Annotated in this window: 53 protein-coding genes, 5 tRNA genes, 1 rRNA gene and 3 pseudogenes (1 of these 62 running past the window's edge); 44 read left to right on the top strand and 18 right to left on the bottom strand. The window is 41.5% G+C overall.

Going from position 1 to position 57,671, the window contains the following annotated elements:
- Positions 1-65: 65 nt before the first annotated feature.
- The 4 genes and pseudogenes from rrf (at position 66) to Q5C82_RS17240 (ending at position 3,598) form a co-directional block, all read left to right on the top strand.
- Positions 66-181, top strand: a 5S ribosomal RNA gene (gene rrf / locus Q5C82_RS17225).
- Positions 182-303: 122 nt separating this feature from the next.
- A pseudogene (locus tag Q5C82_RS17230) lies at positions 304-823 on the top strand (alcohol dehydrogenase); the annotation flags it as partial.
- A 271-nt stretch (positions 824-1,094) separates the two neighbouring features.
- A complete protein-coding gene (locus tag Q5C82_RS17235) occupies positions 1,095-2,531 on the top strand; it encodes a SulP family inorganic anion transporter (RefSeq protein ID WP_003223615.1) in 1,437 nt (478 codons plus the stop codon).
- A 146-nt stretch (positions 2,532-2,677) separates the two neighbouring features.
- Positions 2,678-3,598 carry a bile acid:sodium symporter family protein gene (locus Q5C82_RS17240; protein ID WP_079996281.1) on the top strand — a complete coding sequence of 307 codons (921 nt, stop codon included), beginning with the start codon at positions 2,678-2,680 and terminating at the stop codon, positions 3,596-3,598.
- A 16-nt stretch (positions 3,599-3,614) separates the two neighbouring features.
- On the opposite strand, the gene Q5C82_RS17245 is transcribed toward Q5C82_RS17240, so the two are convergent.
- The 13 genes from Q5C82_RS17245 to Q5C82_RS17305 form a co-directional block, all read right to left on the bottom strand.
- Complete coding sequence (locus Q5C82_RS17245; RefSeq protein WP_003223619.1) at positions 3,615-4,364, bottom strand: alpha/beta hydrolase; 750 nt, start codon at positions 4,362-4,364, stop codon at positions 3,615-3,617.
- The gene (feuC, locus tag Q5C82_RS17250) at positions 4,361-5,371 is read right to left on the bottom strand and encodes an iron ABC transporter permease FeuC (protein ID WP_003223622.1); all 1,011 of its coding nucleotides are present in this window, start codon (positions 5,369-5,371) and stop codon (positions 4,361-4,363) included. Before feuC ends, Q5C82_RS17245 begins: the two co-directional genes overlap by 4 nt.
- Positions 5,364-6,368, bottom strand: a complete 1,005-nt coding sequence (locus Q5C82_RS17255) for an iron ABC transporter permease (RefSeq protein WP_003223624.1) — start codon at positions 6,366-6,368, stop codon at positions 5,364-5,366. The genes feuC and Q5C82_RS17255 overlap by 8 nt, the downstream gene beginning before the upstream one ends.
- Before the next feature lie 18 nt (positions 6,369-6,386).
- The gene (gene feuA, locus Q5C82_RS17260) at positions 6,387-7,340 is read right to left on the bottom strand and encodes an iron ABC transporter substrate-binding protein FeuA (RefSeq protein WP_003223626.1); all 954 of its coding nucleotides are present in this window, start codon (positions 7,338-7,340) and stop codon (positions 6,387-6,389) included.
- A gap of 90 nt (positions 7,341-7,430) precedes the next feature.
- The gene (locus Q5C82_RS17265) at positions 7,431-9,020 is read right to left on the bottom strand and encodes an AraC family transcriptional regulator (RefSeq protein WP_013307897.1); all 1,590 of its coding nucleotides are present in this window, start codon (positions 9,018-9,020) and stop codon (positions 7,431-7,433) included.
- A gap of 190 nt (positions 9,021-9,210) precedes the next feature.
- Positions 9,211-10,455, bottom strand: coding sequence for an exo-beta-N-acetylmuramidase NamZ domain-containing protein (locus tag Q5C82_RS17270; RefSeq protein WP_003223628.1), 1,245 nt, complete (start codon positions 10,453-10,455; stop codon positions 9,211-9,213).
- Between the two features lie 13 nt (positions 10,456-10,468).
- Positions 10,469-12,397, bottom strand: coding sequence for a glycoside hydrolase family 3 protein (locus Q5C82_RS17275; protein WP_003223630.1), 1,929 nt, complete (start codon positions 12,395-12,397; stop codon positions 10,469-10,471).
- A 27-nt stretch (positions 12,398-12,424) separates the two neighbouring features.
- A complete protein-coding gene (pbp4b, locus tag Q5C82_RS17280) occupies positions 12,425-13,750 on the bottom strand; it encodes a penicillin binding protein PBP4B (RefSeq protein ID WP_032727254.1) in 1,326 nt (441 codons plus the stop codon).
- 55 nt (positions 13,751-13,805) lie between these two features.
- On the bottom strand, positions 13,806-15,173 hold the full coding sequence (locus Q5C82_RS17285; RefSeq protein ID WP_003223635.1) for a PTS transporter subunit EIIC: 1,368 nt from the start codon (positions 15,171-15,173) through the stop codon (positions 13,806-13,808).
- Between the two features lie 25 nt (positions 15,174-15,198).
- Entirely contained in the window at positions 15,199-16,050 is an 852-nt protein-coding gene (locus tag Q5C82_RS17290; protein ID WP_003223637.1) for a MurR/RpiR family transcriptional regulator, read from the bottom strand.
- 13 nt (positions 16,051-16,063) lie between these two features.
- A complete protein-coding gene (murQ, locus tag Q5C82_RS17295; protein ID WP_003223639.1) occupies positions 16,064-16,981 on the bottom strand; it encodes an N-acetylmuramic acid 6-phosphate etherase in 918 nt (305 codons plus the stop codon).
- 109 nt (positions 16,982-17,090) lie between these two features.
- Positions 17,091-17,573, bottom strand: a complete 483-nt coding sequence (locus Q5C82_RS17300) for a GNAT family N-acetyltransferase (RefSeq protein ID WP_003223640.1) — start codon at positions 17,571-17,573, stop codon at positions 17,091-17,093.
- 12 nt (positions 17,574-17,585) lie between these two features.
- On the bottom strand, positions 17,586-18,041 hold the full coding sequence (locus Q5C82_RS17305; protein WP_003223642.1) for a DUF523 domain-containing protein: 456 nt from the start codon (positions 18,039-18,041) through the stop codon (positions 17,586-17,588).
- A gap of 180 nt (positions 18,042-18,221) precedes the next feature.
- Between Q5C82_RS17305 and Q5C82_RS17310 the strand changes: the two genes are divergently transcribed.
- The 20 genes and pseudogenes from Q5C82_RS17310 to Q5C82_RS17405 all read left to right on the top strand — a co-directional run bounded on the left by Q5C82_RS17310 (position 18,222) and on the right by Q5C82_RS17405 (position 35,748).
- Positions 18,222-18,296 (top strand) — tRNA-Glu (locus Q5C82_RS17310).
- 3 nt (positions 18,297-18,299) lie between these two features.
- Positions 18,300-18,375, top strand: a tRNA-Val gene (locus Q5C82_RS17315).
- Positions 18,376-18,379: 4 nt separating this feature from the next.
- A tRNA-Thr gene (locus Q5C82_RS17320) sits at positions 18,380-18,452 on the top strand.
- 21 nt (positions 18,453-18,473) lie between these two features.
- Positions 18,474-18,558: transfer RNA gene (locus tag Q5C82_RS17325), tRNA-Tyr, on the top strand.
- Between the two features lie 7 nt (positions 18,559-18,565).
- Positions 18,566-18,637, top strand: a tRNA-Gln gene (locus Q5C82_RS17330).
- 228 nt (positions 18,638-18,865) lie between these two features.
- Positions 18,866-19,429 carry an RNA polymerase sigma factor SigW gene (gene sigW, locus Q5C82_RS17335; protein ID WP_003223646.1) on the top strand — a complete coding sequence of 188 codons (564 nt, stop codon included), beginning with the start codon at positions 18,866-18,868 and terminating at the stop codon, positions 19,427-19,429.
- Positions 19,430-19,442: 13 nt separating this feature from the next.
- A complete protein-coding gene (gene rsiW / locus Q5C82_RS17340) occupies positions 19,443-20,069 on the top strand; it encodes an anti-sigma-W factor RsiW (RefSeq protein ID WP_003223647.1) in 627 nt (208 codons plus the stop codon).
- Between the two features lie 166 nt (positions 20,070-20,235).
- Positions 20,236-21,057 carry a diadenylate cyclase CdaA gene (gene cdaA, locus Q5C82_RS17345; protein ID WP_003223651.1) on the top strand — a complete coding sequence of 274 codons (822 nt, stop codon included), beginning with the start codon at positions 20,236-20,238 and terminating at the stop codon, positions 21,055-21,057.
- Positions 21,050-22,504 carry a CdaA regulatory protein CdaR gene (gene cdaR, locus Q5C82_RS17350; RefSeq protein ID WP_003223653.1) on the top strand — a complete coding sequence of 485 codons (1,455 nt, stop codon included), beginning with the start codon at positions 21,050-21,052 and terminating at the stop codon, positions 22,502-22,504. The genes cdaA and cdaR overlap by 8 nt, the downstream gene beginning before the upstream one ends.
- A gap of 18 nt (positions 22,505-22,522) precedes the next feature.
- Positions 22,523-23,869: a phosphoglucosamine mutase gene (glmM, locus tag Q5C82_RS17355; RefSeq protein WP_003223656.1), complete on the top strand. Its 1,347-nt coding sequence runs from the start codon at positions 22,523-22,525 to the stop codon at positions 23,867-23,869.
- Positions 23,870-24,300: 431 nt separating this feature from the next.
- Entirely contained in the window at positions 24,301-26,103 is a 1,803-nt protein-coding gene (glmS, locus tag Q5C82_RS17360) for a glutamine--fructose-6-phosphate transaminase (isomerizing) (protein ID WP_003223659.1), read from the top strand.
- A gap of 774 nt (positions 26,104-26,877) precedes the next feature.
- Entirely contained in the window at positions 26,878-28,395 is a 1,518-nt protein-coding gene (locus Q5C82_RS17365) for an NADH dehydrogenase subunit 5 (RefSeq protein WP_003223661.1), read from the top strand.
- Positions 28,396-28,409: 14 nt separating this feature from the next.
- Complete coding sequence (locus Q5C82_RS17370) at positions 28,410-31,028, top strand: DUF2309 domain-containing protein (RefSeq protein ID WP_013307898.1); 2,619 nt, start codon at positions 28,410-28,412, stop codon at positions 31,026-31,028.
- Positions 31,029-31,100: 72 nt separating this feature from the next.
- A pseudogene (locus Q5C82_RS17375) lies at positions 31,101-31,635 on the top strand (carbonic anhydrase).
- A 64-nt stretch (positions 31,636-31,699) separates the two neighbouring features.
- Entirely contained in the window at positions 31,700-31,990 is a 291-nt protein-coding gene (locus Q5C82_RS17380; RefSeq protein WP_003223668.1) for a DUF6407 family protein, read from the top strand.
- A 55-nt stretch (positions 31,991-32,045) separates the two neighbouring features.
- Complete coding sequence (locus tag Q5C82_RS17385; protein ID WP_003223670.1) at positions 32,046-32,420, top strand: DUF2294 domain-containing protein; 375 nt, start codon at positions 32,046-32,048, stop codon at positions 32,418-32,420.
- Positions 32,421-32,791: 371 nt separating this feature from the next.
- Positions 32,792-32,869 (top strand): annotated as a pseudogene (locus Q5C82_RS17390) (TlpA family protein disulfide reductase); the annotation flags it as partial.
- Between the two features lie 239 nt (positions 32,870-33,108).
- The gene (locus tag Q5C82_RS17395) at positions 33,109-34,086 is read left to right on the top strand and encodes an alpha/beta hydrolase (RefSeq protein WP_003223671.1); all 978 of its coding nucleotides are present in this window, start codon (positions 33,109-33,111) and stop codon (positions 34,084-34,086) included.
- A gap of 1 nt (position 34,087) precedes the next feature.
- The gene (ybdJ, locus tag Q5C82_RS17400) at positions 34,088-34,759 is read left to right on the top strand and encodes a two-component system response regulator YbdJ (RefSeq protein ID WP_003223673.1); all 672 of its coding nucleotides are present in this window, start codon (positions 34,088-34,090) and stop codon (positions 34,757-34,759) included.
- Positions 34,756-35,748 carry a HAMP domain-containing sensor histidine kinase gene (locus tag Q5C82_RS17405; protein ID WP_003223675.1) on the top strand — a complete coding sequence of 331 codons (993 nt, stop codon included), beginning with the start codon at positions 34,756-34,758 and terminating at the stop codon, positions 35,746-35,748. Before ybdJ ends, Q5C82_RS17405 begins: the two co-directional genes overlap by 4 nt.
- Before the next feature lie 225 nt (positions 35,749-35,973).
- On the opposite strand, the gene Q5C82_RS17410 is transcribed toward Q5C82_RS17405, so the two are convergent.
- Complete coding sequence (locus Q5C82_RS17410) at positions 35,974-36,864, bottom strand: LysR family transcriptional regulator (protein WP_003223677.1); 891 nt, start codon at positions 36,862-36,864, stop codon at positions 35,974-35,976.
- A 154-nt stretch (positions 36,865-37,018) separates the two neighbouring features.
- Between Q5C82_RS17410 and thrC the strand changes: the two genes are divergently transcribed.
- From thrC to Q5C82_RS17480, 14 genes are all read left to right on the top strand, one after another.
- On the top strand, positions 37,019-38,320 hold the full coding sequence (gene thrC / locus Q5C82_RS17415) for a threonine synthase (protein ID WP_003223678.1): 1,302 nt from the start codon (positions 37,019-37,021) through the stop codon (positions 38,318-38,320).
- A gap of 120 nt (positions 38,321-38,440) precedes the next feature.
- Complete coding sequence (locus Q5C82_RS17420) at positions 38,441-39,583, top strand: acetyl-CoA carboxylase biotin carboxylase subunit family protein (RefSeq protein WP_003223680.1); 1,143 nt, start codon at positions 38,441-38,443, stop codon at positions 39,581-39,583.
- On the top strand, positions 39,568-40,791 hold the full coding sequence (locus tag Q5C82_RS17425) for an MFS transporter (protein ID WP_003223682.1): 1,224 nt from the start codon (positions 39,568-39,570) through the stop codon (positions 40,789-40,791). Before Q5C82_RS17420 ends, Q5C82_RS17425 begins: the two co-directional genes overlap by 16 nt.
- Before the next feature lie 35 nt (positions 40,792-40,826).
- On the top strand, positions 40,827-41,330 hold the full coding sequence (locus Q5C82_RS17430; protein ID WP_003223684.1) for a thiamine pyrophosphate-binding protein: 504 nt from the start codon (positions 40,827-40,829) through the stop codon (positions 41,328-41,330).
- Between the two features lie 11 nt (positions 41,331-41,341).
- Complete coding sequence (locus Q5C82_RS17435; RefSeq protein ID WP_003223687.1) at positions 41,342-41,902, top strand: thiamine pyrophosphate-dependent enzyme; 561 nt, start codon at positions 41,342-41,344, stop codon at positions 41,900-41,902.
- Positions 41,899-42,912, top strand: coding sequence for an aldolase (locus Q5C82_RS17440; protein ID WP_003223689.1), 1,014 nt, complete (start codon positions 41,899-41,901; stop codon positions 42,910-42,912). The genes Q5C82_RS17435 and Q5C82_RS17440 overlap by 4 nt, the downstream gene beginning before the upstream one ends.
- Positions 42,909-43,799, top strand: a complete 891-nt coding sequence (aepX, locus tag Q5C82_RS17445) for a phosphoenolpyruvate mutase (RefSeq protein WP_003223692.1) — start codon at positions 42,909-42,911, stop codon at positions 43,797-43,799. The genes Q5C82_RS17440 and aepX overlap by 4 nt, the downstream gene beginning before the upstream one ends.
- A gap of 22 nt (positions 43,800-43,821) precedes the next feature.
- On the top strand, positions 43,822-44,910 hold the full coding sequence (locus Q5C82_RS17450; RefSeq protein ID WP_003223694.1) for a hypothetical protein: 1,089 nt from the start codon (positions 43,822-43,824) through the stop codon (positions 44,908-44,910).
- Between the two features lie 35 nt (positions 44,911-44,945).
- Entirely contained in the window at positions 44,946-45,344 is a 399-nt protein-coding gene (locus tag Q5C82_RS17455) for a YjbQ family protein (RefSeq protein ID WP_003223695.1), read from the top strand.
- A gap of 41 nt (positions 45,345-45,385) precedes the next feature.
- On the top strand, positions 45,386-46,525 hold the full coding sequence (locus Q5C82_RS17460) for an alanine--glyoxylate aminotransferase family protein (RefSeq protein ID WP_003223698.1): 1,140 nt from the start codon (positions 45,386-45,388) through the stop codon (positions 46,523-46,525).
- Positions 46,518-46,775, top strand: a complete 258-nt coding sequence (locus Q5C82_RS17465; protein ID WP_003223700.1) for a glutaredoxin domain-containing protein — start codon at positions 46,518-46,520, stop codon at positions 46,773-46,775. The genes Q5C82_RS17460 and Q5C82_RS17465 overlap by 8 nt, the downstream gene beginning before the upstream one ends.
- Positions 46,776-46,790: 15 nt before the next feature.
- On the top strand, positions 46,791-47,438 hold the full coding sequence (locus Q5C82_RS17470) for a metallophosphoesterase family protein (RefSeq protein ID WP_003223702.1): 648 nt from the start codon (positions 46,791-46,793) through the stop codon (positions 47,436-47,438).
- A gap of 16 nt (positions 47,439-47,454) precedes the next feature.
- Positions 47,455-48,696, top strand: a complete 1,242-nt coding sequence (locus Q5C82_RS17475; RefSeq protein WP_003223704.1) for an ATP-grasp domain-containing protein — start codon at positions 47,455-47,457, stop codon at positions 48,694-48,696.
- A gap of 98 nt (positions 48,697-48,794) precedes the next feature.
- A complete protein-coding gene (locus Q5C82_RS17480) occupies positions 48,795-49,031 on the top strand; it encodes a hypothetical protein (RefSeq protein ID WP_003223707.1) in 237 nt (78 codons plus the stop codon).
- On the opposite strand, the gene Q5C82_RS17485 is transcribed toward Q5C82_RS17480, so the two are convergent.
- Positions 49,016-49,786: a protein kinase gene (locus tag Q5C82_RS17485; protein WP_003223709.1), complete on the bottom strand. Its 771-nt coding sequence runs from the start codon at positions 49,784-49,786 to the stop codon at positions 49,016-49,018. The genes Q5C82_RS17480 and Q5C82_RS17485 overlap by 16 nt on opposite strands.
- A 123-nt stretch (positions 49,787-49,909) precedes the next feature.
- Entirely contained in the window at positions 49,910-50,764 is an 855-nt protein-coding gene (locus Q5C82_RS17490; RefSeq protein WP_003223711.1) for a hypothetical protein, read from the bottom strand.
- 135 nt (positions 50,765-50,899) lie between these two features.
- Between Q5C82_RS17490 and Q5C82_RS17495 the strand changes: the two genes are divergently transcribed.
- The 4 genes from Q5C82_RS17495 (at position 50,900) to Q5C82_RS17510 (ending at position 54,356) form a co-directional block, all read left to right on the top strand.
- Positions 50,900-52,084, top strand: a complete 1,185-nt coding sequence (locus Q5C82_RS17495) for a DUF4885 domain-containing protein (protein WP_003223712.1) — start codon at positions 50,900-50,902, stop codon at positions 52,082-52,084.
- Positions 52,085-52,400: 316 nt separating this feature from the next.
- Positions 52,401-53,789 carry an amino acid permease gene (locus Q5C82_RS17500; RefSeq protein WP_003223714.1) on the top strand — a complete coding sequence of 463 codons (1,389 nt, stop codon included), beginning with the start codon at positions 52,401-52,403 and terminating at the stop codon, positions 53,787-53,789.
- Positions 53,790-53,901: 112 nt separating this feature from the next.
- Positions 53,902-54,150, top strand: coding sequence for a sigma-G-dependent sporulation-specific acid-soluble spore protein CsgA (gene csgA, locus Q5C82_RS17505; RefSeq protein ID WP_003223716.1), 249 nt, complete (start codon positions 53,902-53,904; stop codon positions 54,148-54,150).
- A gap of 14 nt (positions 54,151-54,164) precedes the next feature.
- Positions 54,165-54,356, top strand: a complete 192-nt coding sequence (locus Q5C82_RS17510; protein ID WP_003223719.1) for a YbxH family protein — start codon at positions 54,165-54,167, stop codon at positions 54,354-54,356.
- Positions 54,357-54,385: 29 nt separating this feature from the next.
- On the opposite strand, the gene blaOXA is transcribed toward Q5C82_RS17510, so the two are convergent.
- Complete coding sequence (gene blaOXA / locus Q5C82_RS17515; RefSeq protein WP_003223722.1) at positions 54,386-55,189, bottom strand: class D beta-lactamase; 804 nt, start codon at positions 55,187-55,189, stop codon at positions 54,386-54,388.
- 173 nt (positions 55,190-55,362) lie between these two features.
- On the opposite strand from blaOXA, the gene Q5C82_RS17520 reads away from it, so the two are divergent.
- Positions 55,363-56,616 (top strand): cytochrome P450, encoded by a 1,254-nt coding sequence (locus Q5C82_RS17520; RefSeq protein ID WP_003223725.1) that lies wholly within the window; start codon positions 55,363-55,365, stop codon positions 56,614-56,616.
- A 40-nt stretch (positions 56,617-56,656) separates the two neighbouring features.
- Here the strand turns inward: Q5C82_RS17520 and Q5C82_RS17525 are convergent, their stop codons facing one another.
- A complete protein-coding gene (locus Q5C82_RS17525) occupies positions 56,657-56,917 on the bottom strand; it encodes a hypothetical protein (protein ID WP_003223727.1) in 261 nt (86 codons plus the stop codon).
- Between the two features lie 369 nt (positions 56,918-57,286).
- On the opposite strand from Q5C82_RS17525, the gene Q5C82_RS17530 reads away from it, so the two are divergent.
- Positions 57,287-57,671, top strand: partial view of a Na/Pi cotransporter family protein gene (locus tag Q5C82_RS17530; RefSeq protein ID WP_003223729.1) — the start only. It continues 1,247 nt past the right edge of the window; only the first 385 of its 1,632 coding nucleotides appear in the window; the start codon lies at positions 57,287-57,289; its stop codon lies beyond the right edge, outside the window.

Here is a 57,671-nt window from a genome sequence, read left to right on the forward strand (position 1 = left end):
ACTTAACCCACATTTTGAATGATGTCACATCTGTTATCTAGTTTTGAGAGAACACTCTCAATTTGTTTGGTGGCGATAGCGAAGAGGTCACACCCGTTCCCATGCCGAACACGGAAGTTAAGCTCTTCAGCGCCGATGGTAGTCGGGGGTTTCCCCCTGTGAGAGTAGGATGCCGCCAAGCAATTTGAAAAAAGGGCAGCTCATATGAGCTGTCCTTTTTGTATTCTGGTTTACCGGACAGGCAAGATGTTTGCCGCTGATTACTTTGATGTGAAAACTGAATAGGATGACTGTCGCGAAAGGGAGGACCATTTTATGTATAAAATCCCGGATGATATGCATTGGGAACAAGCCACTTTAATTGAGCTGCTTTCCTGTGTATTAAATGTGATAGAGCGGGCTGCTTGTTCAAATGATGGTGAAAAAACTATCAAGGCTGACCGTTGCGACTGAGGTTGGTGAGTACAGGACAGAAGCGGCAGGCCTGATATCAGATTATGTTTATCATCCGCAGGATTTAACGGTGGACGAGGTCAGACGCATTAATCAAGGGAGAAAATTTGAAGTGATTTTTGACACGGTCGGCAATCAACTTCCACTAATAAGACAAGGACGGAAGGATTGTGCCCATGAATTTGATGATATGTATGAGATGAAAGTTAGGCCTTTCCAGCTGCTTTCTAATGGCGTGATGATCGTTGGAACCGGAAAGGCTCGCCAGATTACAGAGAAAACCCCGCTTAAGAACTATGAGGCTGCCATCCAGGAATTGACGGGCATAGATCCGTTGTCAAATGAGAGAAAAGATATTACTGCAGTTTAAACGATTCTTATTTCTCATCCAGATATGATATAATGCAGTGAAATAGCTCAAACTAAGTTTGAGCCATTATTTTCTTCATCATAGATCTTGCGTATTTGATCAAAATTTAATATGATACTCTTTGTATAATAACTCCTTGCCTCAAAACAACATACTCAACGTGTCCTCTTTTTCTCCGGTCGTTTTCCTTTCATTTCTCCCGTAAAATAAAGAAAGCTCCCAATACAACAAATACGGTGCGGATTTATTTTTTAAAAAGGAGTCGTTATATTTGAATAATAGTTTTACATTAAAGCAGCAATGGTTCGGGAATATCCGAAAAGACATTCTTGCTGGCATTTTAGTTGCGTTAGCATTAATACCTGAAGCAATTGGCTTTTCTATTATAGCCGGTGTTGATCCGATGGTCGGTCTTTATGCGTCATTTTGTATAGCCATTATTATTTCTATTTTTGGCGGCAGACCAGGCATGATTTCAGCTGCAACTGGCTCAATGGCGGTCGTTATGGTGTCGCTGGTTGCTGATCATGGGCTTCAATATTTATTTGCGGCTACGATTTTGACAGGAATTATTCAGGTGATTTTAGGTATCAGTAAAATTGCGAGATTAATGAAATTCATTCCGCGTTCTGTGATGATCGGGTTTGTGAATGCGCTGGCGATCCTTATCTTCTCTGCGCAGCTTCCTCAGTTTGAAGGTGCTTCTTGGAGCATGTATGCGATGCTTGCCGGGTCGTTGGTTATTATTTATGTGCTGCCGAGATTTACGACTGCGGTTCCGTCTCCGCTTGTAGCGATTATTGTGATGACGATTATTGCGGTCACTTTCCATGTGGATGTGCGGACGGTAGGGGATATGGGCAATATTTCTAGCTCATTGCCTCATTTCTTAATTCCTGATGTTCCGTTTACCTTTGAAACGCTGCAAATCATTTTTCCTTATTCGATTGCTTTAGCGTTTGTTGGGTTACTGGAATCTTTGCTGACAGCACAGATTATTGATGAAATGACGGATACAGACAGTGACAAAAACAAAGAGAGCCGCGGACAGGGAATTGCGAATATCGTAACTGGGTTCTTTGGCGGTATGGCTGGCTGCGCTATGATCGGACAATCTGTCATTAATACAAAAGCAGGCGGACGCGGACGCTTGTCAGCATTTGTTGCCGGTGCTTTTCTGATGTTTTTAATTGCCGTCTTAAGTACTGTCGTCGTGAAAATTCCGATGGCTGCGTTGGTGGCCGTTATGGTTATGGTATCTGTCGGCACATTTGATTGGTCTTCTTTAAAAGGCCTCAAAAAAGCGCCGCTCACAGACTCAATTGTCATGGTTGTGACTGTGATTACGGTTGTTGTGACGGATGACTTATCTAAAGGCGTATTCGTCGGGGTTCTCTTAAGTGCCGTGTTCTTTGTGGCAAAAATCTCGAAGCTGAAAATTGTTTCTTATGAAGAGGATCAAAAACTGAGAACGTACCAAGTGAAGGGGCAAATCTTTTTTGCATCAGTGACTGATCTTACGAATGCGTTTATTTATCAAGAGGATATTGAGCGAGTCGTGATTGACTTAACTGAGGCTCACGTATGGGATGATTCAGGAGCGGCGGCGCTTGATAAGATTGTGGCGAAGTTTAAAGAGCAAGGAATTGAAGCTGAAGTAAAGGGTTTGAACAAAGCTAGTAAAGCCCTTATGAAGCAAATGACATAAAGTGTGAAAGCCCAGATTGATGAGATCTGGGCTTTTTTATATAACATATGACTGAACAGCATTGATATAATAGAGTGAGATAGAAATATTTAATAGGAGACTTGTTTATGACGCTTCAGAAGCTGAACCGTGTATTGGGGAAAGTCATGCCGCTTTTAACGCCTACTAGTGTTGTGCTGGGCGTGCTGCTGTCTCAGTTTTTAAATGGATATGAAAGCGCTGTGCCTTGGATCTTTGCTTTTATTACGTTTGCTGGCAGTTTGAGCGCTAACTTTCAATCTTTGAGACATGCATTGTCTCATCCTCTTCCTATGATTCTTGCATTATTTGTTCTTCATATTTTTATGCCGCTTTTTGCTTGGGGCAGCGGCCATCTTATCTTTAAAGGCGATCCTTTGACGATCACCGGCTTAACATTGGCTGTTGTGATTCCTACGGGGATTACAAGCTTGATTTGGGCAGCGATGTACAAAGGGAATGTCGGTTTGACGCTTTCGATTATTTTAGTTGATACGGTGCTGTCGCCGTTGATCGTTCCGCTGAGCCTTTCATTGCTAGCCGGTGCTCAGGTGCATATGGATGTGTGGGGGATGATGAAAGGGCTGATTGTGATGGTTGTGATTCCTTCTTTTCTGGGTATGCTGTTTAATCAGATCTCACCTCCAGAAAGAACCGCATCTGTGAGCAGTTCGCTGTCACCTTTTTCAAAGCTTTGCCTGATGGCTGTGATTGCGATTAACAGTTCTGCGATTGCCCCTTATTTCAAAGCCGTTGATTTGAGATTCGTAGGAATAGCGGCGACGGTTTTCTTTATCGCGTTAACAGGCTATGCAGCTGCTTGGCTGATCGGAAAAATGATGAAAAGGCGCCAGGAGGAAATTGTATCTCTTATTTTTACGGGAGGCATGAGAAATATCAGTGCCGGCGCAGTTCTTGCCGTTACGTTCTTTCCGTCTCAGGTTGCCGTTCCGGTGGTGATCGGCATGCTGTTTCAGCAGATACTGGCTGCTTTATTTGGCTACATGCTGAATCGTTTTGAATTAAAACCTGTATTGCAGAAAGCATGAAAAAAACCGCTCAAATCTATGAGCGGTTTTTTCCGTATAGCCATTCGAGCGCGATGGTGAACTGTTTGCAGAAGTACTTCCGGTGGTGTACCGCCCCTTTTTCAATTGAAAAACATAGCTGATCTTCAGTGAAGCCTTTTTCTTTTAAACTTTGATACACTTGCTTTGTATTCTGCAGCATATGTCGCTGAATGGATTGTTTTTCACGGCCTTCTTCACTGCCGACAGACATAAAGACACGTGCAGTACCGGGTTTTAAAGAAGATAAATGAATGGTTTCCGCTGCGTTCTCGTACCAGTAGGAGCCTGAGATAGAGCCTATTTTTTCAAACATAGACGGATACCTTAATAAGGCGAACATTGAAATGAGGCCGCCTAATGAGGCACCAATCATTCCCCTTGACTGCGGTTCCCTGGTGACATTCCAATTTTCTTCGATAAACGGAATGAACCGGTTTGTTATGTCTGACAGATAGTCATATCCCATGCCTCCGAAGTCTGGGAACCGATCACTGAGTGATGCAGCTGGCCAAGGGGTATATTCATCCAGCCGGTTTTCGGGTTCGATACCGATCAGCACGAGTTCAGGCAGCCTTCGCTGTTGAAATGTGCTTTCTAATAATTCGATTTGGTCTTGAAACAAAGAACTGCCATCTTGCACGTAAACAGCAGGAAATCTCCTGCTGTTGTCTGGGCTGTAGGAAGGAGGGAGGTACAGCGTAAACCTCCTTTTACCGGCTTTATGCTCTGAAAGAGATCCGTTCAAGCATTCCCCCCCTTTTTTTGCTTGAAAAGCAGATATAAGAAATAAGGAACACCGAGGATCGCCAAAATAATGCCTGCGGGCACTTCCGCGGGCTGGAAAAACAGTTTTCCGGCAAAGTCTGCGCTTATCACTAGCAGCATGCCGATTAAACCGCTCAGTGGCAGGATGTCGCGGTGTTCGACACCAGCCAGTCTCCGTGAAATATGGGGAGCAATTAAGCCAACAAACGCCATGCTGCCCGCTACGGAGACACAGGCGCTGATGATTGCTACGCACGCGATGAGCAGAATAGTTTTTTCTTTATTTGATGAAATACCAAGGCTTCTGACTGTGTCTTCATCAAAACGAATAGTGTCGAGCAAGCGGGACTTGGCGATAAGAATAGGTATAAACACCAGCATCCAAGGGAGAACGGCTGTGATATACGTCCAGTTGGCAGACCAGATGCTTCCGTTTTTCCACACCATGGCCATTTGATAGTCTTGCGGGTCCATTTTTAATGATAAAAACAAAGACAGGGCGCTGAATCCTGAATTGATTGCGATACCCACCAGAATAATTCTACCTGAATCTAAATTGCCTCTGTGCCATGCAAATATGTAAATCAGGATCGCCGCGATCAGTCCGCCTATCAATCCGAAGAAAGGCATTCCCATCGCCGCAGCTATGGATGTCACTTCCTTCTGGCCTTGGAACAAGAGCATAAAAGCCACAATCCCGGCTCCCGCTCCTGCATTGATTCCGAGAATTCCCGGGTCTGCAAGTCCGTTACGTGTGATGGCTTGAATGACGGCGCCTGCAATGCCAAGACCGAGTCCGATAATTGCTGCCATAACAACCCGCGGCAGTCTTAAATCGAAAAGCAAAATTTCATACTGCGGATTTGGATTAATCTGAAAAAGAGTGGAGAGCAGTTCAGCCGGACGAACAGAAAATGATCCGCTCGTTAAGCTGAAATAGCTGACAACGAGAATTAAAGCGATGATCACGGCATATTTTTTAGCCATTTTGCTCCCCTCCTTTTCGTTTAATCAAATAAAGGAAGAAAGGTACGCCGATAATGGATGTCACGACTTCAATCGGTGTTTCAAACGGATAATTGATAAATCTGCTTGCGAGATCACACAAGGTTAAAAAGATACCGCCCAAGATGCAGGAACACGGAATCAGCCTGCTGTAATCAGAGCCGACGAGAAATCGCGTGATATGCGGAACAACCAATCCGACAAACGCAATTTTTCCGGCCAGCGCTACTGCACTGCCGGTTAAAATGATGACTGAAAGCATCGCCATGATTTTAATGGTCTTTTTCTTTTGCCCCAGACTTTTAGAAATGTCGTCGCCTAATGATACAGCGGTCACCTTTTTGCTGAGAGAAATGGCCATCACAATGCCAATTAAGAAAAACGGAGCGGCTAGTTTCAGGAAATCTGGACTCATTTGGTGAAGTCTGGCGCTGTACCAGAAACTTAGATCCTGTGAAATTTGAAAATATATCGACATGGCCGCTGATAAACTGCTGAGCAGCATGCTTGTGACTGTGCCGATGATGGCAAGCTGTACGGGGGAAAACCCGTTAGGCATCATGGCGGCAAGGCTGAATACTAACACAGCTCCTAATGCTGAGCCGATAAAAGAGTAAATGATCATTTCAAACGAAGACGATTGCGGGAGCAGAACCATACAAAGCGTGATGATAAACGCGGAACCATCTGAAACGCCCATAATGGAGGGCGAAGCTAAATAATTGCGCGTAATGCCTTGCATAAGCGCTCCAGAAACAGCAAGGGCTGCCCCTATGAGCAGAGCGCCGGCAGCCCTTGGAATCCGGGAATGCCATATAATTTGATGGTCTGTGTTTCCCGGATCGAAATGAATAAGAGATGTAAAAACAATATCTGTGCTTAGATGCTTTGCGCCATATAGGATCGAAAGCAGCAGTGACAGTGCAATAGCAAATGGAGAAGTAATCAATATGATACGTGTCCACTGTTTTGAATACATACAAAAACCTACTCTGAATTAGTTTTGTGTCAATTTTTCAGCAGCCGCTTTCAGGAAGCGGACTTTGCTCCAAGCTGTGCCGCCTTGTGCAAGAGGATCTACCGAGTTGACGTACACATGATCTTCTTTGACTGCTTTAAGGCTTTTCCAGATTGGATTTTTCTCTAAATCTTTTAAGGCTTCAGGTTTATCTGCATTTTCATCATCAGAAAATTGGACGAAGATGTGGTCCGGATTCATTTCACTTAATTTTTCTAATGAAATCAGCTCTTGTGCTTTTGCAGCTTTTACTTCGTCCGGCGCTTTAAGGCCTAAATCACCATATAGTGTGGAGTTAAAGTACACCTGTTCAGGGTAAATGTAAATGTTACCTTGTCTGATTCTGATGACAAGCGCTTTTGAATCTTTTGCTTTTTCGTTAATTTTTGTTTTCGTTTCTTTTAGATCCTGTTCATAGTTTGCAATGATTTTTTTCGCTTTTTTCTCTTTTCCCGTCAGCTGGGCAAGCAGCATCATGTTTTCCTTCCAGTTTGAAGAGATATGGGAAACGGGGATTGTCGTGCCGGCAGTGCTGATTTTTTGCAGCGTTTTTTCCGGGAACTTTGTTGAAGCAAGGATGACATCTGGCTTCATTTCAAGAATTTTTTCAATGTTTGGCTCCATTTTTTCTCCGGTTGCTTCGGCTTTATCAGTGATGTCTTTGAACATATCAGGGAATTTGCCGGAGAATGAAATCGCGCCTTGCGGATGAACATCAAGCAGTTTCGCGTCTTCCATCGATTCTACGCTTCCCGTAATGGCAATTTTGTCTGTCGGTACAGTTACTTCATATGTTTTATCCAGGTATTCAATTTTCTTCTTCTCAGACGCTGTGCCGCTTGCCTTGCTGGCAGTCGATTCATTTTTGTTGCCGCAAGCTGCCGCCGTCAGCACGAGAAGCAAGATTAATAAGGTAAGAGATATCTTTTTCATCTATAGAGCCTCCTGTTCAATTGATAACTATTATCAATTGGAATTATAGAGAATGAACAGATATAACACCATGGACAAATTCCAAATTTATCATGGACAATCACCGGATAGTAAAGAAATGGTTTGCTGAACGATCCGTTCGTGCCCGTAAGCTGAGTATTCATTCCAAGGATCAAAGGATAGAAGATAAACACGGTTATTTCGTACCGCACTTAGGTTTTGCCACGCCTCTGTCTGTTGCAATTGCTGGTAATAAGCAAGGGTTTCAGGCTCTTTAAATAGAAAAAGCATTATGCAGTCAGCTTGGTCATTTGCGATATTTTCTAACGAAATAGCTTGATCTGAAGATGTGTCTTTCGTTCTTGCCGAATGAAATCCTAAATCTCCGAAGAAGACTTCGCGGACGCTTCGATTATGTGCCAGATAGAAGTTTTGCTTATGCAGCCTGAGAAAGAGAAAACGCAGCTTCTGGGCGTGTTGAAGTGTTTTTTTGCCGGCCGCTGCCTGCTGGTCATAAGCTGCAAGCCACTTTTCTGCTTCTGACTCTTCCTTTAAGAATGAGGCAGTTTGCAGAAAGTGAGTTCTCCAGCTTTCTTCTGAAGGAAGGTAAATGACTTCTGCGATGCAATTCAGGCGATTTTTTTCTGCTGGAGAAATAGAATCCATGCTGAAAATCACATCTGGTTCAGCCTGAGATAACGTGTTCAGGTTTTCTTCCCACTTTTCATTAAACCGGTATGCGCTGAGCTGGACGGGTATATCTGTCGAATAATGCTGATAGTAGTAAGACGTCCATTTTGGGTGCAGCGCGGCCGCAAACGGTATGTGATTCAAGGGGATGAGATGGCCTATTGTGCCCCTTCCGTATGCGGCAATTTTTTTTCGGCGTTTTTTCATATAGCTTGTAGGTGAACAGCCTGTATGCTTTTTAAAGATTCTGCTGAAATAAAATTCATCTTGATAGCCGGTTTGGTGGGCAATTTCCTTCAATTTGCAGTTTGATCTTGCCATGAGCCGTTTTGCTCTGGTGATTCGCGTTTTTGTGATGAACTCTGTAACGCTCTGACCTGTCCATTTTTTAAAACTTTCGCTGTAGTGTTTGGCGCTGATTCCCGCCATTTGCGACAGCTGGGCAAGTGTAATTTTTGTATCGGCATGGGTTTCGATGTATTGTTTTGTTTTTTCGATTGCTGAATGTGTATCCGTCTGGTCAGATAAATTGGCAGTAAAGAGATCATAAATCAGGCTTTGAACTTCAATCACACATTTTAGCTGAGAAAGCTGAGACGATTCATTCCATAGCGCTATAAGCTCTTGAAGCCGGACTGCAAGGTTTTCGATATGTGAAACATTCACAAGCTTCAGTTTGGCTAATTCCGTTTCTATACAGGGTGTTAAGATATCTTGCCCGGTTTCCTTGACATAACTTTGGAGCCTGATTAGACAGGCATCTATATGACCTTGGGCTGCGGGCGTAAAGCCAAAGGTCTCGTTAGGCGGACAAACATAAAGTGTCTTTTTTTGCAAAGGACTGATGTTTGTTCCGATTGAAATATGGCCGTTTCCTTTTAAATGAAAGATCAGCACGAATGAATCGGCTAATTGCTGTTCTGAGAAGAGATCACTTGTTTTTTTCAGATATTCAATTTGTATGGGATGATAAATCACTGTATTTTGCAAGAGTAGACCACCTTTTCAGAAACATTCAATTGATAATCATTTTCAATAAAATTGTACCAAATAAATGAAAGTTTTCCTATATAAAGCGGAAGGGTTTTTTGTCATGAAATAAACCCTTACTCAGATATAAAAGTAAGGGTCTTTTGTTCGGTAAGAAAATGTTACACGTGTAACATACGATGCTTACGTCTTAATAGATAAGATATTTTTTTCTTGTTTTGCCGAATTGTTGGAGTGGTTTTTCATAGCTAGCTATGATGTCTTCAATAGATGCACCATTTTCAATTTTTGTCCTGATCCAGCCGTTGCCCGCCAGTTTATCAAATGAACCTGTTGACAGGAACTCAAAATGTTCAGGATAGAGGTCATGTATTGTTTTAATGAGTGACAGACCTGTTTTAACTGCTTCAAACTTTTCTCTGTCTGTCACATAGAGCTGCACACCGTGGCAAAGCGTTCCTTGATGTTTAGAAAACGTCGGCGTAAAGGAAGCTGCCCTGAATGTCACGCCCGGCAGATTGAGGCTGTTTAATGTTTCTTCAAGCTCTGTGCTCTTGATAAAGGGAGCTCCAATTAATTCGAATGGCTTTGTTGTACCCCGCCCTTCGGATATATTTGTTCCCTCAATCAGCCCTGTTGCCGGATAAACCAATGTGCTCTCCACCGTCGGCATGTTAGGTGAAGGGAGGACGAAAGGCAGTCGGGTATCGTTAAAATCCATTTTTCGTTTCCAGTGTTTCATTTTCACCACTGTCAGATCGGCATTTATGTCAAATTCCTTGTTGAACAGTAAAGCCAATTCGCCTATGGTCATTCCATGCTTTAACGGAATAGGGTACAGTCCGACAAATGAGGCGTATTCAGGTTCTAAGACGGGTCCTTCAATATGAATCCCGCCTTGAGGATTCGGGCGGTCCAGCACCATAAAAGGAATGCCGTTTTCTTTAGCAGCTTCCATTGCGTATGCCATTGTATAAATGTACGTGTAGTAACGGGTCCCGACATCCTGAATGTCAAACATAAGAACATCGACATTTTTCAGCATCTCTGGAGTCGGTTTCTTCGTTTTTCCGTAAAGGCTATATACGGGAATCCCGGTTTTTTCATCAATGTAAGAGCCGACTTCGTCTCCCGCCTGAGCGTCGCCGCGGACGCCGTGCTCAGGGCCGAATAAAGCTGTCAGCTTAATATCAGGATTTTCGTAAAGAATATCGACACTGCTTTTCAGAGATGCGTTTACGCCGGTTGGATTGGTAATCAATCCGATTCGTTTTCCCTTGAGCTGTTTTTTATAATCCGGGAAAAGCGTGTCTATGCCGGTCTGGACTTTAGGTTTTTTAGCCGTTTGATTCTTAGAATCGGGTGATGCTGAGACAGCTGTTATTGTTCCAATCATCATGAGCCCCGTGAGAAAAGTGAATATTGTTTTTCTCATGTGTCCCTCCTTATTAGAGTGGTTTTCCCGTTTTGATATTTAATCCATAGCCATATGGATAAAGGATGTCTCCCGGTTTCGTGACTGACGGAATGTCAACTGGAAGTGTGCCTTTAGGTTTTACCTGGCCGAATATCGCCATAACTCCGGCGGGGATATTTGGTTGAAGATAACGGCCATTCGCGTATCCTTTAAAGCCATAGACAGCAATGAGTGCCTTAGCTTCTTCAAAATTGGCGGCATCATATGGGTTGCGCAGGCTCATTAAGACAAATGGTTTGTTGTGCTGCAGTGTGGCTTTCATCACAGCTCTCGGAAATACGGTGGCCCATTTGCTTGAATCTGATATGGTGTCGTCGATGACACCGTCGTTGACGACAGGGTCATTTTTCACGACATAGGAGCCGGTTATGATATAATCAGCCTCTTTTACTTGTTTTTCATGCTCGGCATTAAATACTTGGTTGGCAAAATTCATTTTGCTGAGGGACACGGGTTTGATTTTCTTTCGTTTGACGAGATCGCGAATGGTTTGTTCAATCGAAGCCGTTTGTTCTTCGTAAGGCGCGACAATTAAGATCCGGCTGTCTTTTTTAGGCTTGAACGGCAAGGTGTGCTGTTCATTTTTTAATACGGTCACTGCTTTTTCAGCTATTTTTTTCTCCGCTTTCAGGTGATGCTTGCTTCCTACGATTTTCTGGGCTTTGTCTATTTTTTCTTTTATGCTGTCGTCGTTTCGAGCTGGATACATACCGCGTTTTATTTTCAGGGAAATGATTCTTTCAACCGATTTGTTGATTTGATGTTCCGGAATGTCTCCGTTTTTTACGGCTTCTTCTAAAGCTTGAATAACACGTGCGTATTTCTGTTCTTCTTTCAGAGAAGTAACTGAGGCAGGCATTAATGCAATATCGACACCGGCTTTTATAGCCATGACAACAGCCTCTTCCTGTCCGAAATGATCTGCGATTGCTTTCATATTGAGAGCGTCAGTAACGATGACGCCATTAAAGCCCATTTCCTGACGAAGAAGACCTGTCATCACTTTTTTCGAGAGTGTAGCAGGCACCAAAATGTCCGATCCATCGAGTTTGCTTTTGTATGTGGTGTCGTCAAAGGCAGGAAATTGAACGTGAGCTGTCATCACCATATCAGCACCGGCATCAATTGCTCTTTGAAAAGGATAGAGCTCGACCTCACGAAGCCGTTCTTGGCTATGGGAAACGAGCGGCAGTCCGTAATGGCTGTCAACGTCCGTGTCTCCATGTCCCGGGAAATGTTTGAGGGCAGAGGCGATATCTTGCCGCTGCAAACCTTTCATCGTATATAAACCGAGTCGTGCTGTCAGTTCTCGATTAGAGCTGAATGACCGTACGCCGATTACCGGATTATCAGGATTATTATTAATGTCCATGACGGGGCTGAAATCCGTATTAATGCCTAAGGCAGAGAGCTCCTTTCCAATAATGGTGCCGGTCTGATAGGCGTTGATTCTGCTTCTAGCTGCGCCCAGCGCCATATTCCCTGGGAAATTAGTGCCCTCCCCTAATCTCGTTACGATACCGCCTTCCTGATCAATACTCAGCATGAGCGGAATTTTGGGGCTCGCCTTTTGGTAAGCGTCAGTAAGCTGTACAGTTTGCTGTGTTGTTTTTACATTTTCTGCAAAAAGGATGACGCCGCCGAATTGATACTTCTTGATAAGGCCTGCGACTTCCTCATTCATTTCTGTGAAGGCTTGCGGAGAAGACTCGCCCTCCTTTTGCCAATTTCTGAAATCAGGCATCAGCATCTGGCCGAGTTTTTCATCTAACGTCATGCGATTGACAATCTGCTTGGCGTCAGCTGAGCCGCTGGATGAAGTAGCTTTTGTCTGACTGGCGCCAAGAAAACATGAAAAAAAGAGAACGGCTGAAAGGATAAGCGGAAATACAGGTTTCATATAAACTTCCTCCTATCGTCGAATCATTCATTCCATCGCTTCATAGATCGCGGTAATGACGCTCCCGTAACTGCCTGTTGGAAATTGATCACCCTCAAACACATTTGGATTTTCCTCTGGATCAGCAACTGGTGAATGCTTTTTGTTTGTTAATAATGCAATGCCTAAATTGAATGTTGGATCAACGATTGTAACTGTCCCTGTCCAGCCGGTATGTCCGTAAGCATTTTCGCTGGCATAAGGGCCAAACATCCATTCCATGCTTTTACTTCCGTTTCGACGCCAGCCAAGAGCGAATGTCGGATCTGTTGCTGAAGGTGCTGTAAATAGGTCGGCTGTTTTCTGATCAAATAAAGAAATGTTTCGGTGTGATCCTTTGTTTAACATGACCTGCAGCAGAATGGCCATATCATCTGCATTTGAGAACAATCCGGCATGGCCAGACACACCATCCATTGAGTAAAACGCTTTTTCGTCATGAACTTCTCCTTGCAGCGTGTTAGTACGGATATTAGGGAAATGAATAACGCCGTCCCGTGTATTGCCCATACGCTCAGTAGCTGCGAACTGCTTTGGTTTAAAGCCTTTTTGCAGCGGATTATACAAGGTATGCTTCAGCTTCAGCGGCTTGTAGAGCTCTTGCTCCGCGTAGACATCAAGCGGTTTGCCGGTGAGTTTTTCGACAATACAGCCGAGGAGCATATATCCAATGTCACTGTAAACGTGTTTTGTCCCTGTATGATAATCGAGCGGAATTTTCGTCAAATATTCAACCGTTTTGTCCCGCTCCTGAGAATAGTACATGCCGGCTTTTTCCGGCGTGTAAAAGTAAAAGCTTGAGGGGAGTCCTGATTGGTGATGGAGGACATCAATGACACGAATCTTGTCTTTTCCTTTAATAAGGTCTCCCGGCTGATCCTTGAAATCAGGCAAATATGCAGAAATCTTTTCATAGACATCGAGTTTTCCTTGGGTGACTAAGCGCTGCAATGCAAAATTAGTTGCATACATTTTTGTATTTGAGGCTAAGTCAAACATCGTGCGGGTTTTCATTTTGGTCGGGCGTCTCAGCAGTTCTGATCCTTCGTACTTTTTACTGTAGCCGTATGCTTCTTTTTTTATGATGCGGCCATCCTTCACGACGACAAGAACGGCGCCTGGAAATCCTGCTGCAATATCCCGTTCTATCATCTGATCAACCTTCCTTAGTTTCTTCGACGAGAATTGTACAGTTTCTGCATTTATGGTTTTCGGCCCCACTTGGTAGTCTGCTGTTTGTGCGTAGGTTTCGTTTGGCGTCAATATAGATAGGGTGAAAATGGCACTGAATAAGAACAATAATTTTGTTTTCACTGTCTTGCTCCTTTCCGTGCGTCTATCCGCTTACTATTCCTGAAACAGAAACCATTTAATCGAACTGAGAAGCCATTTCTTCTTTATATCCGAATGCATAGGTCAATAAAAAGCCGGCCGCGTAGGAAATAAAGAGTCCGATGATATACAGAATGATTTGGGAAGAAAGGACGAGAAAGGAAAGCGGCAGCCCGGAGACACCAATCGCAATGGTGGCTACCTGAAAATAAGCCTGAAAGGCGCCGCCGATTCCAGCTCCTAAGCACGCTGTTAAAAACGGCCGGCCAAGTGGCAGCGTGACTCCGAAAATAAGCGGTTCGCCAATTCCGAGCAGCCCCGACGGAAGCCCACCGGCGATTGCTTTTCTCAATGTTGATTTTTTCGTTTTCACAAAGATGGCAAAGGCGGCGCCTACCTGTCCCGCGCCTCCCATAGCCAAAATAGGGAGCAGAGGATCATTGCCGATCGAATTGATCAGTTCCATGTGCACAGGCGTCAAGCCTTGATGCAGTCCGGTCACGACGAGAGGTAGGAAGGTAGCGCCCAGAATAAAGCCTGCAGCGATGCCGCCGATGTCCAAGATGGACAGAAGGCCGGATGTAATAGCATCAGAAATAAAGCCGCCTAAAGGCATAAATACGACATACGTTACGATTCCGGTGATTAACAGTGAAACGGTTGGGGTGACAATGATATCGAGTGATTGAGGAATAAAACGGCGGATAAATTGTTCGGTGTAAGCAATGAATATGGCTGCGAAAAGAACCCCAATCAAACCTCCCCTGCCCGGAAGAAGCTGTTCTCCGAATAAACTGATCTTTGCGATCTCCGGATTCATAATCAAGATCCCCGCCAGAGCTCCAAGAGCGGGTGTCCCGCCAAATTCTTTCGATGCGTTAATGCCGACGAGAATGCCGAGATAAGTGAACAATCCTGATCCGATGACTGTCAGGATAATAGCGATTTGTGATTCTGCAGAGAGCCAGCCGGCTTGAATGATTGCTTTGGTAATCCCAGTGATTAAACCGGAAGCGACAAGTGCGGGAATAAGAGGGATAAAGATGCTGGCAATTTTACGTAAGAAAAGTTTAAAAGGAGTGGCGTTTTTTCGATTTATGTCGGCTTTCTTTTTGGCCGCAGCTTCTTTGACGTCGACACCTTCTTCTGCTGACACGAGCTTTGAGAAAGCGGCTGTGACATGGTTGACGACTCCTGTGCCGAGGATGATTTGTATGGTTTCAGCTTCGACGACCCCCAATACGCCGTCAAGCTCTCTTAAAGCCTGAGCATCTGCTTTGCTTTCATCATAAGGCGTAATACGCAGGCGTGTCATGCAATGTGTATATGAGGAAATATTGGATTTTCCTCCGCATAGCTCAAGGATTTTCTTTGCGAGATGATTGTAGTTATTTTCTTTGCTCATCAAAACCCCTCCTCTTCCAGATGCCTTATTTTTTTCTCATAGATTGTATGGCTGCTTTCGTTTTATCGATATAGCCGGTTGTTTCTTCATACTGCTCAGCCGCCATGCCTAAAAACAAAACATCAATCATAAAAAGCTGGGCGAGGCGGGAGGAAGTGGCTGCACTTCGAATCAGGGCTTCGTTGGAGTGCGTTGTGTACAACGGGACATCAGCCAGCGCGGAGACGGATGTCTGGCTGAATTGTGTCAGACTGATCGTTGTGATGCCTTTTTCCTTAGCCATCGTGATCAGTTCAATGATTTCCTGCGTCTCTCCCGAAAACGAAATAGCGAATACGATGTCATCCTTATCTGCATTTGCGATTAATGATGCCACAAGATGAGTGTCTGTGAACGCGGTTGCTTGTTTATGAATGCGAAGCCACTTTTGCTGGGCGTCCTTGGCGACAATGCCGGAAGCCCCGACGCCGATAAAATGCACGGTATGAGCTTTGAGAAGCAGAGAAACCGCTCGTTCAAGCTCTTTGTAGTCCATCAGGTCTGAAGTATCCTGAATGGCTTGAATGGCATTGCCGGCCGCTTTTTCAGAAATGGAGGACAGCGGTTCGCGAGGCGCAATGTCCCGATAGCCTTGTACAGCAGGTTTTGCCAGATCGCCTGCCACTCTCATTTTTAAATCTTGAAATCCCTTTAGTCCGAGCGATTTGCAGAGCCTGATGACGGCAGCGTCACTTGAATTGGCTAAGGCACTGATTTCGCTGACAGTGCTTTCTATAGCTTTGTGGGGATGAGTTAAGATGTAATCTGCAAGTTTACGCTCGGATGGGGGAAGCTTGTGCTTCATTGATTGGATGATCGCTAAACCGCCTGTTGCCATTCTTGGTCTCTCCTTATCTTGAATGGTAATGTTCGATTGCTTTGTCTATAAAACCGTTTGTTTCATCAAGCAATGTTTTAGCTTGTTCCTGATCTGTGCTTGTTTTGAGCATGACGATTGCTGTTTTGACGTGATGATTGGCTTTTTCCAGAGTGTGTCTGGCTGTGTCGTATGAAGCGTTTGTGAGGCTTTGGATGATACTGATGGCGCGTTCCTTTAATTTTTTGTTGCTGACATTGACGTCTACCATCAAGTTTTCGTAAACCTTGCCGATTTTGACCATTACAGCGGTGGATATCATGTTTAGAATCATTTTATGAGCAGTTGCGGCTTTCATACGTGTTGATCCTGTAATGGCCTCAGGTCCGACGACAACCTCAATGCTGTGATCCGCATCTTTGCTGATGGCGGAATTTTCATTACAGGTAAGGGCGATGGTGTGTGCTCCGACTTTACGGGCGTATGTTAGGGCGCCTGCGGCATAAGGTGTGCGACCGCTTGCTGCGATGGCAATGACGGTGTCGTTTGAAGTGAGTTGTATGTTTTTTAAATCTTCGGCTCCTGCTTTTTCACTGTCTTCAATGCCCTCTGCTGCCTGCAAAAATGCTTTAGGTCCGCCAGCCATGATTCCGATGACCTGATCTGGGCTTACGCTGTAGGTGGGAGGACATTCAACAGCATCCATGACACCGAGTCTGCCGCTTGTACCGGCGCCTGTGTATATGAGCCGGCCTCCATTTTGAAACGAGTCGTACGCGCAGTCTACAGCTGTTTTGATATCGGGGAGAACCTGCTGAACGGCGGCTGCGACTTTCAAATCTTCGTTGTTGATCATTTTGAGGATGCCGAGTGTGTTTGCTTTGTGGATTTCAGCTGTTTGGCTATTGCGTGATTCCGTTGTAAGACGGTGAAGGTTTAATGGTTTTGACATGAGGAGGCCCCCTGTTTAAAAATAATGTATCTCAATATTCAGTATATTCATTTCTGTTATGATATTTCAACTATGTTTTGAAATTTTTGAAATTCTATTTCACTCAAGACTATAAGAAGTAATGAAGGATCAGCTGCTCTCCAAGCGGTCCGATTCTTCGCCGTCCTTTATCAAGAAACCCGCTTTTCATATAAAGGTGCTTTGCACGTGTGTTCAGATGATTGACGGCCAAAATAATTTCATCACACCATGGGAAATAACCGCTCACAAAAGAGGGAAGCTGAAGCATTGCTTTTTTTGCATAGCCTTTTCCGTGATGCACTGCGTGTAACGACAGAGAGCTGAGCAGTAAAGCAAATGGATTGTTAGAATATGGAGCAAGCGTTTCTTTTGATGTATGTAAAATGAAAAAACCGACTGGCAAATCGTCTTTTAAGATGACTACCGGATACCGGTCCCGTATGCTCAGGGCCTGAGTCAGCACCTCTTTCGGGAGTGAGGTAAATCGTTTGTCATCGTTTTTTAGCGTAAATGATTGGAGCTCCGGCAAATGTTCAGGCTTATAGAAGGATAAAGAAATGTCTTGAGTCATGTGATGCCCTCCTTACAATATGTCGTCTAACTGGTTTTCCGAAATGACATGGTAGCCTGCTTGTTTTAACAATGCGGCGGTCACTCCGCTGCCGGGGATTTTTTGGCCGGAGAATGTACCGTTATAGATAAAACCGCTTCCGCACGACGGACTGTTTTCTTTTAATATGACGGTAGAGGCATTGATTTCTTTTGCGTAAGCTAATGTTTTAGCAGCGCCTTCCATATATAATTCTGTTACATCTTCTCCTGAAACTGTCACGATTTTAGCGGTTCCATTGAGAACATCCTCGCCGGTGCCTCCGATGATTTCTGCAGGTTCACGGGGAGTTGAGAAGCCGCCGAGAAGCTCAGGACAAGCCATGACTGCTTCATTTTCATCGATGAGTTTTCTGATTTTCTCCGATGCGGCGTGAGAGCCGTTATATCTGCATTCAATGCCGCCAAGGCAAGAGCTGACTAGTATCATATTGGTTTCTCCTCTCTTGGTTTGCTTGTTTCTATCATAAAAGAAATGATAAATGTTGGGAGGCTTTTTCAGTTAAAAAAGGAGTTAAAAAGTTTGAAAATAAAAAATTTAATTTTTCTCTTTACAAAGGGGGTGTAACCTGTATATAATAACTTTTGTCAGCTCGACGAGAACACAAACGGCCCGTTGGTCAAGCGGTTAAGACACCGCCCTTTCACGGCGGTAACACGGGTTCGAATCCCGTACGGGTCACCATTTGGAGGATTAGCTCAGCTGGGAGAGCATCTGCCTTACAAGCAGAGGGTCGGCGGTTCGAGCCCGTCATCCTCCACCATTTTGCCGGTGTAGCTCAATTGGTAGAGCAACTGACTTGTAATCAGTAGGTTGGGGGTTCAAGTCCTCTTGCCGGCACTCTTTTCTTAACATTAATATGGAGGGGTAGCGAAGTGGCTAAACGCGGCGGACTGTAAATCCGCTCCCTCAGGGTTCGGCAGTTCGAATCTGCCCCCCTCCACCATTATTATTGGGCTATAGCCAAGCGGTAAGGCAACGGACTTTGACTCCGTCATGCGTTGGTTCGAATCCAGCTAGCCCAGTCACAGACACCTTTGACCAAAAGGTGTCTTTTTTTCTTTTTAAAATCGTTCCAACTTCTAACTGTTCAGTCTGTATAATAATTTTAAAAATATGTTAAGGTAGTTTATTCACGAATTACCATCTACACCCTGCCAAAAATTTGATAAACTTATTTTATAAAAAAATTGAAACCTTTTGAAACGAAGCTCGTATACATACAGACCGGTGAAGGCAGAGGTTAGATAAATATGGAAATGATGATTAAAAAGAGAATTAAACAAGTCAAAAAAGGCGACCAAGATGCATTTGCGGACATCGTAGATATTTACAAGGATAAAATTTATCAGCTTTGCTACCGTATGCTTGGTAATGTGCATGAGGCAGAGGATATTGCACAGGAGGCTTTCATCAGAGCGTACGTTAATATCGACAGTTTTGATATTAACCGGAAATTTTCAACTTGGCTTTATCGAATCGCGACCAATTTGACTATTGACCGCATTCGCAAAAAGAAGCCGGATTATTACCTCGATGCTGAGGTGGCTGGTACGGAAGGCTTGACCATGTATTCACAAATCGCCGCAGATGGGGTTTTGCCTGAAGATGCAGTTGTGTCGCTGGAGCTCTCAAACACGATTCAGCAGAAAATTTTAAAGCTTCCTGACAAATACAGAACAGTTATCGTATTAAAGTATATTGACGAACTCTCATTAATTGAAATCGGCGAGATTCTGAACATTCCTGTAGGAACTGTGAAAACGCGGATTCACAGAGGCAGAGAGGCTCTCAGAAAACAATTAAGGGATCTTTAAGTGGGGTGATGAAATGAGCTGTCCTGAACAAATTGTGCAGCTTATGCATATGCATCTTGATGGAGATATCCTTCCAAAAGATGAACACGTATTAAATGAACATCTGGAGACATGCGAGAAATGCAGAAAGCATTTTTATGAGATGGAAAAATCTATAGCGCTCGTCCGGAGCACATCGCATGTCGAAGCCCCCGCGGATTTTACCGCTAATGTCATGGCAAAATTGCCTAAGGAGAAGAAAAGAGCTTCTGTGAAAAGATGGTTCAGAACCCATCCCGTTATCGCAGCTGCTGCGGTATTTATCATTTTGATGGGCGGAGGTTTTTTTAACAGCTGGCATAATGACCAAAATTTCAGTGTGTCCAAGCAGCCGAATCTTGTGGTGCATAACCACACTGTGACCGTGCCGGAAGGTGAGACGGTCAAAGGTGATGTTACAGTCAAAAACGGCAAGCTGATTATTAAAGGCAAAATAGACGGGGATGTAACTGTTGTAAACGGCGAAAAGTATATGGCCTCTGCTGGACAAGTCACCGGTCAGATTGAAGAAATCAATCAATTATTCGATTGGACATGGTACAAGATGAAGTCTGCGGGGAAAAGTGTAGTCAATGCATTAAATCCGAAAGGAAAAGAGTAAAGCGCGTAATCGCTTTGCTCTTTTTTTATGGGCTGAGAGGGCTGGCACATTTCACTTGCCAAATCGAAATGTGGTATAATGGGCTCGCTATGTAAAGTACATATGCGTAACACGTAAAACACAAAATGCGAAATACGAAATGACTGAAATCTTGGAGGACGAGGAAATGGCTTTTGAGGATATCCCTTTTTTGCAGTACCTCGGCAATGCCGTTGATATTCTCCTTGTTTGGTATGTGATATATAAATTGATTATGGTGATACGCGGCACGAAAGCGGTTCAGCTGTTAAAAGGAATTGTCGTGATCGTGCTTGTCCGTATGGCCAGCCAATATTTGGGCCTCAGCACGCTTCAATGGCTGATGGACCAAGCGATAACATGGGGATTTTTAGCAATTATTATTATTTTTCAGCCTGAGCTGAGAAGAGCGCTTGAACAGCTTGGCCGCGGCCGCTTTTTTTCAAGGAGCGGCACGCCTGTGGAGGAAGCGCAGCAGAAAACAATTGAGGCCATCACAAAAGCAATCAATTATATGGCGAAACGCCGTATAGGCGCCCTGCTGACCATTGAGCGGGATACCGGAATGGGAGATTATATCGAGACCGGCATACCTTTAAATGCCAAAGTCAGCTCTGAGCTGCTGATCAATATTTTTATTCCAAACACTCCGCTTCATGATGGTGCAGTGATTATGAAGAATAATGAAATTGCCGCTGCCGCCTGTTATCTGCCGCTTTCAGAAAGCCCGTTTATTTCAAAAGAACTGGGCACGCGGCATAGAGCGGCTGTCGGCATCAGTGAAGTAACAGACAGTTTGACGATTATTGTGTCTGAAGAGACCGGCGGCGTCAGTGTGGCGAAGAACGGAGACCTTCACAGAGAGCTGACGGAAGAAGCGCTGAAAGAAATGCTTGAAGCCGAGTTTAAGAAAAACACCAGAGACACTTCTTCTAACCGCTGGTATTGGAGGGGCAAGAAAAATGGATAAATTCTTAAACAACCGCTGGGCTGTGAAAATTATTGCTCTGCTTTTCGCGCTCTTGCTTTATGTGGCGGTTAACAGCAATCAAGCACCGACTCCGAAAAAACCGGGTGAATCTTTCTTTCCGACATCAACAACTGATGAAGCAACACTGACCGATATCCCGGTCAAAGCGTATTATGATGATGAAAATTACGTCGTGACAGGTGTTCCGCAAACGGTGAATGTCACGATAAAAGGCTCGACAAGCGCCGTGAAAAAGGCTAGGCAGACCAAGAATTTTGAAATATATGCCGACATGGAAAATTTAAAAACCGGCACACATAAGGTTGAGCTAAAGGCCAAAAACGTGTCGGATGGGCTGACAATCTCTATCAATCCGTCTGTTACGACAGTTACTATTCAAGAACGGACGACCAAAAGCTTTCCTGTAGAAGTGGAGTACTACAATAAAAGCAAGATGAAAAAAGGCTATTCTCCGGAGCAGCCGATTGTCAGTCCGAAAAATGTGCAGATTACCGGATCTAAAAATGTGATTGATAATATTTCTCTTGTAAAAGCTTCAGTGAATTTGGAAAACGCAGATGAAACGATTGAAAAGGAAGCGAAAGTGACTGTCTATGATAAAGACGGAAACGCGCTTCCTGTCGACGTAGAGCCCTCGGTCATCAAGATTACCGTTCCGGTAACAAGCCCGAGTAAAAAAGTGCCCTTTAAAATTGAACGGACAGGAAGCCTTCCTGACGGTGTCAGCATAGCGAATATTGAATCCAGTCCCAGTGAGGTAACGGTTTACGGCTCACAGGATGTGTTGGATTCTCTTGAATTTATTGACGGCGTCAGCTTAGATTTAAGCAAGATTAACAAGGATTCCGATATCGAGGCAGATATTCCGCTTCCTGACGGCGCCAAAAAAATTTCGCCGTCAAAGGTGACTTTGCATATAGAAGTAGATAGTGAAGCGGATCAGAAGTTTGAGAATGTCTCTATTAAGACTGTAGGGCTGAGCAGCTCGCAAAACATTGAATTTCTAGATCCTGAATCGCAAGCGATAGACGTGACGGCTAAAGGCTCTCCCGCCAATATAAAAAAACTGAAGAAATCAGATATTGAATTGTATGTGAATGTTTCAGATTTAGATGACGGGGAGCATAGCGTGAAGCTTGAAGTAAACGGGCCTCAGAATGTAACCTGGTCCTTGGGGCAGAAAAGCGCCAAAATCAAGCTGACGTCTAAAAAAAGCAATACATCAACTAATGACAACAGCAGCAATACATCAGGGAACCAGGATGACACAGATAAGCAAACGAATAATCAAAAGAACAACCAGCAAGAAGATACAACGAACACTGATAAAGACAGCAATGATCAAAAACAAGACGAAAATAAAGATCAAAACCAAGATCAGGATGAGGACGAATCCACTGCGGATTCACAATCCACATCAGAATAAAAAAGGAGCGATTATAAAATGGGCAAGTATTTTGGAACAGACGGTGTAAGAGGTGTCGCCAATAGTGAGCTTACACCTGAGCTGGCCTTCAAAGTCGGACGTTTCGGCGGATATGTGCTGACAAAAGACAAACAACGTCCGAAAGTGCTGATAGGCCGCGATACACGCATCTCCGGCCATATGCTGGAGGGAGCCCTTGTCGCCGGACTTTTATCCATTGGCGCAGAAGTCATGCGCCTGGGTGTCATTTCTACACCTGGTGTATCTTATTTAACAAAAGCGATGGATGCAGAGGCAGGCGTCATGATTTCTGCTTCTCACAACCCAGTGCAGGATAACGGCATCAAGTTTTTCGGGGGAGACGGATTTAAGCTTTCTGACGAACAGGAGGCTGAAATTGAGCGCCTGATGGACGAACCGGAAGATAGGCTGCCAAGGCCGGTCGGAGCCGATCTCGGTCTTGTAAACGACTATTTTGAAGGTGGACAAAAATATCTGCAGTTCTTAAAACAGACTGCTGATGAAGATTTCACAGGCATTCATGTGGCACTGGACTGCGCACATGGTGCAACGTCGTCCTTGGCGACACACCTGTTTGCTGATTTAGATGCCGATGTTTCAACAATGGGGACTTCCCCGAACGGATTAAACATTAATGACGGCGTCGGATCGACTCATCCTGAAGCGCTCAGCGCGTTTGTCAAAGAGAAAAACGCCGATCTCGGTCTTGCGTTTGACGGTGATGGCGACCGCCTGATTGCTGTCGATGAAAAAGGAAATATCGTTGACGGCGACCAAATCATGTACATATGCTCAAAACACCTGAAATCAGAGGGCCGTTTAAAGGATGATACAGTGGTTTCGACTGTAATGAGCAACCTTGGCTTCTATAAGGCGCTTGAAAAAGAAGGCATCAAAAGCGTGCAAACGGCTGTCGGTGACCGTTACGTAGTAGAAGCGATGAAAAAAGACGGCTACAATGTCGGCGGTGAGCAGTCAGGACATCTTATTTTCCTTGATTACAACACGACAGGGGACGGATTATTGTCTGCTATTATGCTGATGAACACATTGAAAGCGACAGGCAAGCCGTTGTCAGAGCTTGCAGCTGAAATGCAGAAGTTCCCGCAGCTGTTAGTCAATGTGAGAGTAACTGATAAATATAAAGTCGAAGAGAACGAAAAAGTAAAAGCTGTTATTTCTGAAGTTGAAAAAGAAATGAACGGCGACGGCCGGATTTTGGTCCGCCCTTCAGGCACTGAACCACTAGTCCGTGTTATGGCTGAAGCGAAGACGAAAGAACTGTGCGATGAGTATGTCAATCGCATTGTTGAAGTCGTCCGGTCAGAAATGGGATTAGAGTAACGAAGCCTATTATCAGAGAGTGAACAAGACAAGCGAGTTTTACATATGATAATTGTGAGACATACGGCAAAGTTGTTTAAAAAACAATTGACCGTTTATGCCACATGCTGTAAAATCAAGCTTGTCTTGTTCTTATTTTCTCTACAGGAAAGAAGACGGGATTATTGTTTCACCTATAATTATAGCGCCCGAACTAAGCGCCCGAAAAAAGGCTTAGTTGACGAGGATGGAGGTTATCGAATTTTCGGCGGATGCCTCCCGGCTGATTATGCAGATCACAGCCGTAAGGATTTCTTCAAACCAAGGGGGTAACTCCTTGAACAAAGAGAAATCACATGATCTTCCAAAAACATGTAGGAGGGGACGATTGAAAGTCCCCTTGAAATTTGACTTTCTTCGTCTCCTTTTACAATCTTAGGAGGAAGAAAAATATGTGTGGAATCGTAGGTTATATCGGTCAGCTTGATGCGAAGGAAATTTTACTGAAAGGGTTAGAAAAGCTTGAGTACCGCGGATATGATTCTGCTGGTATCGCTGTTGCCAACGAACAGGGAATCCATGTGTTCAAAGAAAAAGGACGCATTGCGGATCTTCGTGAAGTTGTGGATGCCAATATAGAAGCGAAAGCTGGAATTGGCCATACGCGCTGGGCAACACACGGCGAACCAAGCTATCTAAACGCTCACCCGCATCAAAGCGCACTGGGCCGTTTTACACTTGTTCATAACGGCGTGATCGAGAACTATGTTCAGCTGAAACAAGAGTATTTACAAGATGTAGAGCTCAAAAGTGACACCGATACAGAGGTAGTCGTTCAAGTAATCGAGCAATTTGTCAACGGAGGTCTTGATACAGAAGAAGCGTTCCGCAAAACACTTACACTGTTAAAAGGCTCTTATGCAATTGCTTTATTCGACAACGAAAACAGAGAAACGATTTTTGTAGCGAAAAACAAAAGCCCTCTATTAGTCGGTCTTGGAGATACATTCAATGTCGTAGCATCTGATGCGATGGCAATGCTTCAAGTAACCAATGAATACGTAGAGCTGATGGATAAAGAAATGGTCATCGTCACTGATGATCAAGTTGTCATCAAAAACCTTGATGGTGACGTGATTTCACGTGCTTCTTATATTGCTGAGCTGGATGCCAGCGATATCGAAAAAGGTACGTACCCTCACTACATGTTGAAAGAAACGGATGAGCAGCCTGTTGTCATGCGCAAAATCATCCAAACGTATCAAGATGAAAACGGCAAACTGTCTGTGCCTGGCGATATCGCTGCCGCTGTAGCGGAAGCGGACCGCATCTATATCATTGGCTGCGGAACAAGCTACCATGCAGGACTTGTCGGTAAACAATATATTGAAATGTGGGCAAACGTGCCGGTTGAAGTGCATGTAGCGAGTGAATTCTCTTACAACATGCCGCTTCTGTCTAAGAAACCGCTCTTTATTTTCCTTTCACAAAGCGGAGAAACAGCAGACAGCCGTGCAGTTCTTGTTCAAGTCAAAGCACTTGGACACAAAGCACTGACAATCACAAACGTACCGGGATCAACGCTTTCTCGTGAAGCTGACTACACGTTGCTGCTTCATGCAGGCCCTGAAATTGCTGTTGCTTCAACGAAAGCATACACTGCACAAATCGCTGTTCTTGCTGTTCTTGCATCTGTAGCTGCTGACAAAAACGGCATTGATATCGGATTTGACCTCGTCAAAGAACTCGGTATCGCTGCGAACGCAATGGAAGCCCTTTGCGACCAGAAAGACGAAATGGAAATGATCGCCCGTGAATACCTGACTGTATCCAGAAACGCTTTCTTCATTGGCCGCGGCCTTGACTACTTCGTATGTGTCGAAGGCGCACTGAAGCTGAAAGAGATTTCTTACATTCAGGCAGAAGGCTTTGCCGGCGGAGAACTGAAGCACGGCACCATTGCCTTGATCGAACAAGGTACACCAGTATTTGCACTGGCAACACAAGAGCACGTAAACCTAAGCATCCGCGGAAACGTTAAAGAAGTTGCCGCTCGCGGAGCAAACACATGCATCATCTCACTGAAAGGCCTAGACGATGCGGATGACAGATTCGTACTACCGGAAGTAAACCCAGCGCTTGCTCCGTTGGTATCTGTTGTTCCATTGCAGCTGATCGCTTACTATGCTGCACTGCATCGCGGCTGTGATGTTGATAAACCGCGTAACCTTGCGAAGAGTGTTACTGTGGAGTAAAAATGTTAACCCCCTTTGGTTATTTAGCCAAAGGGGTTTTTATGTTAGAGGTGATTTTGTATGAAAGAAATCCAAGAGGAATTTTATAATTATTTTCGCACATTCTGTTTAGTAAATAACTGAGTGGGTAAAAATTTAAATTGCCAACTATAATTAAATACTGGTTCAAAGAAATTAGTATGATAGATTTCACATGCCTTAGTAAAGATTATATCTTCAAAGGGAAAAAGGATTGATACTTCATTCTTCGATTTCCAACATGTAAGTTTGAATTTACTGAATAGAATATGAGGTTTTTGTTGACAACTTTTAAAATTTAGCTTATCTTATACGTAACTTCATAATCTGCAAATGTTATTTTTCCTTTTAAAATAACTAGGCCTTTAGCATTCTTTTAATATTTAATTTTAAATCTTGAAAGGATGAAAAAGCATTCTAATAAAAGGAAGAGTAACATAAGTCGATTTATTTTATAAATCAAGGTTCTAAATTAACGATGATTTCATTCCTTTAGAAGGAACTTAAAATAATGTATATAGTAAAATAACCAATAATAAGGTAGCTCTTCAAAAAACTTCGCAGAAGTTAGTTGAAGTGAAACCGACAATTTTCAAGATTCAATGATCTTACATCATCATTGAAATTTTGAAGTTGTCGGTTTTTTTGTTGGAAAAAAATAGAGATAAATAAAAATTGAAATAAATAATAGAAAAATATGATCTGATTGAGAGGTCATTTGAGCAATAACGAGATTTAAAAAAGGGAGAAGTTAGAATGTTAGTTTCGCTGAGTTTGTCATCATTATTAACATTATTTTTTATGACGCTTATTGCTTCTGGGATAAGCGGACTATTGTTTTTACATCCACGCGTGCCCTTGGGTTATATCCGCATTCATATTGGTATCTTGGCTTTACCGCCTTTGGTTTCCTTAGTGAATCTTGCCAATAAGAGTGTGGAAGGAAATGTTGGCCCTTGGTACTTCGATTCCTTAGCTTGGTTAATGACTTTCTTTGTTTTGACAATTGGTCTAATCATTCAGCGTTTTTCTGTACGTTACTTAATGGGTGATCGATCTTATCGAAAATATTTTACGCTTTTTACTTTCACTACAGGTGCTGCTTCAATTGCATGGTTAAGTGGCGATCTCCGCTTGATGGTTATATTTTGGGGAGCAACTCTTGTCGGTTTAACCTTACTGATAAGGTTAAACAGTGCTTGGCAAGTGGCTAGTGAAGCAGCCAAGGTTTCTGGTCGATTATTTTTGTTAAGTTGGTTTTCATTGTTTTTCGCGATGATTTGGCTGTTTCAAGTCACAGGTCAATGGCAGTTATCATTGGTGCTAACAAATGAAAGTTTAGCTCAACTGGGAGGATGGGAGAGAACAGGGATTAATCTATTGATTGTATTAGCAGTGATCATTCCTGCAGCTCAATGGCCATTCCAAAGATGGTTAATTGAGTCTATTGTTGCTCCAACTCCTGTTTCTGCGATTATGCACGCAGGTTTAGTAAATGCAGGCGGGATTATACTAGCTCGATTTTCACCTCTATTTAATGGAGGTATAGCTTCGATTATTTTACTTATGCTTGCTAGCATCTCTGTATTGATTGGAACTGGTATTAGTTTAGTCCAGGTTGACTATAAACGCCAGTTAGTAGGCTCCACGATTGGACAAATGGGGTTTATGCTCATTCAATGTGCATTAGGAGCCTATATCGCAGCCATTATTCATCTTATTTTACATGGTTTATTCAAAGCTACGTTGTTTTTACAAGCTGGTTCAGCAGTACGGCGTCATGAAGGATCAGCTCGCGCTAATGAAGGAACATCCTATTTATGGATCATGGCTGGTCGGATTTTATCCTTAGTTATAGGCGTTGCTTTTTGGCTCGTTGCTCCTGGAGAGGGGTATCAATTCATTAGTGCGCTAATCTTAGGGTGGTCATTGTCCGTTTCTTGGACTCAGCTCGTAGCTTTTGGTGAGGGAAGAATTGGTCGAATTGCTGGTTTAACATTTTTAGGAGGAGGAGCCTTTGTATATTTTATCATTCATAACCTCTTCTATAAGTGGTTGCATACAAGCGTTTTTCAAAGTGTTCAACCTCCAATGTCAGCTGTCATCATTGTCGTATGTCTCTTACTATTTGGTAGTGCTTTAGGTACGTGGGTTGCTCGTCATCGTTCTTCAGTTTTGTTCGCAGTACTCTATCTTTGGTTAGTACGATTAGGTGAAGCAAAACCAAAGACAGTAGAGAGTCATCCAGACTACCTTAAACAATTTTTATCATAAGGAGGTAATAAGTGTTGGGCATTACATCCGTATTAACAAAAGAAAATGTAAAAAAGAAAGATACAGAGATTGATTTTCAAGATAGAGATATTAACGTTTTAATTGAATCAGCCAGCCGAGTCATTGCGCCACTTTGGCCTATTTCAACATTTGCTGCACGTAGCCCGTGGATGGGACTTGAAAACCAACCTTTTGATCAGGTTGCAAGTTGGTTGAAACAAACTCGTGATGTTGATATATACCCTAGTGCCTCTATGATCCGTTCAGCAAAGAATAAAGGTGAGATTGACGAAGATTTTGTAAAGATGGGGCTACAGCGTTGGCTTGACTCACATTCCTTTAATATCCCGCGGGACGTGGCAGAACGATTTTGTCATGCTGGATTACAATTAGATCCACTGCCTTCCAGCCTTTTATCATCACATAAGCTGGAGAAATTGGTGAATGAATTTAGTGGATTGGATCATATCGAGAATTTTTTTATGCAACCAATAAGTTCATATATAGAGAATCAAGACGGAGAAAAGTTAGTTAATATACTTGATCATCATGTTATCAAGTGGTGTAAGTTATATCTGGATGACTCTCAAGCAGGTTGGACAATGCCTAATCGTGAGGAAGGTTTCTATCGTGCCTGGCAGCAACTCATTCAATATGATCCAGCACTTAGTAAAAAGCAGCGTGAAAGGTTAAAAGGCTGGCCGCAAGAGGCACATATGGCTTTACAAGAAGCCTTATTCGCACTAGAAATCCCAGAATCGGAAATCCAGACTTATCTTGAAGGTCATTTACTTTCCTTACCTGGATGGGCAGGGATGATGCTTTGGCGCTCCCAACAATCGAGCCATGAACATGCACTCCTTACAGAATATTTAGCGGTTCGAATATCCATGGAGTGGGCCCTTATAAAGCCATATTTACCTTTGAATACTCAACGATCTGGGAAAGAAATTTCGATTACTCCCCTTTTAGCAGCCTGGATTCATTGGGGGAGCCTTACATTAGAGGAATGGTCACAGATGCCGGCCAATGAACAAAACGAATATTTATCATTTGCCTATAGCTTTGATGAGAAACTTCGCAGGAAACTTTGGCTAGAAGCATGGGAACAAACACATACAGATCGATTAAGTCAAAAGATCATCTCGAAACAACGTGAAACCGACGGTAAAAAATCTGCAATAGCTCAATTGGCATTCTGTATCGATGTACGATCAGAACCTTTTCGTCGTCAACTCGAAAAAGCAGGCCCGTTTGAAACGATTGGTGTTGCTGGTTTCTTCGGGGTGCCGATTGCAACTTGTGAACTTGGCAGTAAACACAGTCATGCCTCCTTGCCGGTCATACAAAAACCGCAAAATAAAATAAAAGAGTTCGTAGATGAAGATGTACTCGAAAAATACAACCAACGCAAGCAAGCAGTTCATTCCGTAAGCCATACATTTAAAACGATGAAACAGAATGTACTTACGAGCTTACTTCTACCTGAGTTAAGTGGACCTTGGCTTAGTCTGCAAATGGTAGCGCGTAGTTTTGTACCAAGAAAAGCGGATCGTTTCATTCGTCATCTCCGTGAGACTTGGTTACGTAAACCTGATACAAAACTCTCGCTTCATCATGATGATGACACAGAGGCAGAAATACCTGTAGGTTTTACTGAAGAAGAAAAAGTGAACTATGCTCGGCAAGCACTAAAAATGATGGGATTAACAGAGAATTTCGCACCGTTAGTCGTGATTTGCGGGCATGGCAGTCAAAGTACCAATAATCCTTATACCGCGGCTCTTGATTGTGGTGCCTGCGGTGGGGCGGCCGGTGGATTCAATGCAAGAGTTTTAGCTGCTTTATGTAATCTTTCAGAGGTAAGAGAGGTTCTTTTAACTGAAGGAATGAAAATCCCTGAGGATACGGTTTTTGCCGCCGCTGAACATCATACAACGGTGGATGAATTGCATTGGATTTATGTACCAGAACTTTCTGAAGCCGCTCAAGAAGCATTTGAACGAATCGAAGCTGTTATGCCGAAAGTGAGTCATAATGCAAATGCAGAACGTCTAGCCCAATTACCGAATTTCCAATCGAAACTTAAAAATCCGAAGGCAGAGGCACACCGATTTGCGGGAGATTGGAGTGAGATACGTCCGGAATGGGGATTGGCTCGTAATGCCGCTTTTATTATCGGCCAACGTGAACTAACTAAGGATTGTGATTTGGAAGGAAGAGCCTTTCTTCATAATTATGATTGGAAGCAGGATGAAAGCGGTGAACTCCTAGCAAATATTATTGCTGGGCCTGGAACTGTGGCTCAATGGATTAATTTACAATATTACGCATCAACGGTAGCACCTCATTATTATGGTAGCGGAAGTAAAGCAACTCAAACCGTTACTGCAGGTCTCGGAGTTATGCAGGGGAATGCAAGTGACTTGTTAGCCGGACTGCCTTGGCAATCCGTCATGCAATCAGATCATGAGGCTTATCATTCTCCTCTTCGTTTGTTGATCGTCATCCAAGCACCTAAAGAATATGTAGAACGATTATTAAATAATGATTCAGCATTTCTAGAAAAAGTTCAAAATGGATGGGTTCGACTGGCTAGTGTTGATCCAGAAGGGCATTGGGAAAACTGGTAACTGCTAAAATAATCATCTCAAATGGATTTGTTACTCAATCAAAAAATGAACACATAAGAAGAGGTGGGCTATATGAATGTAGATAAAAATAAAAAAGTATTATTTTTGACGGACATTGAAAACGGATTGGAGCCTATTTTACAAGAAGTGACTCATACTCCAGCAGAAAATATGTTGACGATACAAAGCTATGGTGCCGATATCTCACATCCTTATGGAGAAATCATGAGGTCTGTTATTATTGCAATTTATCAGGAAGATGTTGAGGAGGTTTTTGTTGTAGGAACAAAAGATAAGAGGACTTCCACAGGTCATATACTAACTCAACTTGAAACAATGAAAGATAAACTACAAACATTGGATTATCTTTTTCAAAATTGCAGGCCTGAATTTTCAGGTGGTACATTCGATGAATGGCTAAATGGAAATGAAAATAGCAGTGACGCTATTGAAAAAAGTGTTGATATCATTCGCCATCACCCTTTAGTGCCGTCATATGTTAAAGTTCGAGGTTTACTCGTTCATCATAAGGGTGGAAAATCCTCAATTGAGGAGGTTCCTACTGTTAAAACAGCGTCAAGCCTTACTTGATCATTGCTTGTCATGATGAAGTGGAAGGGGTCACCTTCTGTGCCCCCATATATGGAAAAAAGCAGTTCTAAGGAGAATGTATGGACTCTAATTTAACTGATTTTGTAATGAAAGCAATAGAGGAAATAAATCCGTTTGATCGTGAAAGTATAGAATGTATGAAAAAAGTAATTAGAAAAGCAATTGATTTTTATCATTTAAAAACGTATGAAGAAGTTGAGGAAACCCATGTAGGAAGCGTTCGATTTTTGCATGTACACTCCATTATGGAAGAAAATATGTTATCCAAAATTGTAGTGGTCATAAGAAACGGTGAAACTGATTTGGATATTGAAGGTGTATATGAAGGACATGTTGTAAGAGAATATTAATGAGACGAAATAACAATAGAAGATGCCAATTTTTTTGCCAGGAGATGTTTTATATATGAAAAAATCGAAAGGTTCTTTTGAATCAGAGATCAGTAAGTCCATTACTCAATGGGAGAAGGATTATCTAGGGCGTGGGTCTGTATCTGTTAAGACTGATATACTGCGGGATATGATCATCGTTAATTTAAAAGGAATTTTAACACCAGCTGAATATGCAGTTTGTGGATCAAAAGAGGGTATGTTATCTATCAAACAAACTCGTTCGGAGTTAGTTGAATCAGGTATAGAAGGTCTTAAGGATATTATCCTAACAATAACTGGAGAAGAAGTGAAAAGTTTCCACACTGATTTAAGCTCTCGGACAGGTGAACGAGTGATGGTATTTAAATTATTTAATGATCTAGAGAAAAATTTAGAAAAGATCTTATAATATAAAAAATTGAAATGTTTATGAACACTACTATTCAAGCCTAGTATAGAACTGGTTATTCAAATGTTATTATATTTTTCCTTGTTAAACAGGATGGCAGTTATTATAAATTGAACATAATTAACGCCGCTTCTTTTGTTTTACAGTTATGGCATCATTGATGATTTATAATTCACAACCTAAGCGGACGTGAAGAGATATCAAAGATCCTATAAGTTGAGATGAATTTGATGAATAAGACCTCTTTGGTTAAATGACCAAAGGGGTCTTTTGTGTCAGTGCTCAACATATTCGATAATAACAATTAATAGGGTGGCTGAGTTTGGCATCTCACAGGATTATTTACAGTTAGGATAAGGAGAATTAAAAGGGTGAAAGCTGAACAAATAATGAAAGAATGGCCAATTCATTTACCCTGGTTGAATCAATCACAGAACGATTTGACATTCCTGTAAGTATGTAGATAAACGGTTGAATATTATCAAACGATCCTTCCTATAAGCAGGAAGGTTTTTTAATGATAAAATATTCGCTATTAGTAGGTGAATTCATCAAATGTTCCGCCATGCTCCCAATGTACACCTTTCCGTAAGGGCAAAGTCAAATGTCAAAATAAAATCTTTCCTAAGTTAATCAGAAATTTATTTTCATATCGTATCCTTTCCGTATCACGTGAAAGGAGCATCATATGAAAACATTATGGAAAGTCCTAAAAGTCTTTTTTGGCAGCTTGGCTGCTTTGGTTTTCCTTGTATCCGTCTCGGTATTTATGTATCACCATTACCAACTAAATAAGGAGGCGGCACTATTAAAAGGCAAAGGCACTCTAGTCGATGTTGATGGTAAAAAGATGAATGTGTATGAAGAGGGAAGCGGGAAGGATACGTTTGTGTTTATGTCCGGTTCGGGGATCGCTGCGCCTGTTTATGAGATGAAAGGGGTGTACCGCAAGTTTTCAAAAGAAAACAAGATTGCTGTCGTTGATCGGGCTGGTTATGGATACAGTGATGTGTCTCACGATGACAGAGATATTGATACGGTACTGGAACAGACGAGGAAAGCGCTTATGAAAAGCGGAAATAAGCCTCCTTATATTTTAATGCCTCATTCCATATCCGGGATTGAAGCCATTTATTGGGCGCAGAAATATCCTAAGGAAATCAAGGCCATTATTGCGATGGACATTGGATTGCCCCAGCAGTATGTCACGTATAAATTGAGCAGGATCGACAGGCTTAAAGTGAGAGGGTTCCACCTGTTAACTTCGATTGGTGTTCATCGGTTTATGCCTTCCGCTGTATATAATCCTGAGGTGATTCGGCAGTCGTTTTTAACTGATGAAGAAAAAGAAATCTATAAAGCCATTAACTTTAAGCAATTTTTTAATGCAGATATGGAGCATGAGCTTTTACAGTCTTACCAAAATGGCAGCAAATCTGTGAATCTGCCGGCGCCAAAAGAAACTCCCGTCTTGATTTTAGATGCGGTCTCTGACCAAAATAGACATTCAAAGTATGCCATACAAAACCGAAAAGATTATGAAGCGTTTGCGGCTCAATTCAATACAGCCGAAATAAAGGAACTAAGGGGAACACACAGTATTTATTTATATCAGCCTGATCAAATATATAAACTTTCTATGGAGTTTATGAGAAAGGTTCGCTAGGATGAAGGGTTATCATATTTTAATCGTGGAAGATGATGTGACGATTGGTGATCTACTGCAAAAGATTTTGCAGCGTGAGGGATATCATGTGATGTGGAAAACAGATGGAGCGGATGTGCTTACGGTGATTCAGAAGGTGGATTTGGTCATTATGGATGTGATGCTGCCGGGTGAAGACGGATATCAAATGTCTGCTAAAATCAAAAAACTGGGGCTGCGCATTCCGGTCATTTTTCTCTCGGCCCGCAATGATATGGACAGCAAGCTCCAAGGTTTGCAGATCGGTGAGGATTATATGGTAAAGCCTTTTGACCCTCGAGAGCTGCTATTAAGAATGCAGAATATGCTTGAGCATCATTATGGCACTTTTACGCAAATCAAACATTTGTATATTGATGCGGAAACCAAAAAAGTATTCAATGAAAGCCTGCATGATGAGGTGTTGTTTACTGCGATTGAGCGGAAAATTTTCTTTTATTTATATGACAATAGAGACAGCACCCTGACAAAGGAACATTTCTTTGAATATTTGTGGCAGCTCGAAGACAGAAACCCGAATATCGTTAATGTGCACATTAAAAAAATCAGAGCCAAAATCAAGGATCAAGCGGGTGAAATTATTGAAAATATCTATGGAGAAGGGTATCGATTGAATACCGTTGTAAAGAAATGAAGCTCAAGACAAAATATCAGTTGTTATTATGTACGGCCGTCGTTAGTGTTCCGGTGCTATTGCTGGCGGTTAGCATTTTGATGTCGGTGATTTATGACAGCATGTTTAAATCGATAAATCATGATATGCCTTTTCACAGGTCTTTTGCGTATCCCGCAATGCTCGTTGTATTTTTATTATCACTCTTATTGTTAGCTTTTTTATTTTCAAAGTCGATTCATTCTTTGCTGCATAAAATCAATCTATTGAATCAAACCATTCGGCATCTGGCGAGTGATCAAAAGGTGCCAGATAAAATAGAAGTGAAACGTGCTGATGAAATCGGGGAACTGACTAAGTCGGTCAATTTGCTAATTGAACGAACGACATACCGTGAACTGGAACTGAGGCAGCAGGAGGGAATTAAAAAGGAGCTTTTGCAAAAACTGCGGCATGACATTAATACACCTTTAACCGCTCTCAGGCTGCAGTTATTTTATTTGGAAGGCCAATGTCATGATCAGGCTGTATTTGAATCATTGTATCAGCAAATCCACTATATCGCGGAATTAACAAATGAATTCAATCTATATTCCGCTGAGACATTAGAAAGGTCTTATATCATAAATGAAGAAGTGAGTCTAAACGAACTGTTAGAAACAGCTGTGAAAAAGTGGGATTATTTATACAGTATGAATGGAATTGAGCTGCTCTATAAGCCGGCAGATCAAGATATGATATGGGTGAGCAACCGGTTATGGATGCAAAGGCTGTTCGATAATATTTTTCAAAACACGTTAAAGCATTCAAAAGCTAAAAAAATGGAAGTCATGATTGAACATGGGACTGTTTCTATTTGCGATGACGGGATTGGATTTGATCGAGATGAGAACAGTGAGGGGCTTGGGTTAAAGATTATTGAGGATATATGCAGGCTGCTTCATATTACGTACCTTTTAAAAACAGATAAAACAGGAACTCATTTCAATTTAAAAAATGATAAATTGTAAACCCCTTAGAATGAATATGCAAGGGGTTTTTGGTATGGAGAGAAACCGCTCATTACATATAAAATTAATTAAAAGAGTGCAAGTGGTATGTTGAGGATGAAGAATTTATATAATAAATAGAAGGTGTTTATGATCATTTTGGGTTTTTTGTAAAGTGTATTCGAGAGAATTTTCGGGATCCATTCCATAAAGATAGTATGCGTTTTATATGATAAAGAGATAAGATTATTCCATTTTTTCTTTTCTTATCAGCTCAATAAAATTAAATGCCGATGTCGAGATGACATCATCATTTCTCCAGCATAACGAAATAGGGTTAGTAACATCCACATGTTCCACATTAATTCTTTTAACATCTCCTCTTGATATATAGCGATTGACTTCAAGGAAGGAAACAAATGTTATACCATACCCTTCTATGACAGTATTAATGGTCTCATTTAGCCCGTTCATTTGTAATCCTGTGCATGGCTTATTCACATTGAACAGATTGCATAAAGAGAACAATAATTCTCTAGAAAAACTCCCTTCCTCGCGAAAAACAAACGGTTCTTTTACAATTTCTGCTAATGTGGTGGTTTGTTCTGCATATTTGTGTTTGTTATTGGAGATAAATACCATTTCATCCTCCAATAATAATGTACTGCTAATATGTTTATTAAATGTCCTGTTTCCGCCAATAATACCGATGTCAGCTTTATAATTTACTAGTTGACTTATGGCTTCTGTTGAATTGACTGTGGTAATTTCCACATCAACATCCGGGTACTCTCCTTTAAAACGGCTGATCCACTTCGGGAGTAAAAAATTAGCTGGTAAACTAGTTGCCACGATGTGCAACTTTCCCACAGAGCCTTCTTTTAGATGTTCCAGGTAGGATTCAATCTCATTTTGGAGCGAGAATAATCTCTTTGCTTGTTTAGCTAGCTGGAGCCCTGTTTGCGTTAAATAAATTCCTCTTCCTCTAGGGCTAAGCAAAGTTAGTCCAATTTCTTTCTCTAGTTTTTTAATCTGAGCTGTCACAGCAGGCTGACTTATATTTAGTTTTTTTGCGGCGCATGTGACATTTCCCTCCTCAGCTACAGTGTAGAACAGTCTCAATGCATGAAGATTCATCGTTCATCTCTCCATTCATAAAAAATAATTATGATTACAAAAAATATATATATTAGAATATTCCATTTAGCTATATTATTATAAATTCACATATAAAACTTCAATAAATTTCTATTTTCAGGTGGTGAGGGGACAGCTTGATGTCTAGCGAAATATGAAACTTGTATGTATTGACTGTGGACAGGAAATGTCTTCTGATGATTTTAAGTATCAATGTTCTTGTGGTGGACTGGTTGATATTGTTCATGATTTTTCTCATTACGATACCGACCATTTAAAGCATGTATTTCATGAACGTCTATCTGAACGTATGTCTGTTTTTGCAAGCGGAGTATGGAGATACAAAGAGCTTATATATCCAGATTTGCCAGTTGAGAGTATTGTTACAAAATATGAAGGGAACACAGGGTTATACCGCTCTGAGATGCTATCGAAATATACCGGAGTGAGAAAGGTATATCTAAAGGCGCAAAGTGAAAACCCCAGCGGTTCGTTTAAGGATAACGGCATGACTGTTGCTGTTTCACATGGAAAACATTTAGGTTATGAAAAATACGCCTGTACTTCTACCGGAAACACTTCTTCATCATTGGGAATGTATGCTTCTATTGCAAATGCTTCATCCTACGTTTTTGTACCGGATAAAGAAATTTCAATTAATAAAGTATTGCAGACAGCAGCTTACGGTGGAAACGTATTCAGTATTCCGGGAACTTATGATGACGGTATCAGGTTTTTGGAAAAGTATAGTGGTGATTTTGGTTTTTATATATGCAATTCTATTAACCCTTTCAGAATTGAAGGCCAAAAGAGCATTATTTATGAGATAGCTCAATATCTAGACTGGAAATTGCCTGATTGGATTATTGTTCCTGGCGGTGCTCTTAGCAATGCAACGGCTTTAGGGAAAGGACTCCGCGATTTATATGCTTTAAACTTCATAGACAAGATACCTCGGGTAGCTATCATACAAGCGGAAGGCGCCAGTCCATTTCATCAAATGATTAGTAAAAATAAAGAAACAATTGACCCGGAACCATTTCCGTACACTAGAGCTTCTGCATTGAATATAGGAAATCCTCCTAGCTGGAAAAAAGCGAGAAAGGTTTTGGAAGATACAAATGGAATCACTGTTTCTGTTACAGATGAGGACATTCTTGATGCAAAAGCAATAATCGACAGAACAGGAGTGGGCTGTGAGCCTGCCTCTGCCTCTACTGCAGCAGGACTCCGTCAATTGAGGTCACAGCAGGTAATAGACAAAGATGAATCTGTTTTGTGTATTTTAACAGGCAATATATTAAAAGATACTGGGGCTCTCCACGATTACCACTTTGGAAAAGATTTGAACGGCAAGTTTAAAAACAATATTAAATCTGCCGAGCTATCATTTGGAAAGATAAAATCAGCGATGGAGACGATTCGTGATTTGAATGGTTTATTAAAGATTCATTAATTAATCAAAAGACAGTACAAGAGAGGAGGAAAAGCGATTAGCATTTTAATACTGAACAAAACCTCATATTCTAAATCTCCGTATGATTTATGGCTAAAGGATTTAGAAGAACCTGTTGTAATGCTGACTTCAACTGAACGGTTGCACGAATGCAAAAACTATGATCAGATCGAGTCATTTGATGAGTATCCGGTTAATGGATGTATTGAAATCAGAGCGCTGGAATTACATGAAACATATAGTTTTAACACCATAATTGCAATGTCTGAGTATGATCTTTTAAGAGCAGGTAAACTTCGTACTCATTTAGGATTGAAAGGGCAGTCTTATGAGAGTGCACTATTGTTTCGGGACAAAGTTTTAATGAAACAGCGTTTGGAAGAACAGGGGATTCCTGTTCCCCATTACCGGAAAATTGAATCCCCGGTTGACCTGTACCTTTTTGTACAGCAGTTTGGTTTTCCGGTAGTAGTCAAGCCAATAGATGGGTCGGGATCTGTCGATACAAAGGTGCTAAAAAATGAAAAAGACATGATGAAATACTTATCTAAGGGTCTTGATGGAAATGTTGAAGTGGAAACGTTTGTAGATGGTGATATGTACCATATTGATGGGCTTATGATAGACGGACATATTACATTAAATTGGCCCTCTCGGTATATAAACGGATGTTTGGCTTTCCAAGAGGAACAATTTTTAGCCAGTTATCAGCTTGGCGCTGACAACCCATTGACCTCCAGATTAATTGGCATTGTTGAAAAAGCACTAAAGGCGCTGCCATCCCCAAAAACAACTACTTTTCACGCGGAAGTGTTTCATACTCCGGATGATAAGCTAGTGTTTTGTGAGATTGCTAGCCGGACTGGAGGGGGGTTAATACGTGAGGCTATTCAGCAAGGATTTGGTTTTGACTTGAATGAGGTTTGTGTGAAAAAACAGTGCGGCCTGCCCTATGATATTCCAGATTATTCACAGCTTAAAATAGGGCCAAAACAGTTAGGCGGGTGGATTTTGATCCCTCCTAAATACGGGCGGTTGGTCAAAATTCCTTCAATTCCTTTTGAGAATTGGGTAACAAAGCAAAAAGTGTCTGCTAGAGAAGGAGAGGTGTTTCAGGGTGCTTCTTCTAGTGTAGACGTTGTATCAAGTTACTTAATTAAAGGGAATTCGGAAGATGTACTGATCAATAGAATTCATCAAGTTGCCTCATGGTGCAGTGAAAATATGATTTGGGAAGGCAAATCAACGTGTTCTCTCAAATAAAAGAGTTTTTCGGATTACATCCGGTCATTAAGTTTTTGCTTTTGGGAACTCTTGTCACAAAAGCAGCAAAATCAATGACAACACCGTTTTTGGCTATTTACCTCCACCAAGAAACAGGAGAGGGTTTCGGTGTAATTGGCTTGGTAATTGGCTTGGGGTATTTTGCGACTACGATTGGAGGAATCATTGGAGGAACCCTTTCCGACAGAATCGGCAGAAAAAGTGTTATGTTATGTTCCATTTTTATTTGGAGTGTTGTTTTCTTTCTTTTTGGCATCGTTCATACAATATTATGGTTCAGTTTGTTAAATATTTTAAGCGGTCTGTGTCATTCCTTTTTCGAGCCAGTTTCAAAAGCTTTAATGGTTGAATTAGCGGATAGAAAGAAGAGGCTCAGCATTTTTTCTTTACGGTATCTGGCCATTAATATTGGCGGTGCTCTAGGTCCGCTATTAGGAACATATCTGGGACTGGTGAGCAGCGGAACCCCTTTTATTATTACTGGTTCTGTATATCTTTGTTATGCTCTTTTGTTATTTTTTATGATGAATAAACTGCTTCTGCAAAATAAAAGCAATTCAAAAAAAGAATTTCATTTGCCATTTATATTTAAGACACTGAAAAAGGATATTGCTCTTCGTTTTTATATAGCAGGCGGGATATTCTTGTTATTTAGTTATTCTCAGATGGAGAGTACCTTGCTTCAGTACCTGAACCTTGATTTCGTGAACGGCGTGAAGATATTCTCAACTTTAATAACCATAAATGCTGTAACTGTCATTATATTGCAGTTGCCATTAACACGCCTTTTTGAAAGATATAAATCAATGACAACGATTTCTGCGGGAAGCGTGTGTTGTATCATCGGGAATATTGGTTTTGCTTTATCAAACGGTTGGCTTACTTTCTGTATTTCTATGTTTATATTAACTGTGGGCGAAATCCTATGTTTTCCATCAATGAATGTATTAATGGATGAGTTGGCCCCTGATAGTATGAGGGGAACTTATTATGGAGCGCAGAATTTTTATAATGTAGGGGAGTTTATAGGCCCGTGGCTTGGAGGCATTATCCTCAGCCTTTTTGGCGGTACAACCATTTTCTTAGTTGCAGCTTTGTCTATCTGTTTTGCTTTAACAGCATATCGTATCGGCAACAGAAAGCATAGATTCGTTCAACTTTATGAAGCTGAAGTTATGAATAAATAATTATTAAGTTATTTTTTATAAGGGGAGAATTTGATTTGAACTCAACTGCAGAAAGAATGCTGAGTACACTTACAGAAAACAACTATACACATTTTACCGGAGTGCCATGTTCATTATTAAAAGGTTTTTTTAGGCTGCTGGAATCAAAAGAGGCTATAGAAAAACAAAATATTACATTTATCCCCTCCATTAGAGAAGATTCTGCTTTAGGCGTTGCATCCGGTATGTATCTAGGCGGGAGAAAATGCGTGATGCTGATGCAAAATTCAGGCTTAGGATACTGCTTAAATGTTCTTACGTCCTTTAACTTCATATATGATATTCCTATTTTATTACTAATTAGCTGGAGAGGGGCATACGGTAATGATGCTGTTGAACATGACATAATCGGTGAAAAACTCACTGATTTACTCGATTCAGTGGACATTCCTTACAAAGAGCTGGATTATGAAAATTCTGAAGGAACGATATTAGATGCGCTTTTTTTAATCGAGAAGACAAACCGTCCTGTTGCGATATTAATTAAAGATGAAATATAGGAGGTGTCAGTTTGAATAAACATGACGCAATTCAGCTTATTTTAGGACAGTTTCCATCAGCATACTTGGTTAGTACATGCGGTCATATAAGCCGTGATTTGTACAACATAAATGACAGAGCCAGAAATTTTTACATGGTTGGGTCCATGGGGATGGCCGCTCCTGTCGGATTGGGATTGTCTACCGTGTATCCTGATGTTCCTCTGGTTGTGCTAGATGGAGATGGATCGTTTTTAATGAATATGGGGATTATTACGATGATCGGTCATCAAAAACCTAAAAATTTTATACATGTTGTTTTGGATAACGGTATGCATGAAAGTACGGGCGGACAAAGGACGGTTCCTCTAGTGAATGTAACAGATATAGCTTTACAAGTTGGGTATGAGTATGCCATTGAAATCAATTCAGGGCAGAAAAGTTTTGATTTGCCTAACGAGGGTCCGGGACTCATCCATATTAAAGTTGAACCACGAAGCGAAAAAATCGGCAAAAGAGTACATTGGACACCGCAAGAAATAGTCCAGCGTTTTACAAATGAATTAACTTTAGAAAATGAGGTTTCAGTATGAAAATGCAATTAATAGATTGTACACTTCGGGACGGCGGTAATTTCAATAACTGGTTTTTTTCAGCTGAAGACATCAATCAAATTATCCTGCATCTAGATAAAGCCAATGTAAATATAATAGAAATCGGTTATATAGGAGGTTCAGGTAGCAATAAAGAAAAATCTGTCGGGAGTTTAGCCAACTGTACACCTGAACTTTTAGAACAGCTGCCGAAGACGATCCATTCACATTTAGCGGCGATGGTTGTTCCATCTGTTTGTGAGCTTCATCTATTGGACAACCTGAATCCGCAGCTGATTCCATGGATTCGCGTTGCTTCGTATCCTCATAATGCCGAAGATGCTTTACCGTATATTGAATACCTAAAAAATCGAGGTTTTCACGTTAGTTTTAATGTAATGGCAGCCAGTTATATTGAAGAGAAAGACATGGCTGAGCTAGCGAAAAAATCGCATGTTTTTGGTGCGGATGTGTTTTATATGGCTGATTCTTTCGGGAATCTAACGCCTGATGGTGTTAGAAAAAGGGTAGCAGCTGCATTTGACCAGGCGGATTGCCCAGTTGGTTTTCACGGACATAACAATCTTGGATTAGCCTTTACAAATGCTCTTGAAGCAATGGATGCGGGAGCAACTTTTATAGATACTTCATTATGTGGAATGGCTCGAGGAGCAGGAAACCTTCCAACAGAACAATTTGTAAGTGCAATACATCATTGGGACAAGTTCGGCGACATCCCATACAAACTACATCCAATTTTAACTGCGGCTGAATATGTACTATCTTCCATCCTATCTTCACCAATGAAAATTTCCACCCCAGAGATTATAAGCGGAATCAGCAACATCCATTACTATTTCTATGATTTAGTCATTTCAAAGTGCCGAGAAGTAAATCTTGATCCCTTACAAGTATCAACATTACTTGGACAAACCTTACCTAAAAGAGTTGATATGTCTTACATTGAATCAGTTATTGATCAAAATTTTAGACAGGAGAGTGCAAAATGAAAGCTAAAAAATTACGTGAGTTGCTATATTCAAATCAAGTTGTGCGAGTAATGGGGGCGCATAATGGTTTAAGCGCTAAACTTGCTGAACAAGCCGGGTTCCATGCAATATGGGCCAGCGGATTAGAAATTTCGGCATCTTATGCTGTTCCTGATGCTAATATTTTGACTATGACAGAAAATCTGCAAGCCGCAGTCGTGATGAATGAATCTACATCCATCCCAATCATTTGTGATTGCGATTCTGGTTATGGAAGTGTGAACAATGTCATACGTATGGTAAAAGAATATGAAAGAAACGGAATTGCTGGTATTTGTATAGAAGATAAGCAATTTCCTAAATTAAATAGTTTTGTGAAGGGCTCGCAAAAATTGGCAGATATTGATGAGTTCTCAAATAAAATCAGAGCGGCAAAAGATGTTCAAAAAAATCCTGATTTTGTTGTTATTGCCAGAATAGAAGCCTTAATTGCGGGTCAAGGAATGGATGAAGCATTAAACAGAGCCTATGCTTATGAGGCAGCAGGAGCTGATGCCATTCTGATCCATTCGAAAGAAAACCAGCCAAACGAAATTAAGGAATTCGTAAAACAGTTTACTGGAGCAGTACCTATTGTGATTGTACCTACGACATACCCGCATATAACCGTGAAAGAAATGGAGTTATTGGGCATCAATATGGTCATTTATGCCAACCACGGTCTTAGAAGTTCTATTAAGGCAATGCAAGAGACATTCTCCCAGATTCTCCTTGATGGAAATACGGTAGGTGTAGAAGATAACATTGTGTCTATGAAAACTGTTTTCGAACTTCAAGGTATGTATGACATGAGAAAACAAGAAGATATGTATAACTCCGGCACTTCTGTCATCAGTACTATCAAATAAAATAAGATAGGAGTAATTTAGAATGATTTCTGACCAATATAATATTGTTTCACTAGCATATTTACATTCAAAAATTAATTTTTTTATTGAACCGTCATTATCATTAGACCATGTTTTTGATTTTTTCAGTACACACTTTTTTATTAACAGGGGAAGACATGAAGAAGATCGTTTGGCTGATGTATACATGACTCATAATAAAGAAGAATTTCAAACGATAGACTTTAATAACGGTGAGGATATTTATATCAGAAAAAGTGCTACTGATTATTTCACCATTCCTTGTAAACGAGTAACTGTTGAAGGGATTGAATATGTTAAATGTACAAAAACAGATACGATCCTTTCATTTGATAAAGAAAACAAGAAAATAATCATTTCTACACAGTTACAAAATGCAGAGCAGGATGAACTGGTTTTAATTGAGTTCATTAGAGATTTAGTATTGAAAAATGAAGAGAACCATGGTGTGGCGGTGGTGCATGCGACCAGTGCGTTAAAAGATGACAAAGCAACTCTCATTATAGGTTCAAAAGGGAAAGGCAAGTCAACTTTATTGCTGGAATTAGTGAGTAAACACGGGTACAAACTCATAAGCGGTGATAAGACTTTTCTTTGGATGGAAGATGGGAAATTACGGGCCTCAGGGTGGCCGGATTATCCTCATTTGGGACTCGGCACACTTTCTAAATATCCGGAATTCGTCGAACACTTCGGGCTCTCTAATAAAATTGAATCAGTAAAAGAAAATCTTTGGTCAACTGAACATAAAATGGCCATTGATCCGGTTTTTTTTAAGAAGGTTATTCCTTTTGCAGAACCAGGGACATCATTTATGGTCGAATGTATGATTTACCCTGATCTATTTCCTTCAACAGAATGCGGAATCAAGCAGGTAAGTAATCATGGTGAATTGATTGTACCGCATATAGAAAGGATTTTTACGAAAGGGAACACGATGTGGAACCATTATATTCGGCCTGTACATCAGAATGAACTGGAGAGAAAAATAAATCAGTGTATTGAGCTTGCTGGAAAGCTTTCTGCTTTTGAAGTGAGCGGATCAGGCATTTTAGAGGGTTCAGTGTTTAGCGAGAGATACGCTCTGTAATCTTTGAAAATTTGGAAATAAAGGAGAAAAATAAAGTGGTTGAAATCACGATTCAATCAAAAGGGTTTAATCACAGTTATGACATTACAGAACAAGTAACAGACGCATTATCTCAATTAGAGCCATCTTCAGGTTTAGCAAAGGTCTGTGTAACCGGCAGTACGGTAGGTCTCACTGTTATGCGTTATGAACCAGGCACCATACACGACTTGCTCCAATGTTTAGAGTCCATTGCTTCAAAAAATAAACAATATGAACACTTTAACACGACCGGTGATCCAAATGGCTTTTCACATGTGTGGTCTTCAATGATTGGGACAAGTGTGATGGTTCCATACAAAAATCATAAGCTAGCTTGTTCGGACAGCCATAGGGTCGTATTATTTGATTTTGATTTAAGGGAAGCAGAACGAAAAATCTATGTAGATCGTTAATGAATATATTAGGGGAGTTGTTTGAGATGAGGAAGTTACGGATGGCTACTCCGGGACCTACGCAAGTTCCGCAGGAAATTTTATTGGCGGGAGCACAGGAAATGATTCATCACCGATCCCGGCAAATGGAGGATATTATTAATGAAATTAATCGTGAACTCCCAGATCTTTTTTTGACAAAACAAGATATTTATATTTTGTTATCTTCAGGTACGGGGGCTATGGAGGCTGCTGTATCAAACTCCTTTAATAGGGGGGATAAAGTTTTAGTCGTCTCTAATGGTTACTTTGGAGAGCGTTTTACTGATATCTGTACAGTATTCGGTTTAGAGGTGATAACCGTAAGCTCTCCTTGGGGAACTTCTGTTAATATTGAAGAAGTTGAAAGAGCGTATAAGCAGCATCCGGATATAAAGGGAGTGCTCACTGTTTACAGTGAAACCTCAACGGGAGCAGTTAATGATGTAAAGGCCATTGGATCATTGTTCAGAGATACAGAGGTGCTGGTGATTGTTGATGCTATAAGCGGCCTTATTTCTCATGAGCTATCAATGGATGATTGGGGATTAGACATAGTATTAGCAGCCTCTCACAAAGGATTTATGATGCCGCCGGGCTTAGCGTTTGTTGCTATTTCGCCGAAAGCTTGGAAAGTGATTAATGAAATTCAGCCTTCAACTTACTATTTTTCATTTAAAAGATTTAAAAAATTTTATCCTATGGCACCTTCAAGTCCGGGTGTATCTTTACTATTAGCATTAAAAAAATCACTAGATTTATTGAAAGCAGAAGGCCTTTCGAATGCTACCAGACGACATGCCCGTATCGCTAGGGCAACGCAAAGAGGATTGGAAGCTTTAGGTTTTCACCTTTTTGTACAATCTCCTCATGTTAGAAGTCATACAGTGACAGCAGCGTTAGCTCCATCGGGAATTGATGCAGCTTTATTATTAAAAAAACTAAATAAAGAATATGGACTTACGATAACAGGGGGTCAAGGTGAGTTTAAAGGGAAGATGATCAGGATTGGACATATTGGAGCTATTGATGAAATTGATTTGTTCGGAATATTCGGAATAATGGAATTGGTGTTAACAGAAATGGGTTATCAGGTTCAGTCTGGGATCAGCATGACTGCTTTGAGTGATGCATTAGGAGGGGGAGTCATACACCATGCTTAAATTATATCAGAGGGAACCATGTCCTTATTGCAAACCGGTAAGAGAGAAATTAACTGAGCTGAATGTAACGTATATCAATGTGAATCTTCCGAAGGATCGTGCTTTACGAACAGAATTAATAGAAAAAACAGGCGTTCCTTATATACCCGCTTTAATTGATGAAGAAGATAACGTTATCATTTCAGGTAAACTGGAATACAACCAGCATGTCTTGGATTATATAGAAAAAAAGTTTGGCCAAAATCGTTAAGGGGGATTCTTCTTCTTGCGCTATGCCTTCATAACAGATATACATGGGAAACGTGATAATCTTGAAAAGGTTTTGGAGCATATCCAAACCTTTTCTTCTATACATGAGATCATTTGTTTGGGAGATGTTTTTGAAGTTAAGGTTCCTAAAAAGGATTTAAAAGATTTTCAGTTTCAGTGCATGGAACAAGTTTTAGATTTGGATTGGGAATTAATGAATTTGTTAAAAGATATTCGAGTGATAAAAGGTAATCAAGAGGAGAGGATATTAAGTCTGATCCCAGAGAAAGAATTTCCGAAAGACTTTTACAACTTTTTGATTCACATGCCTTTAGAAATTCATTTAACTCCAATGGTCAGATTAACGCATGGCCATACTTTTGATTGGACGGGAGAAGAAGATTATTGGAGGCCCAGCAATGTTCATTATTGGAGCAGCCCGTGGATCTTTTATGGTCATAACCACCAAAATGTACTGTTTGAAGTTAAGGAGATAGAGAATAATCCTTATTATGAACGGAAAAGCATTATAAACGGTAAGCCTATCACATTAGACTCTGCATCTCGTTATTTGATCAATATAGGTGATATGAAATATGATCATCCTAGTTGGATGCTTTTGGATACATTGGAAAATCAGATTACTTACAATATATTGTATTGAAAAGGAGTTTATTCTGATGCTTCGTATTTTACTCATTAATTCCGATAAACCAGAGCCTATTCAGTTTTTTCAAAAAGATAAGGAAACAAATGATTCTATCAATATATCTGTCATTACGAGATCGTGCTATGCCCCTCTTTATTCACATTGGGCAGATCATGTATACATCGTTGATGATGTAACAGATTTAACGGTGATGAAGAGTTTGATGCTGGAGATATTAAAAGTGGGGCCAATTGATCATATTGTTTCAACAACCGAAAAGAGTATATTAACAGGCGGGTTTCTTCGCTCCTATTTTGGGATAGCCGGGCCTGGATTTGAAACAGCTCTTTATATGACGAATAAATTGGCAATGAAGACTAAACTTAAAATGGAAGGGATTCCTGTTGCAGATTTTTTGTGTGTAAGCCAAGTAGAGGATATCCCTGCAGCAGGCGAGAAACTAGGCTGGCCTATTATTGTAAAGCCGGCTCTTGGTTCGGGCGCCTTAAATACTTTTATCATCCATTCATTAGATCATTACGAAGACCTGTATTCAACATCGGGTGGTTTAGGCGAACTAAAGAAGAATAACTCACTTATGATTGCTGAAAAATGTATAGAAATGGAAGAGTTTCATTGTGATACTTTATACGCTGACGGAGAAATTCTTTTTGTATCAATATCAAAATATACAGTGCCTTTGCTAAAAGGAATGGCTAAAATCCAAGGGTCATTTATTTTGAGTCAAAATGATCCGGTTTATGCTGAAATATTAGAACTTCAGAAGTCTGTTGCTCAAGCGTTTCGTATCACAGACGGTCCCGGGCATCTTGAAATATACAGAACCCATTCAGGTGAACTGATCGTCGGTGAGATTGCAATGCGTATTGGGGGCGGAGGGATCAGCCGCATGATAGAAAAAAAATTCAATATATCTTTATGGGAAAGTTCTCTTAACATTTCCGTATATAGAGATCCAAATCTCACGGTCAATCCAATAGAGGGAACTGTCGGATACTTTAGCTTGCCTTGCCGAAACGGAACAATAAAAGAATTTACGCCCATCGAGGAATGGGAAAAGCTTGCTGGCATACTGGAGGTTGAATTGTTATACCAAGAAGGTGATGTTGTAGATGAAAAGCAAAGTTCAAGTTTTGATCTGGCCAGGCTTTATTTTTGTTTAGAAAATGAGAATGAAGTACAACATCTATTAGCTCTAGTCAAACAAACATATTATCTTCACTTAACAGAGGATCATATGATGAACCAATAATGTTCATATGTTTTAGGGCTTCACTTGAATGTAGCTGTTGTCTAAGAGATGTTTTTCTTTCTCCTATAAACTCTATATAATAGGAAGAAAGAAATGAGGTGATCAGCATATGTTTAAAAAAATCATTAAAACGATCAAGCACCTCTCAAGCAGCTCGAGTGATCGCTATCGCAGACACCGGCATTACCGCAGCTACAGCAGCTCAGGTAAAAGAAGACACTACGACCGTTATGGCGGCAGTCATCGCTATAAGCGCCGGAGCTACAGCAGCAGTTAATCTCAAAAAAAGTTCTTGTTCCGTCTTGGGACAAGGGTTTTTTTATGTGACCGATTGAATCGCGCGGTTCAGGTCTTCGCGAATCAAAGCGGTGTTCTGGTATTCTTCCTCGATGCCTAATAATTTTTTCAGCAGCAAGGTTACTTCTTTTGTGAGCGTTAATTCCTCAAGCCAGGTGCCGTTTTTCTTCTTTTTTCCTTTATATTGAGAGTACAGCAGGAATAACAGTGTTTCTCCGAGATCGAAGAAGTCATCCTGTTTCCTCACCTTTACTTCCTCAGTTTCTTCAGGAGTCAATTGCTTTGTAAGGCCGAAATCGATGAGACAGAGCCTGCCGTTATTGATGATCATATTAGGCGTTCTGATGTCGCTGTGAAAAATGAGGCGTTCATGCAGGTATTCTACAATCTCAAGCAGCTGAGAAATCAGCTGTAACGCCATAAGCTCTGTAAACGGCTGTTTTTGAAAAAATAATAATTCCTCTATATTTTCTCCATCAAAGAACTGCATGACATAATAAGCTTGCCCGTCTATGATGAAATCATCCTTGAAGTCCGGGATTTGCGGGTGGTGAATGCTTTTGAGCAGTTTTATTTCCTGCTGGAACCGGACTCTTTCTTTTTCCTTTTTCGCTTTTGTCGGCCGGAGCTGTTTTAAGACATAAGATGTTTGAGTATGGACATCGGTGCACAAATAAACCAACCCATAGCCGCCCATTCCGAGGCATTCTTCGATTCTGTATTGATGATTTAGAATAACGCCGTCCTTTAGAGGACGGTCAAAAAGTAGCTTTTTTAGCTGTTTTAATGCCATGTCTGCACTTCCCTTGGTTGTACTGAGTATAGTTTATCAAAACAATTGCATTCTAGGCTAAGTCAATGGGAGCTAAGCATAAAAAAGAGCCGGCTCATGGAAGTTGAACCAGCTCAGTATGAATTAAAATTGCTTTGTGACATCGTATTCATAATCTATTTTTGCTTTTACATTACTCATCGTCGATCTAGCAGTTGCTAAAGTATTATATTTAAAACTCCATACCTTAGCGACACTGAGTTGATCTGACAATGATATATCATAAGACCCTGACGTCGAGCTATTCACAAGTGCACGGCGCCATTCGTTATTTTCGCTCGTCATGATGAAGTGGCGTGTATTTCCCTGGCTGGGTGTTTGAGTGGCGGTTGTTTGTACTCTAGTAACAATGGCATCGCGCGGTATTCCAGATTGGTTTGTTAAATCAACCTTGATCACACTGGAGTCAGAACCTGAGGGGCTAAGGGTGGTATTTCCTTTATTTTCAGCAACGCCGCTGAATTGGAATGTTCCGCTGCCGGATTTGATTCGGTCTTCAATTGAAAGTGTAAAATACATGTTCCCGGTATAGGTGCCGCGTGACACTTTCACATAGAAGGGATCTGTCGTGTTTTGGGCGTCAGCATTGGCATAAATAAAAGAAGAGAACGTATTAGGATTAATCACTTCTGTGCCTTGCGAAACAGGTACTCTGTTCTTATCGTAAATTTCAATTTTCATCCCTGTGTACGCGCTCTGGTATGTACTTCTCACGTATACTTTTTCTCCCTTATAAGCTGTAAAAGTGAAATAGGCTTCATCTTGTCCGGCTTCCAGTATCGTTGTATCGATATTCTTATATTTCCAATATCCGATTGGTGCTGCGGTATCAAATGAATTGTTTCCTGTAATAGCAGTAACTCCGGCAGCTGATGCCGAATAAGTAAAGGTGAAGAAGACAGCCAGCATAATAACGAATGGAAAGAGCCATTTTTTCATCTTGTAAACAACCTCCTTTTATTTCCATCATACATAATAACGCTTTAAGTGTAAATAAATGTTTCTTGAGGTTAATATATACATTGGTATTGCCGATAAAATAGAGTAAGAGAGAATTGTTAAGGAGGGAACCCAATGCGTCTGAATCGGCAATTTATCCGTACTCAGCTGATGGCACAGAACATATTGAATAGGAATGCGGCTGCTACACGCGAGAATACGTCTGAAAATACAGCAACAGTGCTGGAACAGGCATACAGCAGGCCTGAGTCACGATCTTCAAATGAGGGAATCAATCAGTTCAATTATTCTAAAGCCAGCGTGACAGGAAACAATGGGACTTTCAGCAAAGTGTATCAATCAGCGAATGATCGAACAGTGACAGATACAGGGGAGGAAACAGTGATTCAATCCAAAAACCCCTATGAATCTGAGAGTGATATCAGAATCAAAATACTTGATGAAAAATACAGCAGAATGAATGCGATTAACAAAACGAAGTCTGATCCATTAGGCTATATAAAGGATAAGTACCAAAATTCAAAGTCTCCTTATTTCAGAAGTGATCTGTCAGCTGCAGAAAGACAGGCTGCTTACGATAATGAAACAGAATGGCTATTCAAAGGTAAGGCCCAAAACTATAACCTGCAGGATGCCGCATTTCGCAATGTCATGTTTAATGGGGAAGTGGAGGCTGAGAATGAAAAGGTGTATCAGCGAAGCCAGGTTAACCAGCAGCTGCAAGTACTGTTGAACCGAAACCATATTCACATTCCGCAGGGGACAGAGCTGACGTTTACGATTACGCCGATTGACTATAAGGTACAGGTGAGCGGGACAGACGATCAGGCACTGATTGAGCAAATTGAGCAAGTGCTGCAATCTGGAGACAACAGCAAAGAGCTATTTTTACATATCATGAAAAGCCTAAGCGGTGATTCAACACAATTTTCCGAAGAGGCATATCAAAAGTATCAAGCTGCTCGTGAGATGTACGAAGTCACAGGCTATCATTTGAAGGATTTAGAAGTGATTGACGGGCGGTACGTAACGCCTGATGGACGTGATTTATTAGACGTATATCAAGAAGAGCTTGAAAAAGATCCTTTGCAAAAACAAACGGCTTCTTATGCTATATCTCACTATCGTTCAGAGCTCAGTAAAATGGCGGAAGCCGGGTATGATGCCATTCCGGATTTCATCATATCAATTGATTATAGCAATGGATCTCTGAGAGATGTGGGGCAAAGCAAGAGCTATGGCACCGGAGATACCAAGTGGCTTGAGACATTAAAGCTCCAAACAGGTGTGAATTATTAAAAAGCTGTTCATTGTGAACAGCTTATTTTTTATGAGAATCTTAGAAGATGTATAATTTCAATATTCAAACAATATTATTATATTTATATAAAAGAATTTAAATGAAGCATACGATTAAAAACTCTGAATAAATGTGTTTGCCTGAAAAAAACAATTGTATTTTCCAGAGAAATTTATTATGATGAAATAAGTAATTAAGGAGATTATATAACGATTTTACGTTTGAATTTTCTGATTGTTATAACTGATTGGTGAGAAAGATAAGCAGGCCTGCTATTTTCTCATTTTCGAGTATTATGTAAGAGGGGGAAGAGGAGTGGCAAATAAAGAATTAAAGAGGGGCCTGGGCGCGCGTCATATTCAGATGATTGCCTTGGGCGGTACGATCGGTGTTGGTTTGTTTATGGGTTCTGCCAGCACGATTTCATGGACTGGTCCGTCTGTCCTTTTGGCTTATGCAATATGCGGAATTTTTATCTTTTTTATTATGCGTGCAATGGGTGAAATGCTGTATGTCGAACCGAGTACAGGTTCTTTTGCGACATTCGGCCATAACTATATTCATCCTCTGGCAGGTTATATGACAGCATGGAGCAACTGGTTCCAATGGATTATCGTCGGCATGTCAGAAATTATCGCTGTCGGTTCATATATGAAGTATTGGTTCCCGGATTTGCCTGCTTGGATACCTGGTATCGTGGCAATGGTGATTCTTGGTGCGGCGAACTTAATTTCTGTTAAGTCGTTTGGTGAGTTTGAGTTTTGGTTTGCGATGATTAAAATTGTGACAATTATCTTGATGATTATTGCAGGATTCGGGATTATTTTCTTCGGGTTTGGCAACGGCGGAGATGCGATCGGCTTGTCGAACCTGTGGTCTCATGGAGGATTCTTTGCAGGCGGTTTCTCTGGATTCTTCTTTGCGCTGTCTCTCGTCATTGCTGCCTATCAAGGTGTTGAGCTAATCGGGATTACAGCCGGTGAAGCGAAGGACCCGCAAAACACGCTAAGAAGTGCGATTCAAAGTATTATCTGGCGTATTTTGATTTTCTATATTGGCGCTATTTTTGTGATCGTGACCGTGTATCCTTGGGATGAGCTCAACTCACTTGGAAGTCCGTTCGTGTCTACGTTCTCGAAAATCGGAATTACGGCAGCGGCCGGAATTATTAACTTTGTCGTCATTACTGCGGCAATGTCCGGCTGTAACAGCGGTATTTTCAGTGCAGGACGCATGCTTTATACATTAGGCGTCAATGGACAAGCGCCGAAATTTTTTAAGAAGATTTCACGCAATGGTGTGCCGCTCTATGGCACAATTGCGGTGCTGATCGGTTTGGCAATCGGTGTTGTGCTGAACTATGTTGCGCCGCCGAAGATCTTTGTCTATGTATACAGTGCAAGTGTGCTGCCGGGCATGATTCCTTGGTTTATCATTTTGATCAGCCATATCGGATTCAGGAAAGCGAAGGGTGCCACATTAGATAAACATCCATTTAAAATGCCGTTTGCACCTTTCACAAACTACTTGACGATTGCTTTCTTGCTGATGGTTCTGGTCGGCATGTGGTTTAATGATGATACGCGTATCTCGCTGATTGTAGGCGTGATTTTCTTAGCGCTTGTGGTCATTAGTTATTATGTGTTTGGGATTGGCAAACGTACGCAGGCCAATTTGACAAAAAGTAGCCAAGCGGCTGAATAAGCATAGAAAAAGAGACATTCACGGATGTCTCTTTTTTTATTTTTCGCGTATGGATTTTCCCTATTTTAGCAAGCTATAAGGTAAAGATAGCAAAAGGAAAGGTGTGCATAAAATGGATGTTACACTCGGTTATTTGCGCGAATCACTTTCGAATCATCTTGAAAATGAAGTCTGCCAGCGGATTTGCAAGAAGATGCTAGGGAAGCGGTATGTAAATGAAGAGGAATTTGTAAAAGACTTAGATGACAATGAAATGTCTTTTTTGAACCATGTATTAGAAAAAGAAATTAAGTATGCGCAGAATGAACAGGATCAAAAACGGGCCAAGGAATTAAACGAGGTGTATGAATTACTGCTTTGAAAGGCGGGTAAGAAATGGGAGCAATTGAACGAAGCGGATATACATTTCAGCCGGAGTTTAGCGTCGTCCGACAAAATGGAGCCATCCATGTGTACCGTCACGGAGAATTTGTGGAAGAAATCGAATTTGAATTTAACGGAGAATATCCTGATCATGATTTGATTGAAGAGCTTGTGAATCATTATTGTTTTGAGCATGACATTTAGAGCCCTGCCTATTTGCAGGGCTCCTTTATTTAGGATGTGATCAAGCCATACTTTTTCAGGATATCCACTGTGATGTTTTTGGCTTTTGTACCGGAATCATCGACATTGGTGACAAAAATATACGAGCCATGCTCTGTTTTGATGAATCCGACAAACCAGCCTAATCCCATATCTGTCAGGCGGGTTCCGGTTTTTCCGTAGAGTGTGTAGTGATCTCCTTCCTCTTGAATCATCATGCGCTTGACGGTTTTCATCACCGATTTGTCAAATGGAAGCTCCTCGTTTACAAGTTTCTCCAAAAAGGCTTCTTGTTCCAGCGGAGATATTGTCAGCGAGCTTTGCAGCCAAAACTGGTCGATCCCCCCGCTGATATCCTCATTGCCGTATGACAGAGTATGAAGCCATGTTTTCATCCTTTCCTCACCGATATCTCTCGCTAATGCTTGATAATACCAGATGGCGGATTCCCGCATGGCCGAGCCTAGCGTATGGTCGCGGTTCCATGATTCGAATTCGCGCTTGACCCCGTCCCACCGTTTGACATCGTATTCATCCCGAACAGCTTTTACCTGTAACCCGATTAAGGCGTTCACGACCTTAAAGGTGGACTGCGGAGTTTGTCTTTTGTTTGCCCGTTCTCTGTTGTAGACAAAAGTCTTGTCCTTTTGCACATCGTGAAAAATGAAGGTTCCGACCGTATCATTGAATTCGTCATCGACATTCATTTGGCTGACATTCAGATGTTTTTTATGGGCAGACGATGATGCGTGAACGGAAAAGCCGCCGATCCCTGCAATACTCAGCACAAGCACAACATATATCCATTTCTTCATTTTGTTCTCCCCTTTGTTTTAATCAACTACCTTTTCTCTATTTCTTCTGTTCTTCCTTTAAATACTGCTCATAAAAACGCTTAAATTTGGTTCCGAAAACAAATACTGTTATTGGGTTTATGCTTGTAGGATAAAGTGAAAATAGAGAGTAAAAAGGAAGGCAGGGTTACGAGATGAATGAGCAGATTCCACATGACAAAAGCCTCGATAACAGTGTGGCTTTGATGCGGGAAGGATATTTGTTTATAAAGAATAGAAAAGAGCATTACCATTCGGATTTGTTTCAGGCACGTTTGCTAGGAAAAACATTTATTTGTATGAGCGGGGCAGAAGCTGCGAAGATATTTTATGATACCGAACGATTTCAGCGGCAAGGTGCTCTCCCGAAACGAGTGCAAAAATCGCTGTTTGGCGTCAATGCGATCCAGACGATGGATGGCGACGCGCATATTCATCGGAAGCTGCTGTTTTTGTCATTAATGACACCTCCGCATCAAAAACGGCTGGCTGAGCTGATGACAGAGGAGTGGGAAGCGGCAGTCACGAGATGGGAGAAGGCAGATCAGGTTGTATTATTTGAGGAAGCAAAAGAAATCCTATGCCGGGTAGCGTGCTATTGGGCAGGTGTTCCGCTGAAGGAAACGGAAGTCAAAGAGAGAGCGGATGACTTCATTGATATGGTTGACGCCTTCGGAGCTGTGGGGCCGCGGCATTGGAAGGGTAGAAGAGCAAGGCCGCGTGCGGAAGAGTGGATTGAAAGAATGATTGAAGATGTCCGTGCGGGCTTGCTGAAAATACCTGCCGGAACAGCGTTGCATGAAATGGCGTTTCACACTCAAGAAGATGGCAACCAGCTGGATTCCCGGATGGCCGCCATTGAGCTGATTAATGTACTGCGGCCTATCGTCGCCATTTCTTACTTTCTTGTGTTTTCAGCTTTAGCGCTTCATAAGCATCCGAAGTATAAGGAATGGCTGCGTTCTGGAAGCAGCCGGGAAAGAGAAATGTTTGTGCAGGAGGTCCGCAGATACTATCCGTTCGGTCCGTTTTTAGGGGCGCTTGTTAAAAAGGATTTTGAATGGAATAACTGTGAGTTTAAGAAGGGCACATCGGTACTGCTTGATGTATATGGAACGAATCACGACCCTCGCTTATGGGACAACCCTGATGAATTTCGGCCTGAACGATTTGCGGAGTGGGAGGAAAATCCGTTTGATTTGATTCCTCAAGGTGGAGGTCACGCGGAGAAAGGGCATCGCTGTCCAGGGGAAGGCATTACGATTGAAGTCATGAAAGCAAGCCTGGATTTTCTCGTCAATCAGATTGAATACGAGGTTCCGGAACAATCACTGCATTACAGTCTCGCGAGAATGCCGTCATTGCCTGAAAGCGGTTTTGTGATGAGCGGAATCAGACGGAAAAGGTAAAATATAAAAGCTCTCTTCCTTATCGAAGAGAGCTTTTTGGTTACTTCTTTTTTTCATCGTAGTATTGGACGGGATACATGGAGCCTTCTGATACCATTTTGTTGTCCTCGATATCTTGAGGGTCCGGGTGGCCGGCTTTATCGACTGGGAACGTTTCCATGTCTGGCTGTTTTGTTATTTTCATTTTCATGCTGTGAATGAATTCTTTAGCTTTTTGGCGATTTGACGGGTCTTTTAATAGATAAGAAGTGATGCTGACAGTTGAAACAGCGAGACCTGAAAGTAACAGCTTTTGTTTCATGGTGATACTCCTTTCTATTTTAAGAGTAGTGTTTCCTGTATCATTCCCGTTTTGATTATGGCTAAACCTTTGCCGATTTATTTAGGGAAACTGTTCAGCGATTGTGCCTGTTATTCTTTGCGGCTGGTATACTGAAAGCTCTGTGGGAAAGAATAACTGTGATGAGAAAACCTTGCGATATCACGCAAGGTTTTTTGTAGTCGATTGGTCATGTTCATCGCGAAATATTACACCAATGTAAACGTTTAATAGGACCATAAGGCTTATTGTTAAGTTATTGTAAATTAAGTGGATGTTTTATTTACAATCATCTGAACTTGAAACATAATCGAAGAGAGTTTGCTGAATAATGTCTAAACAGAGGTGAACATGTTGGCGATTGACATCCAAACATTACTGTTCGAATTTCTCGGGGGTCTCGGTATTTTCCTGATTGGGATTAAGTTCATGGGAGACGGACTTCAGAAATCGGCTGGAGATAGATTAAGAAATATTTTAGACCGTTTTACAAGCAATCCGCTAATGGGCGTATTGGCGGGGATTATTGTGACGGTTTTGATTCAGAGCAGTTCCGGAACCACGGTTATTACCGTTGGGCTTGTCAGTGCGGGCTTTATGACGCTTCGCCAGGCCATTGGCGTCATTATGGGAGCCAATATTGGAACAACGGTTACCGCGTTTATTATCGGAATCGACATAGGGGCCTATGCATTGCCGATTATTGCTGTCGGCGGATTTTTACTGTTTTTCTTTA

This window comes from uncultured Bacillus sp. (assembly GCF_958411575.1).
GTDB classification, from domain to species: domain Bacteria; phylum Bacillota; class Bacilli; order Bacillales; family Bacillaceae; genus Bacillus; species Bacillus spizizenii.

Bases quoted from the DNA above. Each gene is read 5' to 3' on its own strand.
- Q5C82_RS17240 (WP_079996281.1), top strand. From the start codon at position 2,678: ATGCCGCTTTTAACGCCTACTAGTGTTGTGCTGGGCGTGCTGCTGTCT.
- feuC (WP_003223622.1), bottom strand. From the start codon at position 5,371: ATGGCTAAAAAATATGCCGTGATCATCGCTTTAATTCTCGTTGTCAGC.
- Q5C82_RS17255 (WP_003223624.1), bottom strand. From the start codon at position 6,368: ATGTATTCAAAACAGTGGACACGTATCATATTGATTACTTCTCCATTT.
- feuA (WP_003223626.1), bottom strand. From the start codon at position 7,340: ATGAAAAAGATATCTCTTACCTTATTAATCTTGCTTCTCGTGCTGACG.
- Q5C82_RS17270 (WP_003223628.1), bottom strand. From the start codon at position 10,455: ATGAGAAAAACAATATTCACTTTTCTCACGGGGCTCATGATGATTGGA.
- Q5C82_RS17275 (WP_003223630.1), bottom strand. From the start codon at position 12,397: ATGAAACCTGTATTTCCGCTTATCCTTTCAGCCGTTCTCTTTTTTTCA.
- Q5C82_RS17285 (WP_003223635.1), bottom strand. From the start codon at position 15,173: ATGAGCAAAGAAAATAACTACAATCATCTCGCAAAGAAAATCCTTGAG.
- Q5C82_RS17290 (WP_003223637.1), bottom strand. From the start codon at position 16,050: ATGGCAACAGGCGGTTTAGCGATCATCCAATCAATGAAGCACAAGCTT.
- murQ (WP_003223639.1), bottom strand. From the start codon at position 16,981: ATGTCAAAACCATTAAACCTTCACCGTCTTACAACGGAATCACGCAAT.
- Q5C82_RS17300 (WP_003223640.1), bottom strand. From the start codon at position 17,573: ATGACTCAAGACATTTCTTTATCCTTCTATAAGCCTGAACATTTGCCG.
- Q5C82_RS17305 (WP_003223642.1), bottom strand. From the start codon at position 18,041: ATGATACTAGTCAGCTCTTGCCTTGGCGGCATTGAATGCAGATATAAC.
- sigW (WP_003223646.1), top strand. From the start codon at position 18,866: ATGGAAATGATGATTAAAAAGAGAATTAAACAAGTCAAAAAAGGCGAC.
- rsiW (WP_003223647.1), top strand. From the start codon at position 19,443: ATGAGCTGTCCTGAACAAATTGTGCAGCTTATGCATATGCATCTTGAT.
- cdaA (WP_003223651.1), top strand. From the start codon at position 20,236: ATGGCTTTTGAGGATATCCCTTTTTTGCAGTACCTCGGCAATGCCGTT.
- cdaR (WP_003223653.1), top strand. From the start codon at position 21,050: ATGGATAAATTCTTAAACAACCGCTGGGCTGTGAAAATTATTGCTCTG.
- glmM (WP_003223656.1), top strand. From the start codon at position 22,523: ATGGGCAAGTATTTTGGAACAGACGGTGTAAGAGGTGTCGCCAATAGT.
- glmS (WP_003223659.1), top strand. From the start codon at position 24,301: ATGTGTGGAATCGTAGGTTATATCGGTCAGCTTGATGCGAAGGAAATT.
- Q5C82_RS17365 (WP_003223661.1), top strand. From the start codon at position 26,878: ATGTTAGTTTCGCTGAGTTTGTCATCATTATTAACATTATTTTTTATG.
- Q5C82_RS17380 (WP_003223668.1), top strand. From the start codon at position 31,700: ATGGACTCTAATTTAACTGATTTTGTAATGAAAGCAATAGAGGAAATA.
- Q5C82_RS17385 (WP_003223670.1), top strand. From the start codon at position 32,046: ATGAAAAAATCGAAAGGTTCTTTTGAATCAGAGATCAGTAAGTCCATT.
- Q5C82_RS17395 (WP_003223671.1), top strand. From the start codon at position 33,109: ATGAAAACATTATGGAAAGTCCTAAAAGTCTTTTTTGGCAGCTTGGCT.
- ybdJ (WP_003223673.1), top strand. From the start codon at position 34,088: ATGAAGGGTTATCATATTTTAATCGTGGAAGATGATGTGACGATTGGT.
- Q5C82_RS17405 (WP_003223675.1), top strand. From the start codon at position 34,756: ATGAAGCTCAAGACAAAATATCAGTTGTTATTATGTACGGCCGTCGTT.
- Q5C82_RS17410 (WP_003223677.1), bottom strand. From the start codon at position 36,864: ATGAATCTTCATGCATTGAGACTGTTCTACACTGTAGCTGAGGAGGGA.
- thrC (WP_003223678.1), top strand. From the start codon at position 37,019: ATGAAACTTGTATGTATTGACTGTGGACAGGAAATGTCTTCTGATGAT.
- Q5C82_RS17420 (WP_003223680.1), top strand. From the start codon at position 38,441: ATGCTGACTTCAACTGAACGGTTGCACGAATGCAAAAACTATGATCAG.
- Q5C82_RS17440 (WP_003223689.1), top strand. From the start codon at position 41,899: ATGAAAATGCAATTAATAGATTGTACACTTCGGGACGGCGGTAATTTC.
- aepX (WP_003223692.1), top strand. From the start codon at position 42,909: ATGAAAGCTAAAAAATTACGTGAGTTGCTATATTCAAATCAAGTTGTG.
- Q5C82_RS17450 (WP_003223694.1), top strand. From the start codon at position 43,822: ATGATTTCTGACCAATATAATATTGTTTCACTAGCATATTTACATTCA.
- Q5C82_RS17460 (WP_003223698.1), top strand. From the start codon at position 45,386: ATGGCTACTCCGGGACCTACGCAAGTTCCGCAGGAAATTTTATTGGCG.
- Q5C82_RS17465 (WP_003223700.1), top strand. From the start codon at position 46,518: ATGCTTAAATTATATCAGAGGGAACCATGTCCTTATTGCAAACCGGTA.
- Q5C82_RS17475 (WP_003223704.1), top strand. From the start codon at position 47,455: ATGCTTCGTATTTTACTCATTAATTCCGATAAACCAGAGCCTATTCAG.
- Q5C82_RS17485 (WP_003223709.1), bottom strand. From the start codon at position 49,786: ATGGCATTAAAACAGCTAAAAAAGCTACTTTTTGACCGTCCTCTAAAG.
- Q5C82_RS17490 (WP_003223711.1), bottom strand. From the start codon at position 50,764: ATGAAAAAATGGCTCTTTCCATTCGTTATTATGCTGGCTGTCTTCTTC.
- Q5C82_RS17495 (WP_003223712.1), top strand. From the start codon at position 50,900: ATGCGTCTGAATCGGCAATTTATCCGTACTCAGCTGATGGCACAGAAC.
- csgA (WP_003223716.1), top strand. From the start codon at position 53,902: ATGGATGTTACACTCGGTTATTTGCGCGAATCACTTTCGAATCATCTT.
- Q5C82_RS17510 (WP_003223719.1), top strand. From the start codon at position 54,165: ATGGGAGCAATTGAACGAAGCGGATATACATTTCAGCCGGAGTTTAGC.
- blaOXA (WP_003223722.1), bottom strand. From the start codon at position 55,189: ATGAAGAAATGGATATATGTTGTGCTTGTGCTGAGTATTGCAGGGATC.
- Q5C82_RS17520 (WP_003223725.1), top strand. From the start codon at position 55,363: ATGAATGAGCAGATTCCACATGACAAAAGCCTCGATAACAGTGTGGCT.
- Q5C82_RS17525 (WP_003223727.1), bottom strand. From the start codon at position 56,917: ATGAAACAAAAGCTGTTACTTTCAGGTCTCGCTGTTTCAACTGTCAGC.